This window comes from Mycobacterium sp. NPDC006124 (assembly GCF_040614235.1).
GTDB lineage: Bacteria > Actinomycetota > Actinomycetes > Mycobacteriales > Mycobacteriaceae > Mycobacterium.
The window spans coordinates 1-56,526 of the sequence record NZ_JBEXUA010000004.1; the positions used below are offsets into that span (position 1 = coordinate 1).

50 protein-coding genes, 1 other RNA gene and 2 pseudogenes are annotated in these 56,526 nt (G+C 69.1%); 22 read left to right on the forward strand and 31 right to left on the reverse strand.

What is annotated here, in order from left to right:
- A pseudogene (locus ABZ195_RS09635) lies at positions 1 to 855 on the forward strand (cytochrome b); the annotation flags it as partial.
- Positions 856 to 1,051: 196 nt separating this feature from the next.
- Here the strand turns inward: ABZ195_RS09635 and ABZ195_RS09640 are convergent.
- The 4 genes from ABZ195_RS09640 to ABZ195_RS09655 form a co-directional block, all read right to left on the reverse strand.
- Complete coding sequence (locus ABZ195_RS09640) at positions 1,052 to 1,705, reverse strand: DUF2561 family protein (protein ID WP_355217083.1); 654 nt, start codon at positions 1,703 to 1,705, stop codon at positions 1,052 to 1,054.
- Entirely contained in the window at positions 1,705 to 2,544 is an 840-nt protein-coding gene (locus tag ABZ195_RS09645) for an MmpS family transport accessory protein (RefSeq protein ID WP_355217085.1), read from the reverse strand. Before ABZ195_RS09645 ends, ABZ195_RS09640 begins: the two co-directional genes overlap by 1 nt.
- A gap of 163 nt (positions 2,545 to 2,707) precedes the next feature.
- On the reverse strand, positions 2,708 to 3,127 hold the full coding sequence (locus ABZ195_RS09650; protein WP_355217087.1) for a cytochrome c oxidase subunit 4: 420 nt from the start codon (positions 3,125 to 3,127) through the stop codon (positions 2,708 to 2,710).
- A gap of 12 nt (positions 3,128 to 3,139) precedes the next feature.
- Positions 3,140 to 4,171 carry a cytochrome c oxidase subunit II gene (locus ABZ195_RS09655; RefSeq protein ID WP_355217089.1) on the reverse strand — a complete coding sequence of 344 codons (1,032 nt, stop codon included), beginning with the start codon at positions 4,169 to 4,171 and terminating at the stop codon, positions 3,140 to 3,142.
- A gap of 126 nt (positions 4,172 to 4,297) precedes the next feature.
- Here ABZ195_RS09655 and asnB point away from each other — a divergent pair, with 126 nt between their 5' ends.
- Entirely contained in the window at positions 4,298 to 6,241 is a 1,944-nt protein-coding gene (gene asnB, locus ABZ195_RS09660) for an asparagine synthase (glutamine-hydrolyzing) (RefSeq protein ID WP_355217091.1), read from the forward strand.
- Between the two features lie 4 nt (positions 6,242 to 6,245).
- Here the strand turns inward: asnB and ABZ195_RS09665 are convergent, their stop codons facing one another.
- Positions 6,246 to 7,229, reverse strand: coding sequence for a carbohydrate kinase family protein (locus ABZ195_RS09665; protein ID WP_355217092.1), 984 nt, complete (start codon positions 7,227 to 7,229; stop codon positions 6,246 to 6,248).
- Positions 7,230 to 7,419: 190 nt separating this feature from the next.
- Here ABZ195_RS09665 and ABZ195_RS09670 point away from each other — a divergent pair, with 190 nt between their 5' ends.
- Positions 7,420 to 7,956: a hypothetical protein gene (locus ABZ195_RS09670; RefSeq protein WP_355217094.1), complete on the forward strand. Its 537-nt coding sequence runs from the start codon at positions 7,420 to 7,422 to the stop codon at positions 7,954 to 7,956.
- A gap of 21 nt (positions 7,957 to 7,977) precedes the next feature.
- On the opposite strand, the gene ABZ195_RS09675 is transcribed toward ABZ195_RS09670, so the two are convergent.
- Positions 7,978 to 8,343 (reverse strand): iron-sulfur cluster assembly accessory protein, encoded by a 366-nt coding sequence (locus ABZ195_RS09675; protein ID WP_263998661.1) that lies wholly within the window; start codon positions 8,341 to 8,343, stop codon positions 7,978 to 7,980.
- A gap of 75 nt (positions 8,344 to 8,418) precedes the next feature.
- Positions 8,419 to 9,498, reverse strand: a complete 1,080-nt coding sequence (locus tag ABZ195_RS09680) for a glycerate kinase (RefSeq protein ID WP_355217096.1) — start codon at positions 9,496 to 9,498, stop codon at positions 8,419 to 8,421.
- Between the two features lie 84 nt (positions 9,499 to 9,582).
- Between ABZ195_RS09680 and ABZ195_RS09685 the strand changes: the two genes are divergently transcribed.
- From ABZ195_RS09685 to ABZ195_RS09695, 3 genes are read left to right on the forward strand one after another with little or no spacing between them, the layout of a single operon-like run.
- The gene (locus tag ABZ195_RS09685; RefSeq protein ID WP_355217098.1) at positions 9,583 to 10,260 is read left to right on the forward strand and encodes a DUF3043 domain-containing protein; all 678 of its coding nucleotides are present in this window, start codon (positions 9,583 to 9,585) and stop codon (positions 10,258 to 10,260) included.
- A gap of 3 nt (positions 10,261 to 10,263) precedes the next feature.
- A complete protein-coding gene (locus tag ABZ195_RS09690; protein WP_355217100.1) occupies positions 10,264 to 10,797 on the forward strand; it encodes a bifunctional adenosylcobinamide kinase/adenosylcobinamide-phosphate guanylyltransferase in 534 nt (177 codons plus the stop codon).
- Complete coding sequence (locus tag ABZ195_RS09695; RefSeq protein ID WP_355217102.1) at positions 10,794 to 11,519, forward strand: adenosylcobinamide-GDP ribazoletransferase; 726 nt, start codon at positions 10,794 to 10,796, stop codon at positions 11,517 to 11,519. Before ABZ195_RS09690 ends, ABZ195_RS09695 begins: the two co-directional genes overlap by 4 nt.
- Here the strand turns inward: ABZ195_RS09695 and ABZ195_RS09700 are convergent.
- The 3 genes and pseudogenes from ABZ195_RS09700 to ABZ195_RS09710 form a co-directional block, all read right to left on the reverse strand.
- Positions 11,516 to 13,147: an NRAMP family divalent metal transporter gene (locus tag ABZ195_RS09700; RefSeq protein WP_355217104.1), complete on the reverse strand. Its 1,632-nt coding sequence runs from the start codon at positions 13,145 to 13,147 to the stop codon at positions 11,516 to 11,518. The genes ABZ195_RS09695 and ABZ195_RS09700 overlap by 4 nt on opposite strands.
- Positions 13,144 to 14,271, reverse strand: a pseudogene (locus ABZ195_RS09705) (CBS domain-containing protein); the annotation flags it as partial. The gene ABZ195_RS09700 and the pseudogene ABZ195_RS09705, both read right to left, overlap by 4 nt.
- A complete protein-coding gene (locus ABZ195_RS09710) occupies positions 14,202 to 15,857 on the reverse strand; it encodes an HAD-IC family P-type ATPase (RefSeq protein ID WP_355217106.1) in 1,656 nt (551 codons plus the stop codon). The pseudogene ABZ195_RS09705 and the gene ABZ195_RS09710, both read right to left, overlap by 70 nt.
- Positions 15,858 to 15,951: 94 nt before the next feature.
- On the opposite strand from ABZ195_RS09710, the gene ABZ195_RS09715 reads away from it, so the two are divergent.
- Positions 15,952 to 16,302 (forward strand): metalloregulator ArsR/SmtB family transcription factor, encoded by a 351-nt coding sequence (locus ABZ195_RS09715; RefSeq protein WP_355217108.1) that lies wholly within the window; start codon positions 15,952 to 15,954, stop codon positions 16,300 to 16,302.
- Here the strand turns inward: ABZ195_RS09715 and ABZ195_RS09720 are convergent, their stop codons facing one another.
- Positions 16,303 to 17,409: a branched-chain amino acid aminotransferase gene (locus ABZ195_RS09720; RefSeq protein ID WP_355217110.1), complete on the reverse strand. Its 1,107-nt coding sequence runs from the start codon at positions 17,407 to 17,409 to the stop codon at positions 16,303 to 16,305.
- 22 nt (positions 17,410 to 17,431) lie between these two features.
- The gene (gene gcvT / locus ABZ195_RS09725) at positions 17,432 to 18,529 is read right to left on the reverse strand and encodes a glycine cleavage system aminomethyltransferase GcvT (RefSeq protein WP_355217111.1); all 1,098 of its coding nucleotides are present in this window, start codon (positions 18,527 to 18,529) and stop codon (positions 17,432 to 17,434) included.
- A 58-nt stretch (positions 18,530 to 18,587) separates the two neighbouring features.
- Between gcvT and ABZ195_RS09730 the strand changes: the two genes are divergently transcribed.
- A complete protein-coding gene (locus tag ABZ195_RS09730) occupies positions 18,588 to 20,099 on the forward strand; it encodes a leucyl aminopeptidase (protein WP_355217113.1) in 1,512 nt (503 codons plus the stop codon).
- A gap of 18 nt (positions 20,100 to 20,117) precedes the next feature.
- Here ABZ195_RS09730 and ABZ195_RS09735 read toward each other — a convergent pair whose 3' ends face one another.
- Entirely contained in the window at positions 20,118 to 20,999 is an 882-nt protein-coding gene (locus ABZ195_RS09735) for a LysR family transcriptional regulator (protein ID WP_355217114.1), read from the reverse strand.
- A gap of 132 nt (positions 21,000 to 21,131) precedes the next feature.
- Here ABZ195_RS09735 and ABZ195_RS09740 point away from each other — a divergent pair, with 132 nt between their 5' ends.
- Positions 21,132 to 21,872, forward strand: a complete 741-nt coding sequence (locus ABZ195_RS09740; protein ID WP_355217116.1) for an SDR family oxidoreductase — start codon at positions 21,132 to 21,134, stop codon at positions 21,870 to 21,872.
- A gap of 10 nt (positions 21,873 to 21,882) precedes the next feature.
- Here ABZ195_RS09740 and ABZ195_RS09745 read toward each other — a convergent pair whose 3' ends face one another.
- The gene (locus tag ABZ195_RS09745; RefSeq protein WP_355217118.1) at positions 21,883 to 22,233 is read right to left on the reverse strand and encodes an oxidoreductase; all 351 of its coding nucleotides are present in this window, start codon (positions 22,231 to 22,233) and stop codon (positions 21,883 to 21,885) included.
- 146 nt (positions 22,234 to 22,379) lie between these two features.
- Between ABZ195_RS09745 and sucB the strand changes: the two genes are divergently transcribed.
- The 6 genes from sucB to ABZ195_RS09775 all read left to right on the forward strand — a co-directional run bounded on the left by sucB (position 22,380) and on the right by ABZ195_RS09775 (position 29,436).
- Entirely contained in the window at positions 22,380 to 24,158 is a 1,779-nt protein-coding gene (gene sucB / locus ABZ195_RS09750) for a 2-oxoglutarate dehydrogenase, E2 component, dihydrolipoamide succinyltransferase (protein ID WP_355217120.1), read from the forward strand.
- Positions 24,159 to 24,163: 5 nt separating this feature from the next.
- Positions 24,164 to 25,072 (forward strand): TIGR01777 family oxidoreductase, encoded by a 909-nt coding sequence (locus ABZ195_RS09755; RefSeq protein ID WP_355217122.1) that lies wholly within the window; start codon positions 24,164 to 24,166, stop codon positions 25,070 to 25,072.
- A gap of 19 nt (positions 25,073 to 25,091) precedes the next feature.
- Positions 25,092 to 25,772, forward strand: a complete 681-nt coding sequence (lipB, locus tag ABZ195_RS09760; RefSeq protein WP_355217124.1) for a lipoyl(octanoyl) transferase LipB — start codon at positions 25,092 to 25,094, stop codon at positions 25,770 to 25,772.
- A gap of 26 nt (positions 25,773 to 25,798) precedes the next feature.
- Positions 25,799 to 26,731: a lipoyl synthase gene (gene lipA, locus ABZ195_RS09765; RefSeq protein WP_355217843.1), complete on the forward strand. Its 933-nt coding sequence runs from the start codon at positions 25,799 to 25,801 to the stop codon at positions 26,729 to 26,731.
- Between the two features lie 33 nt (positions 26,732 to 26,764).
- Complete coding sequence (locus ABZ195_RS09770) at positions 26,765 to 27,520, forward strand: DUF4191 domain-containing protein (RefSeq protein WP_355217126.1); 756 nt, start codon at positions 26,765 to 26,767, stop codon at positions 27,518 to 27,520.
- An 86-nt stretch (positions 27,521 to 27,606) separates the two neighbouring features.
- Positions 27,607 to 29,436, forward strand: a complete 1,830-nt coding sequence (locus ABZ195_RS09775) for an amidohydrolase (protein ID WP_355217128.1) — start codon at positions 27,607 to 27,609, stop codon at positions 29,434 to 29,436.
- On the opposite strand, the gene ABZ195_RS09780 is transcribed toward ABZ195_RS09775, so the two are convergent.
- On the reverse strand, positions 29,433 to 29,915 hold the full coding sequence (locus ABZ195_RS09780) for an RDD family protein (protein WP_355217130.1): 483 nt from the start codon (positions 29,913 to 29,915) through the stop codon (positions 29,433 to 29,435). The genes ABZ195_RS09775 and ABZ195_RS09780 overlap by 4 nt on opposite strands.
- Positions 29,916 to 30,039: 124 nt before the next feature.
- Between ABZ195_RS09780 and glnA (ABZ195_RS09785) the strand changes: the two genes are divergently transcribed.
- Both glnA (ABZ195_RS09785) and ABZ195_RS09790 read left to right on the forward strand, forming a co-directional pair.
- Positions 30,040 to 31,476 (forward strand): type I glutamate--ammonia ligase, encoded by a 1,437-nt coding sequence (glnA, locus tag ABZ195_RS09785; RefSeq protein WP_355217131.1) that lies wholly within the window; start codon positions 30,040 to 30,042, stop codon positions 31,474 to 31,476.
- A gap of 116 nt (positions 31,477 to 31,592) precedes the next feature.
- A complete protein-coding gene (locus tag ABZ195_RS09790) occupies positions 31,593 to 32,024 on the forward strand; it encodes a DoxX family protein (RefSeq protein WP_355217133.1) in 432 nt (143 codons plus the stop codon).
- A gap of 12 nt (positions 32,025 to 32,036) precedes the next feature.
- On the opposite strand, the gene ABZ195_RS09795 is transcribed toward ABZ195_RS09790, so the two are convergent.
- The 7 genes from ABZ195_RS09795 to ABZ195_RS09825 all read right to left on the reverse strand — a co-directional run bounded on the left by ABZ195_RS09795 (position 32,037) and on the right by ABZ195_RS09825 (position 42,499).
- Positions 32,037 to 32,897, reverse strand: coding sequence for a TIGR03619 family F420-dependent LLM class oxidoreductase (locus ABZ195_RS09795; RefSeq protein ID WP_355217135.1), 861 nt, complete (start codon positions 32,895 to 32,897; stop codon positions 32,037 to 32,039).
- Positions 32,894 to 33,526 carry a PaaI family thioesterase gene (locus ABZ195_RS09800; RefSeq protein WP_355217136.1) on the reverse strand — a complete coding sequence of 211 codons (633 nt, stop codon included), beginning with the start codon at positions 33,524 to 33,526 and terminating at the stop codon, positions 32,894 to 32,896. Before ABZ195_RS09800 ends, ABZ195_RS09795 begins: the two co-directional genes overlap by 4 nt.
- Positions 33,523 to 36,474, reverse strand: a complete 2,952-nt coding sequence (locus ABZ195_RS09805) for a bifunctional [glutamine synthetase] adenylyltransferase/[glutamine synthetase]-adenylyl-L-tyrosine phosphorylase (RefSeq protein WP_355217138.1) — start codon at positions 36,472 to 36,474, stop codon at positions 33,523 to 33,525. Before ABZ195_RS09805 ends, ABZ195_RS09800 begins: the two co-directional genes overlap by 4 nt.
- Positions 36,475 to 36,510: 36 nt before the next feature.
- Positions 36,511 to 37,851, reverse strand: a complete 1,341-nt coding sequence (glnA, locus tag ABZ195_RS09810; RefSeq protein WP_355217140.1) for a type I glutamate--ammonia ligase — start codon at positions 37,849 to 37,851, stop codon at positions 36,511 to 36,513.
- Positions 37,852 to 37,935: 84 nt separating this feature from the next.
- Entirely contained in the window at positions 37,936 to 39,465 is a 1,530-nt protein-coding gene (locus tag ABZ195_RS09815) for an alpha/beta hydrolase (protein WP_355217142.1), read from the reverse strand.
- 89 nt (positions 39,466 to 39,554) lie between these two features.
- Positions 39,555 to 41,063 carry an alpha/beta hydrolase gene (locus ABZ195_RS09820; protein ID WP_355217144.1) on the reverse strand — a complete coding sequence of 503 codons (1,509 nt, stop codon included), beginning with the start codon at positions 41,061 to 41,063 and terminating at the stop codon, positions 39,555 to 39,557.
- Between the two features lie 44 nt (positions 41,064 to 41,107).
- Positions 41,108 to 42,499, reverse strand: coding sequence for a wax ester/triacylglycerol synthase family O-acyltransferase (locus ABZ195_RS09825; protein WP_355217146.1), 1,392 nt, complete (start codon positions 42,497 to 42,499; stop codon positions 41,108 to 41,110).
- A 155-nt stretch (positions 42,500 to 42,654) separates the two neighbouring features.
- Here ABZ195_RS09825 and panB point away from each other — a divergent pair, with 155 nt between their 5' ends.
- Positions 42,655 to 43,497, forward strand: coding sequence for a 3-methyl-2-oxobutanoate hydroxymethyltransferase (gene panB, locus ABZ195_RS09830; RefSeq protein WP_355217148.1), 843 nt, complete (start codon positions 42,655 to 42,657; stop codon positions 43,495 to 43,497).
- Positions 43,498 to 43,509: 12 nt separating this feature from the next.
- Here the strand turns inward: panB and ABZ195_RS09835 are convergent, their stop codons facing one another.
- Positions 43,510 to 44,289, reverse strand: coding sequence for an enoyl-CoA hydratase/isomerase family protein (locus ABZ195_RS09835; protein ID WP_355217150.1), 780 nt, complete (start codon positions 44,287 to 44,289; stop codon positions 43,510 to 43,512).
- A gap of 108 nt (positions 44,290 to 44,397) precedes the next feature.
- Here ABZ195_RS09835 and ABZ195_RS09840 point away from each other — a divergent pair, with 108 nt between their 5' ends.
- On the forward strand, positions 44,398 to 45,906 hold the full coding sequence (locus ABZ195_RS09840; protein WP_355217152.1) for a CYTH and CHAD domain-containing protein: 1,509 nt from the start codon (positions 44,398 to 44,400) through the stop codon (positions 45,904 to 45,906).
- Between the two features lie 15 nt (positions 45,907 to 45,921).
- Here the strand turns inward: ABZ195_RS09840 and rnpB are convergent.
- The 3 genes from rnpB to ABZ195_RS09855 all read right to left on the reverse strand — a co-directional run bounded on the left by rnpB (position 45,922) and on the right by ABZ195_RS09855 (position 47,945).
- Positions 45,922 to 46,321, reverse strand: an RNA gene (rnpB, locus tag ABZ195_RS09845) — RNase P RNA component class A.
- Positions 46,322 to 46,375: 54 nt separating this feature from the next.
- Positions 46,376 to 47,011 (reverse strand): class I SAM-dependent methyltransferase, encoded by a 636-nt coding sequence (locus tag ABZ195_RS09850; protein ID WP_355217154.1) that lies wholly within the window; start codon positions 47,009 to 47,011, stop codon positions 46,376 to 46,378.
- The gene (locus ABZ195_RS09855; RefSeq protein WP_355217156.1) at positions 46,998 to 47,945 is read right to left on the reverse strand and encodes an NAD(P)/FAD-dependent oxidoreductase; all 948 of its coding nucleotides are present in this window, start codon (positions 47,943 to 47,945) and stop codon (positions 46,998 to 47,000) included. The genes ABZ195_RS09850 and ABZ195_RS09855 overlap by 14 nt, the downstream gene beginning before the upstream one ends.
- A 47-nt stretch (positions 47,946 to 47,992) precedes the next feature.
- Between ABZ195_RS09855 and ABZ195_RS09860 the strand changes: the two genes are divergently transcribed.
- The gene (locus ABZ195_RS09860; protein ID WP_355217157.1) at positions 47,993 to 48,568 is read left to right on the forward strand and encodes an XRE family transcriptional regulator; all 576 of its coding nucleotides are present in this window, start codon (positions 47,993 to 47,995) and stop codon (positions 48,566 to 48,568) included.
- Here the strand turns inward: ABZ195_RS09860 and ABZ195_RS09865 are convergent.
- The gene (locus ABZ195_RS09865; protein WP_355217159.1) at positions 48,557 to 51,445 is read right to left on the reverse strand and encodes an RND family transporter; all 2,889 of its coding nucleotides are present in this window, start codon (positions 51,443 to 51,445) and stop codon (positions 48,557 to 48,559) included. The genes ABZ195_RS09860 and ABZ195_RS09865 overlap by 12 nt on opposite strands.
- On the reverse strand, positions 51,442 to 51,888 hold the full coding sequence (locus ABZ195_RS09870) for an MmpS family transport accessory protein (RefSeq protein WP_355217160.1): 447 nt from the start codon (positions 51,886 to 51,888) through the stop codon (positions 51,442 to 51,444). The genes ABZ195_RS09865 and ABZ195_RS09870 overlap by 4 nt, the downstream gene beginning before the upstream one ends.
- Before the next feature lie 140 nt (positions 51,889 to 52,028).
- Between ABZ195_RS09870 and ABZ195_RS09875 the strand changes: the two genes are divergently transcribed.
- Complete coding sequence (locus ABZ195_RS09875) at positions 52,029 to 52,640, forward strand: TetR/AcrR family transcriptional regulator (RefSeq protein WP_355217162.1); 612 nt, start codon at positions 52,029 to 52,031, stop codon at positions 52,638 to 52,640.
- Here ABZ195_RS09875 and ABZ195_RS09880 read toward each other — a convergent pair.
- From ABZ195_RS09880 to ABZ195_RS09890, 3 genes are read right to left on the reverse strand one after another with little or no spacing between them, the layout of a single operon-like run.
- A complete protein-coding gene (locus tag ABZ195_RS09880; protein ID WP_355217163.1) occupies positions 52,615 to 53,697 on the reverse strand; it encodes a bifunctional RNase H/acid phosphatase in 1,083 nt (360 codons plus the stop codon). The two genes, ABZ195_RS09875 and ABZ195_RS09880, sit on opposite strands and share 26 nt — an antisense overlap.
- Positions 53,698 to 53,707: 10 nt before the next feature.
- Complete coding sequence (locus tag ABZ195_RS09885) at positions 53,708 to 54,445, reverse strand: C4-type zinc ribbon domain-containing protein (protein WP_355217165.1); 738 nt, start codon at positions 54,443 to 54,445, stop codon at positions 53,708 to 53,710.
- Positions 54,442 to 55,575, reverse strand: coding sequence for a Nif3-like dinuclear metal center hexameric protein (locus tag ABZ195_RS09890; RefSeq protein WP_355217167.1), 1,134 nt, complete (start codon positions 55,573 to 55,575; stop codon positions 54,442 to 54,444). Before ABZ195_RS09890 ends, ABZ195_RS09885 begins: the two co-directional genes overlap by 4 nt.
- A gap of 157 nt (positions 55,576 to 55,732) precedes the next feature.
- On the opposite strand from ABZ195_RS09890, the gene ABZ195_RS09895 reads away from it, so the two are divergent.
- Entirely contained in the window at positions 55,733 to 56,380 is a 648-nt protein-coding gene (locus ABZ195_RS09895) for an HAD-IA family hydrolase (protein ID WP_355217169.1), read from the forward strand.
- Positions 56,381 to 56,526: the final 146 nt, after the last annotated feature.

Consider the following 56,526-nt stretch of genomic DNA (forward strand, 5'->3'; position numbering starts at 1 on the left):
GTGTTGGGGTTGATGGGTGGGTTGTTGCAGATCAACCCGATCTGGCAGCTCGGCCCGTACAAGCCCTCGCAGATCTCGGCGGGGTCCCAGCCCGATTTCTACATGATGTGGACTGACGGGTTGGCCCGGATCTGGCCGCCGTGGGAGCTCTACCCGTGGGGGCACACGGTGCCCGCGGCGGTGGCGGTGGCGTTGTTGATGGGGTTGGTGTTCATCCTGTTGACGATCTATCCGTTCCTGGAGAAGCGGTTCTCCAAGGACACCGCCCATCACAACTTGTTGCAGCGTCCGCGCGATGCCCCGGTGCGTACCGCGATCGGTGCGATGGCGATCGCGTTGTACATCGTGCTGACCTTCAGTGCGATGAACGACATCATCTCGTTGAAGTTCCACATCTCGTTGAACGCGACGACGTGGATCGGGCGGATCGGGATGGTGGTGTTGCCGGCGATCGTGTACTACATCACCTACCGGTGGGCGATCAGCTTGCAGCGCAGTGACCGGGCGGTCCTCGAGCACGGCATCGAGACCGGCATCCTCAAGCGGCTCCCGCACGGGGCCTACGTGGAGTTGCATCAGCCGTTGGGACCGGTCGACGAGCACGGTCACCCGATCCCGTTGCAGTATCAGGGCGCACCGCTGCCCAAGCGGATGAACAAGCTGGGCTCGGCGGGGGCACCCGGGACGGGCAACTTCCTCTACCCCGACCCCGAAGGTGAACAGGCCGCCCTGGTCGAGGCCGCCAACGCCTCCGAACACCGCGCCATGACCGCCCTCAAGGCACGCCAACACACCAACGGAAACGGCAACGGCAGCAACGGTTCCAACGGTCACGGTTCCAACGGAGACCACTGACCGATCCGCTCGGCACGAACGAACACCGCCCCCCGACGATCGTCGGGGGGCGGTGTTCGTTTGTGGGACACACATGTTCGTCGCCGAACGTGCAGTTCGTACACGTCCTCACCGCACTTCGCTGCCCGACCCACACGCTCGGCTGTCCGCAGGCCGTGCCCAGCCCACTCCCCTACTCCACGGCGTGAGCTATCGGTCAGCTGGCCGAGGCGAGTACGGCGTGCAATTGACGTAGGAAGATCCACGGCACGGCGATCATGCCCACCGTGATCACGCCTGCGACGGCGTAGACCATCCAGGACGCCGTGTCGTGTTCGGAGGCCATCAGATAGGTGGCCACACCGACTCCCGTTGCGGCAGCGCCCATTGCGGCCGCCAGGGACGCCGTGCAGCGCAACCAGATCTGCTCCACGGCCGCGGTCGGAAAACCCACCCGGTGCCCGGCTGGCGGCGTGGAGTATCGGCGCAATACCGGCGCGCCAAAGGGTTGCAACCGCTGCGACACCGACGGCGTCTCACGGGCCACGGCCTCACCGGAGCCCTCGGCGCGCGCCGGGACGGTCACCCCCGCCGACTGTCTCGCCTTGAGCAACAACGGAATTGCGCCGAGGATCACCAATGCCGACACCCCGATGACGGCGTAGAGCAGCCAGGGCGTGTCGGACTTCTCGCTTCCACCGCTGTGGGCGCTGCCGAGGGCGACGAGGGCGACGACGGCCGCCACCCCGGCTCCCAGGGCGATCAGCCACAGCGCGACTGCCGCGGCGACCAGGATGCGGTCGGTGCGGTCGGGTGTGCCGGGGCGCAAGCGCGGCGACGCGATCGCCCCGCCCTCCATGTCAGTGGTCATCAGCAGCTCGTCTGCCAATCATTGTTCTGTTGGGAGGCGATGGTCTGGCCGTCGCTCGTGGTGATCTGACAGTTGAGCTTGCTCAGGCGAAGCAGGCTCGACGCCTGCACCGACCCGAATTCCGACATCGAGATCGGCGTCACCGTCAGCGACCACGGAATGTAGACGTTCTGCTGGGTGCGCTGCCGCCCGGAAGCGTCGGTGTAGGTCACCGAGATGCGATCCAGCGGCGCCTTGGTGCCCGTCACGGTGTAGGTGATGAAGCGCGGGCCCGCTGGAGCGGCGGAGGTCGCCGGCGGCGGTGCGGTCTCGGCCGGTGGCGGTGGGGGCGGCGCCTCGGTCGCCGCTGGTGGCGGCGGTGGCGGCTCCTGGGTGACGGTGATCGTCTCGGGCGGGGGCGGTGGCGGCTCTTCGGTGGTCGACGGCGGAGGAGGCGGCGGTGGCGTCGTCGTGGTGATCTCGTCCTGCACCGGGGGCACCGAGGTCGTCGTGCTGGTCTCCGGGGTGGCCAGCGTCTCGCTGTCGGTCCGCGTCACCAGCACGGCCACCGAGACGACCAGGGAGATCGCCGCCACGATGGCGACCACGCCGACCACCCAGGGCCAGCGCGGCGGGGTTGCCTCGTCGTCCTCGGACTTCGCGTCGTACGCGTCGTAGTCGTAGAGGGCGGAGTCCGGCGGCACATAGGGTGCGCTGGTGAACTGTTCGGATTCGGGCGCGGAGTACGCCCGGGAGTAGATCTCGGTTTCGCCCGTCTTCGGCGATTCCCGAGCCGGTTCATCCGGCCCCAGTGACTTCGATCCTGGAGAATCCGGCTCTGGGGGATTCGGCCCGCTCATCTACGCCTGTCCTTTTCGACTGCCCGGGTGGCGCGACGTCAGCGTCGGGGTCGTGACTGGTCGTCGTGCCTCGGCAACCTTACCGAACACGGCCCCCCGACGGCTTCGGTGGCACGACCCATGGGCGAATGAGCCCTCTATCGTGACCTTGCGCTGGGCGGGATCAGTGCTTCTCGGGACCGGTGTAGTACTCGAAGACCAGACCCGCGGCGGCCGCCAGCACCATGCACACGCCGGCGACGATCATCCATGGCAACCACAGCGCGATCGACACGGCCGTCACCGATGCCGACAGCGCGATCAGCAGGGGCCACCAGCTGCTGGGGCTGTAGAAGCCCAACTCCCCTGCGCCGTCGGAGATCTCGGCGTCTTCGTAGTCCTCGGGACGCGTGTCGAGCCGTCGGGCGACGAACCGGAAGAAGGTGCCGATGATGAGCGACAGTCCAGTGGTCAGAACGAGCGCCGTGGTGCCCGCCCATTCGATGCCGCCGTTGGCGTAGATCCCGGTCAGGACGCCGTAGCCGACGGCGCAGACCGCGAAGAACGCGGTGAGGAACTCGAACAGTCTCGCTTCGATGTGCATGAGTCGTCGTCCCTACTTGCTCGCCATCGGAACCTGCTCGCCGCGGCGCGACTCGAACGGGTGCGTGGTGACCGCCAATTCGGGCAGCCCCACCGCTCCGAGCGCGTCGGCGTTGGTTCCGTTGGGGTGGTCGATGCGGTACTGCAGGTAGGCCTTGAACACGTTGGGCTCCACGACGCGCACTTCGAAGTTCATCATCGAGTGGTACGTGCCGCACATCTCGGTGCAGCGCCCGACGAATGCGCCCGTCTCCTGGATCTCGCTGACCTGGAACACGTTGTCGGAGTTGTTGGCCTTGGGGTCCGGCATCACGTCGCGCTTGAAGAGGAATTCCGGCACCCAGAAGCCGTGGATGACGTCGGCCGAGGCGATTTGGAACTCGACGCGCTTGCCCTTGGGCAGCACCAGGATCGGGATCTCGTTGCTGGTGCCGGTGGTCTCGACCTTGTCGAAGTTGAGGTAGGTGCGGTCTTCGGGGTTGAGCCCCTTGATCGGGCCGACGAGTTCCTCGCCGTGCTCGTCGACGCCCTCGGGCTTGGACACCATGGCGGCCTTGCGCTGGGCGTCGGCGCCGTCGTAGCTGAGCGTGCCGTCCTTGAACGCGATCTTCTGGTACCCGAACTTCCAGTTCCACTGGAAGGCGGTGACGTCGATGACGACCTCGGGGTTGGGATCCTTGTGCAGCATCTTCTCCTGCACCACGACGGTGAAGTAGAAGAGCACCGAGATGATGAGGAACGGCACGACGGTCAACACGAGTTCCAGCGGCATGTTGTAGCCGAACTGCCGCGGCATGTCGGTGTCGGTCTTCTTCTTGCGATGGAAGACGCTCGTCCAGAACAGCATCACGTACACGATGGCGCCGACGACCAGCGCTGCGATGACGCAGGCGATCCACAGCTCTCGGTTGAGCTTGGCCTCGGGGGTGATGCCGTTGGGCCAGCCGAGACCGATTGCCTCAGACCAGCTGCAGCCGCTGAGCAGGAGCGCAGTCCCACCGAGAACTACCGACAACGCCACCAACCGGAACCTACGTGCGGTCACGTCGGTGCCTCCTAGAAGTGGGTGAAACCAGGCGAATACTACGCAGCGTAGACCACGCCGGCGGCCGGGAGCGAAGCGACCGGGGTGTCGGTTCCGTGACCCTCCGCGGTTCGGCATACTGGCGCGATGTGCGGACTGCTGGCCTATCTACGCAACCCGTCCGCAGACCCGGCCCCCGGGCTGGTCGACGCGGTGTCCGGCGCCACCCACCTCATGCGTCACCGCGGGCCAGACGAGCCGGGTACCTGGGCTGACGACGCGGCGGATCCCACGGTGGTGCTGGGCTTCAACCGGTTGTCCATCATCGACATCGCCCACAGCCATCAGCCGCTGAGCTGGGGGCCACCCGAGCAGCCCGGCCGCTACCGGCTGGTGTTCAACGGGGAGATCTACAACTACCTCGAACTTCGCGAGGAGCTCTCGGCGCGACACGGCGCCGAGTTCGCCACCGACGGTGACGGCGAGGCGATCATCGCCGCCTATCACCACTGGGGCACCGAAGCGCTGAACCGGTTGCGCGGCATGTTCGCCTTCGCGCTGTGGGACGCGGTCGACGGCGTGCTGTTCTGCGCTCGCGACCCGTTCGGAATCAAGCCTCTGTTCATGGCGACCGGTGACGGCGGCACGATCGTGGGCAGCGAGAAGAAGTCGCTGCTGGACCTCGCCCCGGTGGCCGGCGTCGACCTCGGCGTCGACGACCGGGCCGTGCAGCACTACACGGTGCTGCAGTACGTGCCCGAGCCCGAGACGTTGCACCGCGGCGTGCGCCGGCTGGAGTCGGGCAGCTACGCCCGGATCCGTCCCGGCCACGAGCCCGAGGTGACGCGGTACTTCGTGCCCCGGTTCGCGGCGGTGCCGTTCGTCGCGGGCCAGGAGAAGAGCCGGTACGACGAGATCACCGCGGTCCTGGAGGACTCGGTGGCCAAGCACATGCGTGCCGATGTCACGGTGGGCGCGTTCCTCTCCGGCGGCATCGACTCGACGGCCATCGCGGCCCTGGCGATTCGGCACAACCCGCGCTTGATCACGTTCACCACCGGATTCGAGCGGGAGGGTTTCTCCGAGATCGACGTCGCCGTGGCCTCGGCGGAGGCGATCGGCGCCCGGCACGTCGCCAAGGTGGTCAGCCAGGCCGAGTTCGTCGCCGCGTTGCCCGAGATCGTCTGGTACCTCGACGAGCCGGTGGCCGATCCCGCACTGGTGCCGCTGTTCTTCATCGCCCGCGAGGCCCGCAAGCACGTCAAGGTGGTGCTGTCCGGCGAAGGCGCCGACGAGTTGTTCGGCGGGTACACGATCTACCGGGAGCCCTTGTCGCTGAAGGCGTTCGACTACGTCCCCGGCCGGTTGCGCCGCACGCTGGGCCGGGCGTCTCGTCCGTTGCCCGAGGGCATGCGGGGCAAGAGCCTGCTGCATCGCGGGTCGTTGAGGCTCGAGGAGCGGTACTACGGCAACGCCAGGAGCTTCTCCGACGCCCAGTTGCGCGCGGTGCTGCCGGGCTTTCGGCCGGAGTGGACGCACACCGACGTGACCGCTCCCCTCTACGACGAGTCACGGGGCTGGGATCCGGTGGCCCGCATGCAGTACGTCGACCTGTTCACCTGGCTGCGCGGCGACATCCTGGTCAAGGCCGACAAGATGACGATGGCCAACTCGCTGGAACTGCGCGTGCCGTTCCTCGATCCCGAGGTGTTCGCGGTGGCCTCGCGCCTGCCGTTCGACCAGAAGATCACCAGGACCACCACGAAGTACGCGTTGCGGCGGGCGCTGGAACCGATCGTGCCCGCCCACGTGCTCAACCGCGCGAAGCTCGGCTTCCCGGTGCCGATCCGGCACTGGTTGCGGTCGGGTGAGTTGCTCGACTGGGCGAACGCGACGGTCGGCGCGTCACAGGCCGGGCACCTCGTCGACCTCGCCGACGTGCGCCGCATGCTCGACGAGCACCGGACCGGCGCGGCGGATCACAGCCGACGGTTGTGGACGGTGTTGATCTTCATGCTGTGGCACGCGATCTTCGTGGAACGCAGCGTGGTGCCCGACATCGCCGAGCCCACCTACCCGGTGCAGCTGTAGGCGCTCAGGCCAGCGTCGCGCCGATCTCCTGGCCGGCCTCGGGGCCGTAGGCCTCGGTGAGCCGCGCGATCGCGGCGTCGCGGTCCCAGGTCCACTCCTGCGGTCCGGTCGCCTCCAGCACCAGCACGGCGACCAATGAGGCCAGCTGCGCCGAGCGCTCCAGGCTCAGTCCGGCGGCTCGGCCGGTGAGGAAGCCGGCCCGGAACGCGTCGCCGATGCCGGTCGGATCGGCCTGATGGGTCTCGGGCACCACGTCGACGTGGATGGTGGTGCCGCCTGAACTGCCACCGGACACCAGGTCGACGCCCTTGGGGCCGAGCGTGGTGACGCGCAGACCGATCTGGTTCATCACCTCGGCCTCGCTCCACCCCGACTTCTGCAGCAGCAGATCCCACTCGTAGTCGTTGGTGAACAGGTAGGTCGCGCCGTCGATCAGCTTGCGGATCTCGTCGCCGGAGAGGCGGGCCAGCTGCTGGGACGGGTCGGCGGCGAAGGGCAGGCCCAACGCCCGGCATTCCTCGGTGTGCAGGAACATCGCGTCGGGGTCGTTGGCGCCCACGATGACGAGGTCGATCTCACCGACCTCCTTGGCCACGTCGGCGAGCTTGATGTTGCGCGACTCCGACATCGCCCCCGGGTAGAACGAGGCGATTTGGGCCATGTCCTCGTCGGTGGTGCAGACGAAGCGGGCGGTGTACGCGCTCTCGGAGATCAGCACGTTGGAGCAGTCGACGCCGTGCTCGTCGAGCCAGGCGCGGTACTCGTCGAAGTCCTTGCCGGCCGCACCGACGAGGGCGACGTCGCCGCCGAGCACGCCGATGGCGAAGGCCATGTTTCCGGCCACCCCGCCACGGTGCAGGACGAGGTCGTCGACCAGGAAGCTCAGGGACACCTTCTGCAGGTGTTCGGGCAGCAGCTGTTCGGAGAACTTGCCGGGGAACTTCATCAGATGGTCGGTCGCAATGGATCCGGTCACCACAATCGTCACGAAGCATTGCCCTTCAGTTGGTTGCACGCGCTGCCCGAGACTCATCAGCAGGTCGGTGCGCTAGCCTAACAACGTCATGGCCGGCCCCTTTCCGTACCCCGAGTCCCCGTACCCGGAATCGCAGCCCCAGCAGCCGTTTCCGCCCGCTGGCTACCAGCCTTCCGCCAGTCCGCCGCCGTACCCGGGTGCCGTGCCATCGGCCTACCCGGGGACGTTGCCGCCGCCGGTCGACTATCCCTCACCGCGGCGACGTGGTCGCCTGGTGCTGGTCGGCCTGGTGGTCCTCGCGCTGGTGGCGGCAATCGTCGTCGCGGCGGTCCTGTTCCTCGGGCGCAGCGGTGGGGAGACTGCGACGGTGACCAACGCCTCGGCGACGACGGCGATCCAGGGGTATCTGGACGCGTTGACCAACGGCGACGACGAGACGGTGGCCCGGAACAATTCGTGCGGGTTCTTCGACGCGGTCACCGACCGGCGCTCGGACATGACGTTGGCCAACCTCACCAGCGATGCGTTCCGGCGGCAGTACTCGCAGGTCAAGGTGGCCTCGATCGACAAGATCGTGACGTGGTCGCCCACTCAGTCGCAGGTGCTGTTCACGATGCGGGCCACGCCGGCCGGTCGCGGCCAGGGCGAGGTGGAACGCCAGGGTATCGCGCAGCTGTTGATCCAGGATCGCGACATCCTGGTGTGTTCGTACTTGCCCCGCAACGCCGGTCAGTTCTGACCGGCGCCGCGCGGCCGAAACTCAGTTGAAGGAGTCTCCGCAGGCGCAGGATCCGCCGGCGTTGGGGTTGTCGATGGTGAAGCCCGTCTTCTCGATGCTGTCGACGAAGTCGATCGTCGCACCCTGAAGGTACGGAGCGCTCATCCGGTCGACGGTCAGCGTGACGCCCCCGAAGTCGACGTTCAGATCGCCGTCGAGCGAGCGGTCGTCGAACGCGAGCTCGTAGCGCAGGCCCGCGCAGCCACCGGGCTGGACCGCGATGCGCAGATTCAGGTCGTCACGGCCCTCCTGGTCCAGCAGGGACTTGGCCTTGGCTGCGGCAGCGTCGGTGAGGATCGCGCCGTGGGCGGCGGTGGTAGTCGTGGTCGACTCGTCCTGAACAGTCATTCCTACTCCCTAGTGCCAATCTTCTTCGAGGAGATTGTCATGCGTCGGATATCTCAACGGTACCTTGCCGGAGCGCTATTCCCGACCCTCGGCGACCGCCCAGCGTGACGCCGTCTGCTCGGCCAGCCCGGTGAGCTGCCGCGCGGCGTCGTCGATGGCGACCTGAACCGAGCCCGCGAAGTCGGAGATCGAGTGCGCGGCGGCGATGCCGGCTCCCGCCAGGGCGGCGTCGTCGAGGGTCACCTGGCCGGCCAGCACCAACACCTGGGCGTGCCCGGCACCCGCGGCCAGGGCGCTGACCACCTTGCCGTGCAACGACTGGTCGTCGAATCGGCCCTCCCCGGTGACGATCACGTCGGCGGCGGCGACGTCGCCGGCGAGGTCGGTGTGCTCGGCGATGACGGCGGCGCCGGACTCCCGGCGGCCACCGAGGGCCAGCAGCACCGCGCCGAGCCCGCCGGCCGCCCCGGCACCGGGTGCGTCGCGCACGTCACGCCCGGTGCCGGCCTCGAGGTCGGCGGCCCAGGCGGTGAGCCTCTCCTCGAGCAGGTCGACGGTGGCGGCGTCGGCGCCCTTCTGCGGTCCGAAGACGTGGGCCGCTCCCCTCGGTCCGAGCAGCGGATGCTCGACGTCGGTGGCCGCGACCAGGTCGATCCCGGCCAGTCGTGTCGTGGCCGCCTCGAGGCCGCCGAGCGCGTCGACCAGACCGCGCCCGCCGTCGGTGCAGGCACTGCCACCCAGGCCCACGACGACGCGCGTGGCCCCGGCGGCCAGCGCGGCATCGAGCAATTGGCCGACGCCGCGGCTGTGCGCCTCGACGGCGGTGTGCACGGTGGGCGGGCCGCCGAGGATCGCCAGCCCGCAGGCCTGCGCACACTCGACGTAGGCGGTCGTCGCGTCGGCGTCGAACACCCAGTCGGCGTCGACCTCGGCCGACAGTGGACCGCTGACCCGTGTCGAGCGACGCCCACCGAATCGGTTGGCGAGTACGTCGACGAAGCCAGGTCCGCCGTCGGACTGTGGGGCGAGGGTCAGCCGGTCCCCCGGCCGGGATCTCCCCCAACCGGCGGCGATGGCCTCGGCGGCGTCGACCGCGGTAAGGCTGTCGCCGTAGCAGTCGGGGGCGATCAGGACGCGTAGGTCGGGGGTGGCCACCCCGGAAGGGTAAGGCGCAGCGGTCCGCCGCGGCAGGTCGAGGCCTGTGTTGATGACGGCGGGATCGTCAGTAACCTGGGAGGTGTGAAACTGCTGGGTCGCAAGAAGGACAGTTCCCCATCCGACGAGGACGACACCTCCGGGATGTCCGTGGCCGAGCAGGAGGCCGCCCAGGAATCGCGGGCGCGGGCCACTGCCCCCAAGGGGCGGCCCACCCCCAAGCGCAACCAGACCCGCAGCCGCGGACCGGTCGCCCCCGCACCGATGACGTCGGCCGAGGCGCGCAAGCGCAAGAAGGCCGTCAAGCAGACGATGTCCAAGGAAGAGCGCAAGGCCGACAAGCTGGTGCGCCGTGCCGCGCTCGCCGAGCGCCGCGAGAAGATGATGTCGGGCGAGGACGCGTACCTGCTGCCCCGGGACAAGGGCCCGCTGCGCCGCTACGTCCGCGACGTCGTGGACGCCCGCCGCAACCTGCTCGGCCTCTTCATGCCCGCCGCGCTCGCGCTGGTGTTCGTGATGCTGTCGCTGCCGTCGGTACAGATCCAGTACTACGTGCAATTCGTCATGCTCGGGCTGGTGCTGGTCATGGTGGCCGACGGACTGCTGATCGGTCGCAAGGTGAACAAGGCCGTCGACGCGAAGTTCCCCGACAACACCGAGAGCGGCTGGAAGCTGGGATTCTACGCCGCGAGTCGGGCGTCTCAGTTGCGCCGCATGCGGGCACCGCGTCCCCAGGTCGAGCGCGGCGCCACGGTCGCCTAGTTCGTGCGAGTCCTCGCGCTCGGCGGGATCCGTTCCGGCAAGTCGCAGTGGGCCGAGACCACCCTTGCCCAGGCCGCCGCGGCCGGGCCCCTTCGCTATCTGGCGACCGGAGCCGTCTCCGACGACCCCGAGTGGGCGGCCAGGGTCGACACCCACCGGCGCCGCCGTGACGACCGATGGTCGACGGTCGAGAGTTCCGACGTGGCAACGGTCTTGCGCGCCGACCCAGAGGTACCCACCCTGGTCGACGACGTCGGGGGTTGGGTGGTCGGTGTGATGGACCGCCGTGGCGCGTGGACCGGTGGGGCCATCACCTCCGACGTCGACGACCTGGTCGCCGCCGTCGTCGCGTTCCGCGGCCCGCTGGCGCTGGTCAGCCCGGAGGTGGGTTTGACGGTGGTGCCGGCCACCGCGTCGGGCCGGCTGTTCGCCGACGCCTTGGGTCTGCTCAACCAGCGTCTCGCCGCGGCGTGTGACCACGTGGTCCTGGTGGTCGCCGGGCAGCCGCTGACGGTCAAGGAGCGACCGGCGACGTGATCGGTTCCGTCGCATCGGCATTCGCGTTCGGTACGGTCGTACCGGTTCGCACGCGGCAGCCCTTCGGTCGGGGTGCTCTGACCGCGCTGCCGGTGGTCGGGGTGGCGCTCGGGGCGGTGGCGGCCGCTGCGGCATGGCTGGCGGGGAACGCCTTCGGGGAGACGAATCCGCTGACCGGGATGGCGGTGGTGGCGGTCCTGTTGCTCGGGACGCGAGGTCTGCACGTCGACGGATTCGCCGACACCGTCGACGGATTGGGGTGTTACGGGCCGCCGGAGCGGGCGTTGGCCGTCATGCGCGACGGCCCGGCAGGGCCGTTCGGCGTCGCCGCGATCGTCGTGGCGATCGTGGTGCAGGGCCTCGTGTTCACGATGCTCGACCCGGTGGCGATCGTGGTAGCGGTGACGGCGGGCCGGGTGGCGGTGGTGACGGCATGCCGACGCGGCGTGCCCGCGGCCCCCGGTGGCACGCTGGCCGCACTGGTGGCGGGCTCCCAGCCGGGCTGGGTGGCCGCGGCGTGGGTGGTGGTGCTCGCCGCGGTGTCGACGGTCGCGACCGACCGGCCGTGGCAGGGTCCGGTCGCGGTCGTGGTCGCACTGTCGGTGACCGCGGTGCTGGTGGCGCATTGCGTGCGGCGGTTCGGAGGCATCACCGGTGACGTGCTCGGCGCCTGCGTGGAGCTGACGACGACGCTGACCGCGCTTGGGTTGGCCGTGCGCTAACTGCGCCCAAGCTGCACCGCCTTGACGATCAGCAGCAGCGCGCCCAGTAGCAGGTAGCCGCGCAGCGCCAACATGCCGACGCGGGTGCCGGTCGACCACGTCACGGGTCGCAACAACGTCAGCGGCGGCATGCGCCACGACGAGCGGTCGACGCCGCGGATCGGCGCCGGGCTGGGCGTCTGGGCGCCTCGCCCGCAAGTGGTCCGGCGCAGCGTCATCGCCCCCGCCACCATGGCGACGACGGCCAGGGCCGCGCTCAGGTATTCGGCGGTTCGGACGACGTCGAGGTCCGGAAGGACGGTGGTGGTCATCAGGATTCCCGACAGCACCAGCAGGACGGCGACGATGGCGACCGCCACCACGTTGAGCCACCGCCGATTGACCCACGGCCCCAGCACTTCTCGGTCGTTGCACAGCAGCAGCAGGAAGACGCTGGCACTGGGCAGGAGCAGTCCGGCCAAGGCCTGCACCGCGGTTGTGATGACACCCAGCGGTGCGCCGGGGATGAGCACGACCCCCGCGGCGAGCACCACCATGGCGGTGTAGGAGAGGTAGAAGCGTTTGGCGTCGCCGAAGCTGCGGTGCAGCGAGTGCTTGACCCCGAACACGTCGCCGAACGCATAACTGGTGGCCAGTGTCACCGCCGCTGCGCCGACGATGGAGGCGTCCAGCAGCACGATCGCGAAGATCGACCCCAGCAGGTGGTCACCGTGGCCGAGCAGTCGGGCGACCTCGCCGGCGTCGGTGAAGGCGCCCACGGTGCCGGTGGATCGGGCGGCCCAGTCGCCGGTCATGACCAATGCCGCGGCGCCCAGCACCACGACGAACGCGCCGAGCACGGTGTCGACGCGTTCGTAGCCGATGAACCGTGGTGTGATGCGCTTGTCGACGATGTTGGACTGCTGAAAGAACAGCTGCCAGGGGGCCACGGTCGTGCCGACGATGGCGATGATCAGCAGCACCGCATCCGAGGTCACCCCGCCATGGATGCCGGGCACCACGAAATCCCGTGCCGCGCGGCCGATGTCGGGGTGCGACATCAGCACCATGGGTACCTGCAGCAGGGTGATGGCGATGAATGCGAACATGGCCCGTTCCCACCGGCGGAAGCTGCCCGAAGCCATGATCACCACGAGCGCGACCGCCGCGGTGGGGACCACGACGTACTGCGAGATCCCGAAGTAATCTGCGGCCAGGCCGATTCCGATGAACTCGGTGACGATGGTCAGGAAGTTCAGGACGAACAGGTCACCGACGGAGAACCAGCCCCAGCCCCGGCCGAACCGTTCGTTGATCAGCCGGGCGTGCCCTACACCGGTGACCGCGCCAAGGCGGACGACCATCTCCTGGTTGACCACCAGCACCGGGATCAGCAGCAGCAGGACCCACAGCAGGCTGTATCCGTAGTCCTGTCCGGCCTGGGCGTAGGTGGACACCCCGCCTGCGTCGTTGTCGCCGACCATCACGATGAGACCCGGGCCCACGATCGCGAGCATCGTCGCCAGTCGCACCTTCAGCGTGCGGGGCCGGTCGGGGCCGTCGACCGCGATGCGACCGAAGGCGCCCTCGATGTCACCGAGGTGGGCGCTGTCCAATACCGCCGTGCGCAGGCGGGGATCGGCGGTCATGGCAGGTACCGAACGGTCCGGACGGGCCGTGCTGCCGGTTCGCGTCGCCGCCAGTCCTCGGGAATCGTCGCCTGCAGCACGTCGTCGACGGTCACGACACCCAATACGCGGTCCTCGTCGTCGACGACGGGCACCAGGTACAGGTCGTAGTCCGCCATCAGCAAGGCGAGGTCGGCCAGGTCGACGTCGGCGGAGACCCGCGTCGGGTCCGAATCCATCAGCGCGGCAACGGCTGTCGCGGGACTGCTCTGCAGCAGGGCGATCACCGACACCACGCCGACCAGGTGCGCGCCCTCGTCGACGACGTGCACCTTCAACAGCGCCTCGGCCGGCAGCGAGGTCGCGGTCGCGACGACGGCGAGTGCCTCCCCCGCGGTGGCGGTGGCGGCGCAGGTCGCCACCTCGGTGTTCATCAGCCCGCCGGCGCTCTGCGGGTTGAACCCCATCAGGGTCGTCACCTTGGTGCGCTGCGGGGCGGGCATCAGCTCGAGGACCCGCAGTCGGCGGGACTGTCGCAGGTCGACGATCGCGTCGGCGGCATCGTCGGCGCGCATCCGTCCGAGCAGTCCGGCGACGTCGGCGTCGGGCATGTCGTCGAGCAGTCGACTGGCCTTGTCGGAGTCGAGTTCGGAGAACACGTCGGCCTCCAGTCCGGGATTGCTACGGACGCGCTCGAGGATCTCGCCGCCCTCGGCACGGTCGGCGTCCTCGAGCAGATCGGCGATCTGGGCGGGCTTGAGCGCACCGACCCGGCCCGCGACCCGGCGCACCGCGACCGACCGCCCGTCACCGATCAGCGGTTCGAAGCATCGCCAATCTCGCACGGCGGCAGTACCGTTGGCGCCAAACAGACCGAAGAACCGGGGCCGGCGCCGGATGTCGAGACGCGTCGGCGCCCATCCGCGACCGGTGTACTCCAACTCGACGTCGTAGGCGCGCACCAGCTCGGCAGCTGCCACGTCGATGAGGCGGTGTCCCAGGACGTCGGCCCGCAGCAGCACCTCGCCGGGGCGTCGTTCGAAACTGCGCAGGTCGATCGCGTTGCCACTCAACCTCACCCGGCCGGGGCGCCACACCTCGACGACCCGCGAGCATGAAGCGCACCAGACCGCGCGGATTCCACCGGCGTGGCGAGCTTCACCGGGTCGACGAAGCCGAGGAATCCGACCAGGACCATGTCGTGCTCGTCGCGCGCGGTGTATCCGCCCAGCCGAGCGGCGACGTCCCGGGTCGCCACCGCCAGCGTGCGCATGCCCCGGGCGCCGCAGTCGCGCACCACCGTGACGGCCGCCGCAGCCAGGTCGTCGTCGAGGTCGACGACCTGGTCGCCGAGCCGCACGCGGTCGCAGCGGGCCAGCACCGCGGCGGGGTCGCCGCGGGTGATCATCGTGTCCCGACCGGCCCGCCGGCGCACGACGACCGTCGCCATCCGCCGGACGTGGTCGAAGACGATCTCGTCCACCTCGCCGGTGAACGGCGCCGCCTCCCGGTCCGCCAGCCGCTCCACGATCGCCTCGTCGAGCGCGTCGTGCGGGTAGGTCTGCAGCGAGACCGCCAGATGCGCAAGCTCTTCGACCGAGCGGTCGACGACGCCGCGGGGGTCCAGGCCGTGCGCGTAGGCGACCCGGTCCTCGGTCAGGGTGCCGGTCTCGTCGACGCACAGCACGTCCATCGCCCCCAGATCCTGGATCGCCTCGAGGCGGTTGACCACGACGCCGTGCCCAGCGAGCGTGGCCGCCCCCCTGGCGAGGTTCGCCGTCACGATCACCGGCAGCATCTCCGGGGTCAGACCGATCGCCACCGCGATCGCGAAGAGGGCCGCCTGGTGCCAATCGCCGCGGACCCAGCCGTTGACCGCGAAGACGATCGGGGCCATCACCAGCATGAACCGGATCAACACCAGGCCAACCGTGCGGACGCCCACGTCGAAGCTCGACCGGGGTCGCAGGCTGACCGCCGTGCGCGTCAGGGCGTCGTGCAGGGTCGAGGTGCCGGTCGCGATCGCCAGCGCCGTCGCGGTGCCCGTGACGACGGTGGTGCCCGTGAAGCACAGCGACGCGGTGTCGAACCCGACGTCGCCCCGCGGTTCCGCCTCGGCGGGCGCACCCTTGGGCACCGGCCGGGACTCACCGCTGACCACCGACTGGTCGACCGTCAAGCCGGACGACGCGAGGATCCGCAGATCGGCGGGCACCAGGTCGCCCGCACCCAGCACGACGACGTCACCGGGGACCAGATCCTCGACCGGAACCTCGCGCAGGGTCCCGGGGTGGCCGTCGCCGGCGCGGCGGCGGACGGTCACGGTGGCCGACACCCGGCGGCGCAGACCGCGCACGGCCCGGACCGCGCGCGTTCGCTGCCACAGCCGAAGCACCACCGTGGCCGTCACGACCACGGCGACCGTGACGGCTCCCTCGACGTCGCCGACGGCCACCAACACTGCGGCGAACACGGCGAGCAGCGCCACGAACGGGCTGCCTGCCGCGTCGCGGACGCGCGTGCTCGCGCGATCGTCGACGTACCGGCCCGGTCGGTTCGCGCCGTGCTGAACTGCCATTCGTGCCGCGGAGGCCTCGGTGAGGCCGGACGGGGAACTCGACAAGGACTGGTAGGCCACGAACGCCGGCGCGTACGCCAGGGCGGCCAGCCGCGACCGCTCGGCGGCATCGCCGGACCACGGCGGGGTGGCCTCCAGTGCCGGTGATGCCATGCCCGATCCTCATTCGGCGCTCAGGACGATCAAAGGCTTGTCGAACCGTCCACGTTGCGGGACCCTGTCAATGCGTCGACTGAGAGGAGCGCCCGTGCCCGTCGGCCAGCCGTCCGAAGACGGTGTCTCGGAACGGCTGATTCAGGACACTGCGGGGATGTTCGCCATGCTCTCGGCGACCGTACGCCTGCACCTCGTGTGGTTGCTGTCCCTCGGCGAACGCGACGTGGGCACCCTCGCCGAGGAGACCGGTCAGTCCATGGCCACCGTCAGCCATCACCTCGGCAAGCTCAAACTCGCCGGTTTCGTCGACGCCCGCCGCGACGGACGTCGCCAGGTGTACTTCGTCAGCGACGCCCTGGCGCAGCAGGTCGTGCGCCTGGCGATGGAGGCCAAGCTCGACGAGGCCCCACGCCGCCGGGGCCGGCGGTCGGCCGCCGGCTGATCAGCCGAGCCGGGTCATCCAATGGTGGGTGTCGGCGAAGGTGCCGCGCTGGATGCCGGTGAGGGTATCTCGCAGTGCCATCGTGACCTCGCCCGGTTCGCCGTCGGCGATGGTGAACTCCCCGTCGCCGGACTTCACGTGCGAGACCGGGGTGATCACCGCGGCGGTGCCGCAGGCGAAGACCTCGGTGATCTCCCCCGCGGCAGCCTTCTTCTGCCACTCGTCGACGTCGATCTTGCGCTCCTCGACGGAGTAACCCGCATCGGTTGCCAACTGCAGCAACGACTTTCGCGTGATTCCTGGCAGGAGGGAACCGTTGAGTTCGGGGGTGACGAGGCGCGCCGTGCCGCCGCTGCCGAAGACGAAGAACAGGTTCATGCCACCCATTTCCTCGACGTAGCGGCGTTCGATGGCGTCCAGCCACACCACCTGGTCACAGCCGTGTTCGGCCGCCTCCGCCTGCGCGAGCAGTGACGCCGCGTAGTTGCCGCCGGTCTTGGCCGCGCCGGTACCGCCCGGGCTGGCCCTGACGTACTCCGTCGACAGCCACACCGACACCGGCTTGAGGCCGCCGGTGAAGTACGCCCCCGCCGGTGACCCGATCACCATGTACCGGTACTGCACGGCCGGTCGCACACCCAACCCCGGCTCGGTGGCGAAGATGAAGGGCCGCAGGTAGAGCGACTCCTCACCGCCGGCGGCGGGCACCCAGTCACCGTCGACGGCGATCAGCTGCCGCAGCGACTCCAGGAACACCTCGTCGGGTAGCTCGGGGACGGCGATTCTGCGGCAGGAGCTGCGCAGTCGCGCGGCGTTCTCCTCGGGCCGGAACGAGACGATGGACCCGTCGCTCCACCGGTAGGCCTTGAGCCCCTCGAAGACTTCCTGGGCGTAGTGCAGCACGACTGCGGACGGATCCAGTTGGATCGGACCGTAGGGCAACACCTTGGCGTCGTGCCAGCCGTTCGCTTCGTCGTACTCGACCGTCACCATGTGGTCGGTGAAGTGGCGGCCGAAGCCGGGGTCGGCCAGGATTGCGGTCCTTACCTCGTCACTTGCCGGGTTCGCGTTGCGGGCAAGCGTGAAGTCGAGGGAACCGTCAGTCATGTGGCGATTGTATAACCCGTGGCTAGCGAGTTTTGGCCTCTACGAACGGTGGCGCGACGACCTCGCACTCGAGTGCGCGGCCCCGGACGTCGACCGCGACCCGCTGGCCGTCGGCGATGCCGGCGTCGGCGTCGACCAGGGCCAGCGCGATGCCGAGTTTCAGTGTCGGAGAGAAGGTTCCCGACGTGGTGACGCCCACCGGGCGGTCGCCGTCGAGAACGGTCATGTCGGCCCGGAGCACGCCGCGGCCCAGCGCCTTGAGTCCGCGAAGCACGCGGCGCGGGCCGGTCTCCTTCTCGGCCAGCAGCGCGTCCCGGCCCCAGAACGCGTCCTTCTTCCAGCCGATCGCCCACCCGCAGCGGGCCTGCAGCGGCGAGATGTCCAGGGACAGTTCGTGGCCGTGCAGCGGGTAGCCCATCTCGGTGCGCAGCGTGTCGCGGGCGCCGAGCCCGGCCGGTTCGCCGCCGGCCGCCTCGACCGCCTCGACCAGCGCGTCGAAGACGACGCCGACCCGGTCCCACTCGGGCAGCAGTTCATAGCCGTGTTCGCCGGTGTACCCCGTGCGGCAGACCCTCACGGGCACGCCGCGGAACTCGGCGTCGGCATACCCCATGTAGTCCATGTCGGTCGGCAATCCCAGCGCGGCGAGCACCTCGCCGGACTTCGGGCCCTGCACGGCGAGCACGGCGAAGTTGCGGTGTTCGTCGGTGATGGTCAGCCCGGCCGGCGCCTTGGCCTCGAGGGCCGCCACGACGGCGGCGGTGTTCGAGGCGTTGGGCACCAGGAACACCTCGTCGTCGGAGACGTAGTAGGCGATCAGATCGTCGATCACGCCGCCGGAGTCGTTGCAGCACAACGTGTATTGCGCCTTACCGGCACCGATGCGGCGCAGGTCGTTGGTGAACGCGGAGTTGACGTACTCCGCGGCGCCCGGCCCGACCACCAGGGCCTTGCCGAGGTGGCTGACGTCGAAGAGGCCGACGGCGCTGCGGGTGGCGTTGTGCTCGCTGACGGTGCCGGCGTAGGACACCGGCATCAGCCAACCTCCGAATTCGGCGAAGCTCGCCCCCAGCTCGCGGTGGCGGTCCTCCAGCGGACCCTTCAGCAGGTTGTCACTCACGGCCAATCACATTAATCCCCCGCCCGCTCCGCTCCCGCCCGCCACTAGGGTGACCTTCGTGACCACTGCACCTGGCTACCAGTCCCCCACCGTCACCGTCGCCACCAGCCTGCCCAAGCGCGGCGTCGGCTCTGCGGTGTTGATCGTGCCCGTCGTCACCGGCGACGACGACCGGGCCCGGGTCCTGCCCAATCCGTTCCTCGACGCCAAGGCCGTCGGCGAGATCGAGGCCGCCCTGACCGCTCTGGGCGCCAAGGGTGGCAGCGAGCAGACGACACGGGTGGTGGTGCCGTCGCTGCCGGTGGCCAGCGTGTTGACCGTCGGGCTCGGCAAGAGCCGCGACGTGTACGCCGCCGACGTGATCCGGCGCGCCGCCGGCGTCGCCGCGCGCACCCTGAGCGGCGTGGAGAGCGTCGTGACCACGCTCTCGGAGGTCGACGTGGCGGCCGCGGTCGAGGGCTTGATCCTCGGCGCCTACCGCTTCAGCGACTTCCGCAGCGCGAAGACCGCCGCCAAGGAACCGCGTTTGGCGAAGATCACCGCGCTATCGACGGCGAAGGGCGCCAAGGCCGACGCCGTTCGCGGCACCGACGTCGCGACCGCGGTCGCCACGGCGCGCGACCTGGTCAACACCCCGCCGAGCCACCTGTTCCCCGACGAATTCGCCAAACGCGCAAGGGCTTTGGGCGAGTCGGTCGGCTTGAAGGTCGAAGTGCTCGACGAGAAAGCGCTGGAGAAGGGCGGCTACGGCGGCATCGTCGGCGTCGGCAAGGGCTCGTCGCGGCCGCCGCGGCTGGTCCGGCTCACCCACGCCGGAGGCAAGGGTCGCAAGGCCAAGAAGGTGGCGCTGGTCGGCAAGGGCATCACCTTCGACACCGGCGGCATCTCCATCAAGCCGGCGGCGAACATGCACCACATGACCTCCGACATGGGCGGAGCGGCCGCGGTCATCGCGACGGTCGTGCTGGCCGCCAAGCAGAACCTGCCGATCGACGTCGTCGCGACGGTGCCGATGGCCGAGAACATGCCGTCGGCGACCGCCCAGCGTCCGGGTGACGTGCTCACCCAGTACGGCGGGATCACCGTCGAGGTGCTCAACACCGACGCCGAGGGCCGGCTGATCCTGGCCGACGCCATCGTGCGCGCGTGCGAGGACGGCCCGGACTATCTCATCGAGACCTCCACGCTGACCGGCGCGCAGACCGTCGCGCTGGGCGCCCGCACCCCCGGGGTGATGGGCAACGACGAGTTCCGCGACCGAGTGGCCGCGCTGTCGCAGGCCGTGGGCGAGAACGGGTGGGCGATGCCGCTGCCCGACGAGCTCAAGGACGATCTCAAGTCGACCGTCGCCGACCTCGCGAACGTCAGCGGCTCGCGCTACGCCGGCATGCTGGTCGCGGGGGTCTACCTGCGCGAGTTCGTCGCCGAGGGCGTGCAGTGGGCCCACGTCGACGTCGCCGCACCGGCGTACAACACCGGCGGCCCGTGGGGCTACACCGGGAAGGGCGGCACCGGGGTGCCGACGCGGACGATGTTCGCCGTCCTGGAGGACATCGCGGAGAAGGGTTAGCCAAGAACGGCTGACGACCTACGCCGCCACGGGCGCCAGATGGGCCTTGGCGGCGTGAACGAAGTCGGCGACCAGCGGGTTCGCCTCGCCGATCCGGCTGACCACGACGACCTCGCTGGCGGGGACGTCCTCGATCGGCACGGACGCCAGATCGGCCCGCAACGAGCTGCGGCGGTCACCGACCGGGACCACCGCAACGGCCCGGCCGCTGGCGACCAATTCGATTCTGTCCTCGAAGCTCTCGACGACGGGGCCAGCCTCCGACGACCCGTCGTCCGTCGGATAGATCGAGCGCGGCGCACCGTGGGCGCAGTAGACGGGCACACCGCCGGCGAAGTCCCGCAGTGACACCGACGACCGACCGGCGAGGTGGTGGTCAGCCGGGAGTACCAGCATCCGCGGCTCCTCGTAGAGCACGGTGACGGCCACGTCGTCGGCCGGATGCGGCAGTGGCGCGCGGGCGACCAGGACGTCGACCAGGCCCGCGGCGAGCACGACTTCGTCGTGGCATTCGAGGTGACGGGTCGCGATCGTTGCCTGCGGGTGGCGGCGTCGCAATTCGCGGACCGCCGGGGTGACGACCAGATCCTCGACGTAACCGACCACCACGTTGCCGGTCGGCGCGTGAGCGCGGGCGGTGAGCGTAGCCCGGTGCGCGGCGCGCAGCAGGGCGCGGGCCTCGGGAAGGAACGCCCGACCGGCGTCGGTGAGCAGCACGCCGCGGGGCGTGCGGTCGAACAGCGGCACGCCGAGCCGGTTCTCCAGACGCCGAACCTGACGGCTGAGGGCCGGTTGCGCCAGGTGCAGTTCGGCCGCCGCCCGCCCGAAGTTCAGCTGCTCGGCCACGACGGTGAAATAGCGCACCAGACGCAGCTCGAGGTCGATCCCGTGGTCGTTCACCGGCGCGTCACCATGGCTGGGTTCAACCGGGCCGTCGACGTCGGGTATTCCACGCCCCGCCATGCCGTTTCGGCATGACGGGGTGCCGAACGGGTCTTGGACACCCCCGCCGATCTGCCGAAGGCTCTTGGCATGGGTAGATACGACGGCAAGAAGGTAGTGATCACCGGTGGAAGCAGCGGCCTCGGACTGGCCGCTGCCCGCCACCTCGTGAACGAGGGAGCGCGGGTCCTCGTCACGGGACGGACCCAGGAGACGCTGGACGACGCAGGGCGGCGACTGGGCGTGGGCGCGGTCACCGTACGCAGCGACACCAGCTCGGTGGCGCAGATCGACGCGCTCACCGAGCGGGTGCGCGCCGAGTTCGGGACGGTGGACGCCCTGGTGGTCAACGCGGGCATCGGCAGCTTCGACCCCTTCGAGGCGGTGACCGAGCAGACGTTCGACGACGTGTTCGCGATCAACACGAAGGGCCCGTTCTTCACGATCCAGAAGATGGTGCCGCTGCTGGCCGAGGGCAGCGGCGTGGTGCTGACGACGTCCACGGCGAACCAGACGGGGTGGGACGCGCTCAGCGTGTATTCGGCGAGCAAGGCAGCGCTGCGGTCGATGGCCCGCACGCTGAGCCGGGAGCTGCTGCCGCGCGGCATCCGAGTGAACGCCGTCAGCCCCGGCTCGATCGACACCGGCAAGTTGGAGAAGGAGGTGCCGGAGCGGGCCGCCGAGATCAAGGCCGCGTTCACCGCGAGCAACCCGATGGGGCGTTTCGGCCACCCGGACGAGTTCGCACCCGCGGTGGCATTCCTGGCCTTCGACGCGACGTTCGTCGCGGGCGTCGAACTGGTCGTCGACGGTGGCGACTCCGCGCTCTGACGCCGCTCCGTCAGTCCTCGAGTTCCCGCCTGAGCTCACGTTTGCGTTCGATGCGGCGGCGGGCGTCGAAGTCGCGCATGCGCTGCGGATAGCCGACCTTCTGCACGTCGTAGACCGGGATGTCGAGCTTGTCGCTGAGCCGGCGGGCGCCCTTGTCGCCGCCGGCCCGACGCCGGGTCCACTCACCGTCGGCGGCCACCAGGACCACGGTTACCTCGGTGACGGCGGTCTTGGGTTCGACGAACGCCTCGACGCCGTGATGCTCGGCAACCCACTGCTTGAGGTACTTCAGATCGGCTGCGGGGTCCCGCGCCCCGGAGTCGCCCTTGGAGCCGCGGCGGAACGCATCGAACAGTCCCAACTGGATCTCACTCCCTTCGGCCGACGCTTCAATGGTGCCAGAGGAGCAACTCGACCGGTCTGCGACGACCACCGGCCTCGGACGTGACAGGATGGGCGTCGAGCATTTTCGACCGTTACGAGCGACCGTTCGAGGAGTCACATCACATGGCCATCACCGTCCAGATGCCCGCACTCGGTGAGAGCGTCACCGAGGGGACCGTCACGAGATGGCTGAAGCAAGAAGGCGACACCGTCGAGGTCGACGAGCCCTTGCTGGAGGTGTCCACCGACAAGGTCGACACCGAGATTCCCTCGCCGGCTGCCGGCGTGCTGACGAAGATCATCGCCAACGAGGACGACACCGTGGAGGTCGGCGGTGACCTGGCCACGATCGGCGACGCCGACGAGGGTGGTGGTGACGACGCCCCGGCCGCCGAGGAGAAGTCCGAGCCCGAACCTGAACCTGAGCCCGAGCCCGAGGCGAAGGAGGAGACCCCGTCCGAGCCGAAGCCGAGCAGCGGTGGCGGTGGCGGCAAGTCCACCTCGGTCGTGATGCCCGAACTGGGTGAGTCCGTCACCGAGGGCACCGTCACCCGGTGGCTCAAGAAGGTCGGCGACAGCGTCGAGGTCGACGACGCCTTGGTCGAGGTCTCCACCGACAAGGTCGACACCGAGATTCCCTCGCCGGTCGCCGGCACCCTGCTGTCCATCACCGCCGAAGAGGACGACACCGTCGCCGTCGGTGGCGAATTGGCCAAGATCGGCGATGAGCGCTCGCGCGAAGAGCAGACGGATCCCGACGCCGACGCCGACGCCGCGCCGGAGACGAAGGAACCCGAGCCGGAGCCAGAACCCGAGCCCGCGCCGAAGGCCGAGGAAGCCGAGCCGGAACCCAAGCCGGAACCGAAGCCCGAGCCCAAGCCCGAACCCAAGCCCGAACCCAAGCCCGAGCCCAAGCCGGAGACGAAGGCCGCTCCCGCCGCCGAGGCACCCGCCACCGACGGCAGCCCCTACGTCACTCCCCTGGTCCGCAAGCTGGCCAGCGAGAACGGCGTCGACCTGTCGTCGGTCAAGGGCACCGGAGTCGGCGGACGCATCCGCAAGCAGGACGTGCTCGCGGCCGCGGAGGCCAAGAAGGCTCCCGAGCCGAGCGCGGCGCCGCAGAGCGCGCCCGCGGCCAAGCCGGCCGCCTCGTCCGCACCCGCACCGGCGCTGGCGCACCTGCGCGGCACCACGCAGAAGGCCAACCGCATCCGGCAGATCACCGCCAAGAAGACGCGCGAATCCCTGCAGACGACAGCACAATTGACGCAAACCCACGAGGTCGACCTGACCAAGATCGTGGCGCTGCGGGCGCGCGCCAAGGCGACCTTCGCCGAACGTGAGGGCGTCAATCTCACCTACCTGCCGTTCTTCGCGATCGCGGTGATCGACGCCCTCAAGGCGCACCCCAACGTCAACGCCAGCTACGACGAGGACTCCAAGGAGATCACCTACTACGACGCCGAGCACCTCGGCTTCGCCGTCGACACCGAACAGGGCCTGCTCTCACCCGTGGTCAAGAACGCGGGCGATCTGTCCCTCGGCGGCATCGCGCGGGCGATCGCCGACATCGCGGCACGGGCGCGCTCGGGCAACCTGAAGCCCGACGAGCTGTCCGGCGGCACGTTCACGATCACCAACATCGGCAGCCAGGGCGCGCTGTTCGACACGCCGATCCTGGTCCCGCCGCAGGCGGCGATGCTGGGCACCGGCGCCATCGTCAAGCGTCCGCGCGTGGTGGTCGACGAGAACGGCAACGAGTCGATCGGCGTCCGGTCGGTGTGCTACCTGCCGCTGACCTACGACCACCGGCTCGTGGACGGCGCCGACGCCGGCCGCTTCCTGACGACGGTCAAACGGCGCCTCGAGGAGGGCGCGTTCGAGGCCGACCTCGGACTGTAGGCCTCGTGCGAAATGCCGTCATCGCGATCGCGGGTTCCTCGGGGCTGATCGGTTCGGCCCTGACGTCGGCGCTGCGCGCCGCGGACAACCGCGTGTTGCGGTTGGTGCGGCGTCCGCCGTCGGCCGCGGACGAGGTGTTCTGGGACCCCGACACCGGTGACTTCGACGCGACTGCGCTGCGCGGCGCCGATGCCGTGGTGAACATGTGCGGCGTCAGCGTCGCCGGCAAGCGGTGGTCGGGCGCGTTCAAGCAGAGCCTGCGCGACAGCCGCATCGGCCCCACCGAGGTGTTGTCCCGCGCCGTCGTCGAGTCCGGCGTACCCGTACTGATCAACTCCAGCGCCGTCGGCTACTACGGCGACGCGCGGGACCGGGTCGTCGACGAATCCACCCCCGCGGGTCAGGGCTTCCTCGCCGGCCTGTGCCGGGACTGGGAGTCCGCGACGGCGACGGCCGCCGCCGCGGGAGTGCGCGTGGTCCTGATGCGGACGGGGTTGGTGCTGTCCCCCTCGGGTGGCATGCTCGCCAAACTCAAGCCCCTCTTCGCCCTGGGGCTCGGCGCGCGGCTGGGCAACGGCCGGCAGTACATGCCGTGGATCAGCCTCGAGGACGAGGTGCGGGCGCTGACGTTCGCCGTCGAACACGACGACCTCGCCGGACCGGTCAACGGCACCGGGCCCGCGCCCGTCACCAACGCCGAGTTCACCGCCGCGCTCGGTCGGGCGCTCAACCGACCCACGCCAATGGCGGTGCCCGCGTTCGCCTTACGGGCCGTGCTCGGCGAGTTGGCCGACGAGGGACTTCTGGGTGGACAACGCGCCATTCCCGCGGCGCTCGAGCGAGCCGGCTTCGAATTCCACCACCACACCATCGGCGAGGCCATGGCCTACGTCACCGAGCCCAAGTCGTCCTGACGCGCGTACGGTTCAAGGCGTGGGTGCAACATCGGTTCGGTCGGCGGACACCGAGGTCGAGGTGCGACGGCTCGGCTCGGTCGACTACATCGACGCCTGGGAGATGCAGCGTGAGCAGGCCGCGGCGCGGATGGCCGGCGGCCCCGACGCGCTGCTGCTGCTCGAGCATCCCGCGGTCTTCACCGCGGGCCGGCGTACCGAGCCGCACGAACGTCCCGTCTCGTCGGAGGTCCCGGTGGTCGACACCGACCGCGGCGGGAAGATCACCTGGCACGGCCCGGGTCAGTTGGTCGGCTATCCGATCGTCGGCTTGGCGCAACCGTTGGACGTGGTGAAGTTCGTCCGCCGCCTGGAGGACGCGCTGATCGCGGTGTGCGCGAGCTTCGGGCTGGAGACCGGCCGGGTCGAGGGTCGGTCGGGCGTGTGGGTGCCGCAGACCGCGACGCGACCCGCCCGCAAGGTGGCGGCCATCGGCATCCGGGTGGCCCGCGCGACGACGCTGCACGGGTTCGCCGTCAACTGCGACTGCGACCTGTCGGCGTACGCCTCGATCGTGCCGTGCGGCATCTCCGATGCCGGGGTCACGTCGCTGACCGCCGAACTCGGCCGGCGGGTCACCGTCGACGAGGTCGCCGACGTGGTGGCCACGGCCGTACCGGACGCCCTCGACGGTCGAGCAGCGCTAGCATTGACGAAGTGACCGTCGAACCATCCGAGATCGCCAAACTGCCCGTCTCGCCGACTGGCCGCAAGCTGCTGCGCCTCGAGGTGCGCAACGCCGAGACCCCCATCGAGCGCAAGCCGCCGTGGATCAAGACCAAGCTGAAGATGGGTCCGGAGTACAAGGAACTCAAGGCGTTGGTCAAACGCGAGGGTCTGCACACCGTCTGCGAAGAGGCGGGCTGCCCCAACATCTACGAGTGCTGGGAAGACCGCGAGGCCACGTTCCTCATCGGCGGCGAGCAGTGCACGCGGCGCTGCGACTTCTGCCAGATCGACACCGGCAAGCCCTCGGAACTCGACCGTGACGAACCCCGTCGCGTCGCCGAGAGCGTCCAGGCGATGGGTCTTCGATACTCGACGGTCACCGGCGTGGCCCGCGACGACCTGCCCGACGGCGGGTCGTGGCTCTACGCCGAGACGGTCCGCCAGATCAAGGCGCTCAACCCGAACACCGGCGTGGAATTGCTGATCCCCGACTTCAACGCGATCCCCGAGCAGCTCGAGACGGTGTTCGAGACGCGCCCGGAAGTGTTGGCGCACAACGTCGAAACCGTCCCGCGCATCTTCAAGCGCATCCGTCCCGCCTTCTCCTACGAGCGCAGCCTCTCGGTGATCACCGCGGCGCGTGACTACGGTCTGGTCACCAAGAGCAATCTGATCCTCGGCATGGGCGAGACGCCGGAGGAGGTTCGCACGGCGCTGGTCGACCTGCACGAGGCGGGTTGCGACATCATCACCATCACCCAGTACCTGCGGCCGACGGCGCGCCACCATCCGGTGGAGCGGTGGGTCAAGCCCGAGGAATTCGTCGAGCACGGCAAGTACGCCGAGGAACTCGGCTTCCCCGGCGTGCTGGCAGGCCCGTTGGTGCGGTCCTCCTACCGGGCGGGCAAGTTGTACGCCCAGGCGGCTCGGGCGCGGACCAGCCCGTCCTAATTCGGGGCTGGCGTCCACCCGTATCCTGATCCGATGGCGAAGACTCGCAAACCCGGCGTCGACAAGGCCGCCAAGGCCGAGGCGAAGGCTGCCCGCAAGGCCGCATCCAAGGAGCGCCGCAGTCAGCTCTGGCAGGCCTTCCAGATTCAGCGCAAGGAGGACACCCGGCTCCTGCCGTACATGATCGGTGCCTTCGTGCTGATCGTCGCGATCGCGGTGCTCGTCGGCGTGCTGGTGGGCAACACGTTCACCTACGTCACGCTGATCCCGCTGGGCATCGTCCTCGGCGCCCTGGTGGCCTTCATCATCTTCGGCCGCCGCGCGCAGAAGTCGGTCTACCGCAAGGCCGAGGGACAGACCGGCGCCGCCGCCTGGGCGTTGGACAACCTGCGCGGCAAGTGGCGCGTCACCCCGGGCGTCGCGGCGACCGGACACTTCGACGCCGTGCACCGCGTGATCGGCCGGCCGGGCGTGATCTTCGTCGGCGAGGGATCGGCCACGCGGGTCAAGCCGCTGCTGGCCCAGGAGAAGAAGCGCACGGCCCGGCTCATCGGCGACGTTCCGATCTACGACTTCGTCGTCGGCAACGGCGAGGGCGAGGTGCCGCTGTCCAAGCTGGAGCGTCACCTGACCAAGCTGCCGGCCAACATCACCGCCAAGCAGATGGATTCGTTGGAGTCGCGGCTGGCCGCGCTGGGCTCCCGGATGGGTCCCTCGGCCATGCCGAAGGGTCCGCTGCCTCCCGGCGCCAAGATGCGTGGCGTGCAGCGGACCGTTCGGCGCAAGTAGTTCCGCCGACGCGATATCGTCCTCCTGGGCCTCTCGTCCTGAGCGGCACGAAATGACCAGTCGGTCAGTGCCTTCGGGGGGCCAAGGTGTGTACTGCTTGTGAGTTTGCGCCGCACTTCGCGGCGTTCGGCGGGGTCAAGGCCACCCGTCGGACGGTGCTGACCGTCGCCGCGGTGGCCGCTGCGACGACGGCGATGACCGCCTGCTCGTCGCCGTCGTCGTCGTCGACGACGTCGTCGGCACCGTCCTCGAGTCCGGCGTCGGGGACCGCCGACGCCGACTACGTGTTCCACAACGGTCCGATCTACACCGTCGCCGAGAAGAATCCCTGGGCCCACGGGCTGGCGGTCAAGGGCAACGCCATCACCTACGTCGGCGACGAGGCCGGTGCGATGGCGCTGGCCGGTCCGGCGACCAAGGTCGTCGACCTGAACGGCAAGTTGTTGATACCGGGATTCGTCGAGGCTCACATCCACCCGTTCATGGGCGCGTTCCTGACCTCGGGGTTGGACCTGCAACTGCCGACCGGAGCCGACGCCCTCGCCGCCATCGCCAAGTACGCCGCGGACAATCCGGTGGGCCCGGTGCGCGGATTCGGTTGGCGCGTCGACATGTTCGGCCCCGAGGGCCCCACTCGCGGGGACCTGGACCGGATCCTGCCCGACCGCCCCGCCTTCTTCTTCGCCATCGACGGGCACAGCCTGTGGGTCAACTCGAAGGCGCTGCAGATCGCCGGGGTCGACCGAAACAGTCCCGACCCCATCCCCGGGTTCAGCTACTACGCCCGCGACACGAACGGCGACCCCACCGGGTACGTCCTCGAGGTCGTCGCCGAGCTGTCCATAGTCAACGCGGTCGAGCCCATCTCCCCCGAGACGATGGCCACGCTGCTGGCGTCGTGGACGCCGAAGGCCGCGGCGGCCGGCATCACGTCCGTGTTCGACGCCGGGGTGCCGCCCATCGGCGAGGATCAGGCGGCGATCCTCGAGTTGTACGTCGACGCGGAGAAGCGCGGCGAGTTGCCGTTCCGCGTGGTGGCCTCCTACGCCGTCAAGGGACCGCCGGTCGACGACACGGTGGCCAAGATGACCGAGCTGCGCAAACGGATCGACACCGAGCTCGTCCGGGCCACGGTGGTGAAGGTCGTGGGCGACGGCACCCAGGGCGGCTACACCGCCTGGCTGGTGGACCCCTACGCCGACAAGCCCGACAGCACCGGCGGTTCGCCGTTCACCGAGCAGCAGTGGCACCAGATCGTGCGCGACGTGGACGCCGCGGGATTCGACCTGCACGTGCACGCCTGCGGCGAACGCACCGCGCGGGTGGCATTGGACGCCGTGCAGGAGGCGGTCAAGGCCAATCCGCCGCGCGAGCGCCGGCACACCATCGCGCACCTCGTCTACGTCGAGGATTCGGACAACCCACGGTTCGGTGAGCTCGGCGTCATCGCCCAGTTCTCGGCGAACTGGATGTCGGCCGATCCGGACACCGTGACGAACATGGGCGCCCGCTACGGCTCCCCGCGCAAGGAGCTGCTCTACCGCCCACAGGAGATCCTGGGCCGCGGCGGCCGGATCTCACTGGGCACCGACTGGCCCGCCGCAGGCTACTTCTCGACCTACAAGCCGCTGGACTCCATCCAGATCGGCGTGACCCGCCAGCTGATCGGCGATCCGGACGCACCCGTGCTCGCGCCCGCCGACCAGAAGCTGACCGTCGAACAGGCGGTGCACGCCAATACGATGGGCGCGGCCTACCAGATCCGGCTCGACGACCAGATCGGCTCGCTGGAGGTGGGCAAACTCGCCGATCTGATCGTCCTGGACCGCAACGTCTTCGAGATAGACGCCCACGACATCCACGCGGCCAACGTCACGATGACGATGATGAACGGCAAGGTCAGGCACGAGGCCTAGCGCCGGACGACCGCCGTTGCGGTCAACCGGTCCTGGAATCCGCGGCCGTCGGCATCGGTGAACAGGGCGGGAATCACCAGGGCGACCAGCAGCACCCTCGCCGCCGAGCGCCCGATGCCCACGTGCTGGCGATGGTCGACCGAGACCACCTGCAGGCCCAGCGCCAATTGGCCCGGCGTGAAGCTGAACAACCGGACCGAGACGATTCCGAGCACCACCCAGATCACCTCCAGGACCAGGGCCCGGTGGTCGGCGAGCGTGCCACTGCGGTCCAGCGTCCCCACCAGGGAGCCCAGCCCCATCGCGATCAGCCAGTCGAGTGTGACGGCCAGGACCCGGCGTCCGGTACCGACGAGCGAGCCGGATCCCGACGGCGGCAGGCCGAGGCGTTGACCGGCGTAGTCGTTGGGCCCCTGGCTGACGTCGCCGGCCTCGGACGGCGGCGGTCCGGAGAGCCAGGAACCAAAGGTGCGGGCCATGAAACCAGCATAGGGTGGGCCCGCGGCACCACCACGTAACGTCGGCGCAACATGGCATTGACCGGCGCGCAATATGGTGTCCCTAGCGTCGAACGGCGGATCACCAGTCAAAGGAGAATTCTCAGTGCCAGAAAAGACTGCAGACGACATCTTCAAGCTGATCAAGGACGAGAACGTCGAGTACGTCGACATTCGCTTCTGCGATCTGCCCGGCGTCGTCCAGCACTTCTCGATCCCCGCCTCGGCGTTCGACGCCAGCGTCTTCGAGGACGGTTTGGCGTTCGACGGTTCGTCGGTACGCGGCTTCCAGTCGATCCACGAATCCGACATGATGCTGCTTCCGGATCCCGACACCGCGCGCATCGATCCGTTCCGGCACGCCAAGACGCTCAACCTCAGCTTCTTCGTGCACGATCCGTTCACCCGCGAGGCCTACTCGCGCGACCCGCGCAACGTGGCCCGCAAGGCGGAGAACTACCTGGCCAGCACCGGTATCGCCGACACCTGCTTCTTCGGCGCCGAGGCCGAGTTCTACATCTTCGACTCGGTGACCTTCGACTCGAAGATCAACGGCACCTCCTACGAGGTCGACTCCGAGTCGGGCTGGTGGAACACCGGCGAGCCGTTCGAAGCCGACGGCAGCCCCAACCTCGGCTACAAGGTCCGCCCGAAGGGGGGCTACTTCCCCGTCGCGCCTTACGACCACTACGTCGACCTGCGCGACGAGATGGCGACCAACCTGCAAAACGCCGGGTTCACCCTCGAGCGCGGCCACCACGAGGTCGGCACTGCCGGTCAGGCCGAGATCAACTACAAGTTCAACACGCTGCTGGCCGCCGCCGACGACGTACTGCTCTTCAAGTACATCATCAAGAACACGGCGTGGAAGAACGGCAAGACCGTCACCTTCATGCCCAAGCCGCTCTTCGGCGACAACGGTTCGGGCATGCACGCCCACCAGTCGCTGTGGAAGGACGGCAAGCCGCTGTTCCACGACGAGTCGGGCTACGCCGGTCTGTCGGATCTGGCGCGCCACTACATCGGCGGCATCCTGCACCACGCTCCGTCGCTGCTGGCGTTCACCAACCCGACGGTGAACTCCTACAAGCGCCTGGTGCCGGGCTACGAGGCCCCGATCAACCTGGTGTACAGCCAGCGCAACCGCTCGGCATGCGTGCGCATCCCGATCACCGGCAACAACCCGAAGGCCAAGCGCCTCGAATTCCGGTGCCCGGACAGCTCGGGCAACCCGTACCTGGCGTTCGCGGCGATGCTGATGGCCGGCATCGACGGCATCAAGAAGAAGATCGAGCCGTTGGCGCCCGTCGACAAGGACCTCTACGAGCTGCCTCCCGAGGAGGCCGCGAACATCCCGCAGGCACCGACGTCGCTGTCGGCGGTGATCGACCGTCTCGAGGAGGATCACGACTACCTCACCGAGGGTGGCGTGTTCACCGAGGACCTGATCGACACCTGGATCTCCTACAAGCGGGAGAACGAGATCATGCCGATCCAGATCCGTCCGCACCCGTACGAGTTCTCGCTGTACTACGACGTGTAGGTCGTTTCGGCGTCCTGGTCGGTTCGCGAAGCCGGGCGGAGTTCACTCCGCCCGGCTTCGTCGTGTCGCGAACCGTACGACTATACGGACCGGGGTCCGGATAGTAGGGTGGTCGCATGCTGACGAATCTCGACGCCAGACTTGCCCCCCATGCACCCGCCGTACTGAGCCTCTTCCGCGTGGTCTTCGCCCTGTTGTTCTTGTGCCACGCCACCTCTCACCTCTTCGGTTGGCCGATGGCCAGCCAGCAGGCGCCCGTCGGCGTGTGGCCGTTCTTCTACGCCGGCGTCATCGAACTGGTCACCGGCGTCCTCATCGCCCTCGGGTTGTTCACCCGCATCGCGGCCTTCTTCGCCTCGGGGACCATGGCGTTCGCCTACTTCACCCAGCATTTGCCGAAGGGGCCCATTCCGCTGGTCGACGGCGGCGAGGCGGCCGTTCTCTACTGCTTTGCGTTCTTCCTGCTGGTGTTCACCGGCGGCGGGGCGTGGGCGATCGACGCGCGACGTCGCTCGGGTTCGGCGGCGGTCACCCGCACCAGGGGCTGACTCCGGGATCGGTCACCGGTCCAGCGCCAGGTCCTTGCGAAAGCGCTTCATGCCGTCGATCTTCTCCGCCGTGGTGGCCTGGGGTCCCGAATAGAACATCCACGGTTGAGTCAGCACGTGGGTGATGCCGGCGGCCTCCGCCCGCTCGTAGTCCGGCGCGGTGAACGCATCGGTCAACGGCGTCAGAATGGTGAAGTCGTCCATGCCGAGCCCGGCTTCGGCGCGTAGCTCGCGCAACCGCCGGGCGCCGGCGATGGCCCGCTCGGTGGTGATCAGGTCGCCGATCCAGCCGTCGTTGCGAGCCGCCCGACGCAGCGCCACCTCGCTCAACCCGCCGACGAAGATCGGGATGCGTGGCGGCGTGGGCTCCATCTCCAGCCGCGGAGCGTGGTAGAACTCGCCGTCGAACTCCGTCCACCCCGGCGCCCAAAGCTCACGCAGCAGAACCAGCATCTCGTCGGTGCGCTTGCCGCGGCGGTCGAAGCGTTGGCCCAACAGCGCGAACTCCTCCTCGCACCATCCCACGCCGATACCCAGTTCGACCCGGCCACCGGCCAGATGTGCCGCCGTGCCAACGGCTTTGGCCACCGAATAGGGGTCGCGCATGCCGGGGATGAACACCGTGGTGACGAAGTGCAACCGCTCGGTCACCAGGGCCAGCGCGCCGATCAGCACCCACGGGTCGGGCCAGTCGGTGAACGGCGGCCACCGGCGTTCGCCGTCCTTGGTGTAGGGATACGGCGTGGCCAGCGTCTCGAGGTTGACGACGTGGTCGGGAATGCCGAACCCCTCGTAGCCGAGATCGTCTGCCGCCTTGGCCAATTCGACCATCTCGCGGGTCGGCAGGAACGCGGGGCTGACGTAGAACTTCATGACTGCCCCCGCGCCCACGCCGGTCGGATGAACACCCCGTGGGCCTCCACCGTCGGCCCCTCGGCGTCGGCGAGGAACCCGCGTGCATGGGTCTTGACGCCCTCGGTCCGCTCCACCACCGCCTCGGCCCGCACCGGGCCCAGTGGGGTGCCGCGCAAGTAGCGCAGGGTGATGGTGCCGGTGTACAGCGGCTTGGTCAGCCCGTCGCTGGCCACCTCTCCGAGCAGGTGGTCGAGCACCAGCGCGCAGATGCCGCCGTGCACCAGACCCGGGGGCCCCTCGTAGGGCAACCCGAGGTCGAACTCAGCCCAGCACCGGCCGTCCTCGTGGTGGATGACCATCGGCGGCGCGATCGCATTGCGAAGTCCCACTGCGGGATTCGCCCATGCCAGGGGCACTCCGGTCTCGGCGTGGCGCAGCGTCGAGGTCGTCGTGCGCTGGGCAGTGCGCAGCCGGGCGGTGACCGCCTCGATCGCCGCGGTGGCCTCGCGGGCGGTGGCGTCGTCGACGTCGGTGCGGATGCCCGCGTCGATCAGCTCCCGGATGGCGTCGGTCAGGCCGCCGTGCACCTCCTGCTGACGCTCGTATTCCTGCGCGGTGATGACGTCGAACGGGAAGTCGGCGCTCACTCGCCGAACACCCGTCGCACCACCGTCTTCGCGCGCCGCGTCACCCGCAGGTAGTGGTCGAGGAACTCGCTGCCGTCGCTGTTGTCCCAGCCCGCCGCGACGGCCACCGCGTTGAGCTGGCGGCCCGGACCCGGCAGTTGGTCGGTCGGCTTGCCGCGCACCAGCACCAGGGCGTTGCGGGCCTTGGTCGCGGTCAGCCAGGCCTGCCGCAGCAGGTCGACGTCACCCTCGGCGATGAGCTCGGCGGCACCGATCGCGTTGAGGGTGTCCAGCGTGGACGTGCTGTGCAGCGCCTCGATCTCGTGCCCGTAGCGCAGCTGCAGCAGCTGCACCGTCCACTCGACGTCGGCGAGACCGCCGCGGCCAAGTTTGGTGTGCGTGTTGGGATCCGCCCCGCGGGGCAGGCGCTCGGCGTCGATGCGGGCCTTCACCCGGCGGATCTCCCGCACCGCCTCGACGGACACGCCCCCGGACGGGTAGCGGGTCTTGTCTGCCATCAGCAGGAAGCGGTAGCCCAGGTCCTCGTCACCCGCGACGCGATGCGCCCGCAGCAGCGCCTGCACCTCCCAGGTCTGGGCGAATCGCGCGTAGTACGCCTCGTAGGAGGCGAGCGTGCGCACCAGCGGACCGCTGCGGCCCTCGGGACGCAGGTTGGTGTCGACCTCCAGCGGCGGATCCGCGCTCGGGGTGCCCAGCAACGCGCGGACCTGTTCGGCGATGGTCACCGACCACTTCACCGCCACGGATTCCTCTGCGCCACCGAGGGGTTCGCAGACGAACATCACGTCGGCGTCCGACCCGTAGCTCAGTTCACCGCCACCGAGCCGGCCCATGCCGATCACGGCGATCGTCGCGGGCGGACCGCCCGCGGGCGAGTTCGCGCGGATCACCACGTCCAAGGCGGCCTGGAGCACCGCCACCCACACCGAGGTCAGCGCCCGGCACACCTCGGTGACCTCGAGCATGCCGAGCAAGTCCGCCGACGCCAGGCGCGCCAGCTCCTGGCGTCGCAGCGTCCTGGCGGCGGCGATCGCCCGCAGCGGGTCGGTGTGACGCCCCACCGACGCGATCAGCGCGTGGGCCAGGCCCTCCGGTTCGACCTCCAGCAGCTTGGGTCCCGACGGGCCGTCGGCGTACTGCCGGATCACCTCGGGGGCACGCATGAGCAGTTCGGGGACGAAGGCCGAGGTGCCCAGCACGTGCATCAGGCGCTTGGCCACCGCACCCTCGTCGCGCAGCGAGGCGAGGAACCATCGCTGCTCGGCCATCTCCTCGCTGAGTCTGCGGTAGGCCAGCAATCCGGCGTCCGGGTCGGGCGTGTCGGACAACCAGTCCAGCAGCGTCGGCAGCAGCACCTGCTGCACCCGGCCGCGTCGGCCGCTGCTGCCGGTGAGCGCCGCCAGATGCGTCAGCGCGCTCTGCGGCCCCTCGTAACCCAGTGCGGCGAGCTGACGTTCGGCCGATTCGGGCGACATGGTCGGGGAGATCTCGAGGGCGTCGACCTCGACGGACTCCAGCAGCGGTTGGTAGAACAGCTTGGCGTGCAGACGCGAGACGCGCAGGCTCTGGCGCTTGAGCTCCTCCCGCAGCACGCCGAGAGCGTCGTGCTGACCGTCGGGTCGCATGTGTGCGGCTCGAGCCAGCCACCGCATGGCCTCCTCGTCGCCGGCCTCGGGCAGCATGTGGGTGCGCTTGAGCCGCTGCAGTTGCAGGCGGTGTTCGAGGAGCCGCAGGAATTCATACGACGCGGTCAGGTTCGCGGCGTCGTCACGGCCGATGTACCCGCCGGCGCCCAACGCGGCCAAGGCGTCGACCGTCGAGGCCACGTGCAGCGATTCGTCGTTGCGGCCGTGGACGAGTTGCAGCAACTGGACGGCGAATTCGACGTCGCGCAGGCCACCGGTGCCCAGCTTGATCTCACGGGACCGCACCCCCGCGGGGACCAGTTCCTCGACGCGTCGGCGCATCTTCTGGACCTCTGAGACGAAGTCCTCGCGTTCGCACGCCGCCCAGACCATCGGCATCAGCGCGGCCATGTACCGCTGGCCCAATTCGGCGTCGCCGACTGCCGGGCGGGCCTTCAGCAGCGCCTGGAACTCCCAGGTCTTGGCCCACCGTTCGTAGTACGCCACATGGGATTCCAGCGTGCGAACCAGTTCACCGCTCTTGCCCTCCGGACGCAGGCCGGCGTCGACTTCGAAGAACGCCTCCCCGGCGAACCGCATCATCTCCCCGGCCAACCTGGCGCTGACCGCGTCGGCCTTCTCGCAGACGAAGATGACGTCGACGTCGCTGACGTAGTTCAGTTCACGTGCCCCGCACTTGCCCATCGCGATGACGGCCAGCCGCGGTGGTGCGGCGTCCTTGCACACCGTCCGGGTGGCGACCACCAGCGCGGCGGCCAAGGCCGCGTCGGCGAGGTCTGCGAGGTGCTCCCCCACCGTCGGGAACGGCAGCACGGGTTCGTTCTCCACCGTCGGCGCCAGGTCCAGTGCGGCCAGCACCAGCAGCCGGTCGCGGTAGAGCACGCGTAGATCGTTTGTCTCCGAGGTGTTCTCGGCCATCTCGACGAAGTCCCGACGCTGCTCGTCGCGCCCGGGCAGTGTGACCTGACCGGCCAACAGGTGCCAACTCGTCGGTTTCGTGACGAGGTGGTCGCCCAACGCCAGCGACGAGCCCAGCACGCCGAACAGCCGGCCCCGCAGGCCGCGGTCCTTCACCAGCGCGCGGTTGAGTTCCTGCCACTCGTCGCCGAGTGCGTCGGCCAGCCGCACCATGGTTCGCAGCGCGGTGTCGGCGTCGGGCGCGCGCGAGAGCGACCACAGCAACTCGACGTACTCGTCGGTGGTCCACCCCAGCCGGTCCAGACCCGCACGCGCGGGGGGCTCCACCAGTCCGAGCCGACCGACGCTGGGCAGCGTCGGTCGCTGCGTCGCTGGTTTGGCCACCCCCTCACGGTAACGCAGGGGGTGGGGCCGCCGGCCCTACAGGGAGAGGTAGGCCTTCAGCTCGTACGGCGTCACGTTGCTGCGGTAGGTCTCCCACTCGGCGCGCTTGTTGCGCAGGAAGAAGTCGAAGACGTGTTCGCCGAGCGCCTCGGCTACCAGTTCGGAGTTCTCCATCTCTCCGAGGGCCACCCCGAGGCTGCCTGGCAGCTCCTTGTAGCCCATCGCGCGGCGTTCCTCCGGCGTCAGGTTCCACACGTTGTCCTCGGCCTGCGGCCCGAGCACGTAGTTCTTCTCGACGCCGCGCAGTCCCGCCGCCAGCAGCACCGCGAACGCGAGGTAGGGGTTGCACGCCGAATCGGGGCTGCGCACCTCGATGCGGCGCGAGGAGGCCTTGCGCGGCGTGTACATCGGGACCCGGACCAGCGCCGAGCGGTTGGCCGCCCCCCATGACGCCGCGGTGGGTGCCTCGCCGCCGTGCACCAGCCGCTTGTAGGAGTTGACCCACTGATTGGTGACCGCGCTGATCTCGCTGGCGTGTTCGAGGATGCCGGCGATGAACGACTTGCCGATCGCCGAGAGCTGCAGCGGATCGTCGGGAGTGTGGAAGGCGTTGGAGTCGCCCTCGAACAAGCTCATGTGGGTGTGCATCGCAGACCCGGGATACTCCGAGAACGGCTTCGGCATGAACGTCGCCCGAACGCCCTCGGTCAGGGCGACCTCCTTCACCACGTAGCGGAAGGTCATCACGTTGTCGGCCATCGACAGTGCGTCGGCGTAGCGCAGGTCGATCTCCTGCTGCCCGGGTGCTCCCTCGTGGTGGCTGAACTCCACCGAGATGCCCATCGACTCCAGCGCGTCGATCGCATGGCGGCGGAAGTTGGGGGCGGAGTCGTGCACCGCTTGGTCGAAGTAGCCGCCGTTGTCGGCGGGCACGGGCTCGGAGCCGTCGTACGGTCCGGGCTGCAGCAGGAAGAACTCGATCTCCGGGTGCACGTAGCAGGAGAAGCCCAACTCGCTGGCCTTGGCCAGCTGCCGGCGCAGCACGTGCCGGGAGTCGGCCCACGACGGTGAGCCGTCGGGCATCGTGATGTCGCAGAACATGCGGGCGGAGTGGTGCTTTCCGCCGCTGGTGGTCCAGGGCAGCACCTGGAAGGTCGACGGATCGGGTCGGGCGACGGTGTCGGACTCCGACACCCGGGCGAAGCCCTCGATCGACGAGCCGTCGAAACCGATGCCCTCCTCGAATGCGCCCTCCAGCTCGGCAGGGGCGATCGCCACGGACTTGAGGTAACCGAGAACGTCGGTGAACCACAGCCGCACGAATCGGATGTCACGCTCCTCGAGCGTCCGGAGCACGAATTCCTTCTGCCGATCCATGTGCGAAGCGTAGGCATCCGCTGTTAATTCCGTGTTACGCGCCTGCTGCGTATGGTGAGCGGCTCGGCAGGTCGGCCTCGCCGGCTAACACCTCAGGTCTGTTGCAGGCGGCACGAGGTCGACCAGGAACCTGACGACGGCGGAGTCGACGCACGCGTCGCCGTTGAAGACCACGGTGTGCTGGGTCCCGTCGAAGGTGATCAGCGACGCGTCCATCTCGCGCGCCAGATCCACGCCGGCCTGATACGGCGTCGCCGGGTCGTGGGTGGTCGAGACCACGACGACCTTGCCCGGCCCGGGTGAGGTCGCGGCGTACGGCGCCGACGTCGGCGGCACCGGCCACATGGCGCAGGCATCCCTGGGAGCGATGCCGGTGAACTCGCCGTAGGACATGAACGGCGCCGCGGCCCGGCCCTGGCGGTCGGCCTCGGCCCACACGGCGGGATCGGTCGGGTAGGGCGAGTCGACGCACCTGATGGCGGTGAACGCATCCTGCTGATTGGTGTAGTGCCCGGCCGAGTCGCGCTGCTGATAGTCGTCGGCGAGCAACAGCAGATCCCCCGCGTCGGTGCCGCGTTGCAACCCCAGCAGCCCGCTGGTGAGGAACTTCCAGTACCGCTGGGTGTACAGCGCGTTGACGGTGCCGGTGATGGCGTCCTGATAGCCCAGCCCGCGCGGATCCGACGTTCGGCCCGGCTGTCGTACCAACGGGTCGACCAGTTGGTGGTACCGCGCGACGAACTGCGTCGGGTCCTGACCCAGCGGGCAGTCCACCGAGCGCGCGCAGTCGGCGGCGTAGTCGTCGAAGGCAGTCTGGAAGCCGGCGAGCTGGCGGACGTTCTCCGACACCGGGTCGGCGCCGGGGTCGACGGCACCGTCGAGGGTCATGGTCCGCACGCGGTCACCGAACAACTCGGCGTATTTGGCGCCGAGTTCGGTGCCGTAGGAGTAGCCGAGGTAGTTGATCTGGTTCTCCCCCAACGCGGCTCGCACGACGTCCATGTCGCGCGCGGTGGAGGCGGTGCCCACGTTGGCCAGGAAGTCCAGCCCGGTGCGGGCGACGCACTCACGGGCGACCTGCTGGTAGATCTGCTCGATGCGGGCCACGCCGGCGGGGCTGTAGTCGGTCAGCGACTCGCGACGGAAGGCGTCGAATTCGGCGTCGCTGCGGCACCGCACCGCAGGGGTGGAGTGGCCGACGCCGCGTGGATCGAAGCCGACGAGGTCGAAGCGTCGGGTGACCTCGTCGTCGCCGAAGCCGACGGCCATCGCGGCGACGGCGGTGACCGCCGAGGCACCCGGCCCGCCGGGGTTGACCATCAGCGCGCCGATCCGGTCACCGGTGGCCGGCACCCGGATGACCGCCAACTGTGCTTGCGGCCCTTCGGGTTTCGCGTAGTCGACGGGCACGCTCACCATGCCGCACCGGGCGGTCGGCAAAGCGGTGGCCGACCCGATGAAGCCCGCGCAGCTGCCCCACACCGGGGGTTGACCGTACTGCAGCGTGGGCGACCCCTCGGGGGACGCCGCCGCCACCGGTGACACCAGCGTCGACGCCAGCACCAGTGCGGGCAGTGCCGCGATCAGCCTGCCCACCATCGCCATGGCGAACATGGTTGCACGCAAGGCAGTTCGGTGGTCGTGCGGGGCTCGAGCAGACACGAGTCGGCAACCGGACGGTGATCCGACGGTGACCTTCTCGGTCAGCAGGTCGAACCGGGCGGCGGCACCTCGACGTCGACCAGGTACTTGGCGGCGATGTCGTCGACGCACCTGTTGCCCTGGAACACCACCGTGTGCTGGGTGCCGTCGAACGTCACCAGCGTGCCGCCGAGTTGCTTGGCCAGGTCGACACCGGCCTGATACGGCGTCGCCGGATCGTTGGTCGTCGAGACCACCAGCACCGGAGGAAGCCCCGCGACCGAGATCTGATGGGGCTTGGACGTCGCGGGCACGGGCCAGAAGGCGCACGTGCCCAGCGGCGCGTTGCCGGTGAACTGCCCGTAGCTCATGAAGGGGGCGACCTCACGGGCGCGACGATCCTCGTCGACGACGGTCTTGCGATCGGTGATCGGCGGCTCGTCGACGCAGTTGACGGCCACCCGCACGTCGGTGGAGTTGTTGTAGTGCCCGTTCTCGTCGCGGCCCATGTAGAGATCGGCCAGGGCCAGCATGGTGTCGCCGTTGCCGTTCTTGAGCTCGGAGAGCGCCTGGGTGAGGTGGCGCCACAGGTTGGGCGAGTACAGCGGCAGGATGGTGCCGACGATGGCGTCGCTGTAGCTCAGGCCGCGCGGATCCCGGGTCTTGGCCGGATTGCCGACCAGCGGCTCGACCATGTCCTTGTAGACGTCGACGGCCTTGGTGGGATCGGTGCCCAGCGGGCATCGCGGACTCTTCGCGCAGTCGGCCGCGTAGTCGTTGAACGCCGTCTGGAACGCCGCGGCCTGACGGATGTCGGCCTCCACCGGATCGGCGTTGGGGTCCACCGCGCCGTCGAGGATCATGGCGCGCACGTTCTGGGGGTAGGCCTCCGCGTACGCCGAACCGATGCGCGTGCCGTAGGAGTAGCCGAGGTAGGTCAGCTTCTGGTCGCCTAGCGCAGCCCGCATGGCGTCGAGATCCTTGATGACACTTGATGTTCCGACGTTGGCGAGGAAGTCGTCGCCCATCTTCTCGACGCATCGCGCGACGAAGTCCTTGGTCTCGGACTCGATGTGGGCGACGCCCTCGGGGGTGTAGTCGACCTGGTCGTCGGCCCGTTGCCGGTCGTTGTCGGCGTCGCTGTTGCACCACACCGCCGGGGTGGAGGCACCGACCCCGCGGGGGTCGAAGCCGACGAGGTCGAAACGCTGGCGAACCGAGTCGGGGATCGCGCCCACGAGGGAGGCGGCGGCGTTCACGCCGGACTCGCCGGGCCCGCCGGGGTTGACCACCAGCGAGCCGATCTTGTCCCCCGTCGCCTTGAAGCGGATCATCGCCAGGCGGGCGACGTCACCGTCGGGCTTGGTGTAATCGACCGGCACCGAGAGCTTTCCGCATTCGGCGCCCGCCGGGATGCGGACGTCGGAGGACGCGAGGTCGCACTGCGACCATTCGATCGGCGACCCCGGCCGCGGCGTGGCGATGACACCGCGCCCGTCGACCAGACGGCTGCACCCGGCCACCAGCAGCACGATGAGAGTGGCCGCGAGGACCCCGCGTCTGAGGTTCATGGCTGTCATGCTGCCATGAAGGGGCGTCGGCCCAGTTGAGGGTGTCAACCCGCGGCGTTCAACAACTCCTTGAGCGCGGCCTCGAAGTCGTCGGCCATGTCCCACAGATCAGGCAGCAGGTCGGGGCAGGAGATCAGTCCCACGTCGAGCGTGCCGTTGAGCGACATCACGGTCACGTTGAGCCCCGATCCGTGGAAGATCGGCCCCAGCGGGTACATCGCGTCGACCTGTGCGCCCAGGAAGTACAGCGGCACCTGCGGCCCCGGCACGTTGGACACCACCAGATTGTGCACGGGCACCGCGCTCGTCAACCGACTCGAGGCGTAGACGCGCATGGCCACCCCGAACACCGCGGGCGCCGCGAACTGCGACCAGTCCTGCAGCAGCGTCGCACCGATCGCCGCACTGTGTTGCTTGGCAACGGAATTCGCGCCGGCGATGGCCCGCAGGCGCTCGGCGGGATCCTCGACGTCGGTGTACAGGCTGGCGAACATGCCCGACACCTGGTTGCGGCCCGGTCGGTCGGACTTGTCGTGTACCGACACCGGGACCATCGCCACCAGCGTGCTGTCGGGCAGTTCGTCACGGTCGAGCAGGAACCGTCGCAGCACCCCGGCCACCAACGCCATCACGACGTCGTTGACCTTGACGCCGAACTGGTTCTTGACGGTCTTGACGTCCTCGAGGTCGAGTTGGGCGAAGGCGACGTTGCGGCGACCGGTGACCGTCGCGTTGAACCGGGTCGTCGGCGCGGCGAACGGCGCCGCCATGGTCAGGCCGCTGCGCGCACGCCGCACGGTGTCCAGGACCGTCGACAGCGTCGACGGCACCACGTTGGCCAGCTTCAGCGGCCGCGTGGCGAACTTGAATGCGCCGCTGACGGCGATCTCGAGATCCGATCCGCCGCCGACGCCCTCGACGGGATCGGGGGCGGGCGCGTCGGGTTCGGTGGTGCACAGCTGCGACATCAGATTGGCGCCGGTGACGCCGTCGACGCCGGCGTGGTGCACCTTGGTCAGCACGGCGAGCCGCCCGCCGGAACCCGCGTCGACGCCCCCGACGTTCTCGATGATCCACATCTCCCACAGCGGTCTGGTGCGGTCCAGCGTCAGCGAGGCGATGTGGCCGCAAATCTCGCCGAGCTCGACGCGACCTCCGGGCGAGGGCAGTCCGATGCGGTGCAGGTGCCGGTCGACGTCGAAGTCGTGGTCCTCCACCCACACCGGGTGGTCGAGATTGAACCGGTTGTCGGCGAGCTTCTCCCGAAACTCCGGCATCGCCTTGATGCGCTGGATCAGGGCCTCACGCATCCGGTCGAAGCTGTAGCCGCCGGGGATGGTGGAGGGGTCGATCTCCAGGATCGAGCACACGTGCAGCGGCTGCGCGGACGTTTCGAGGTAGAGGAAGCTGGCGTCGAGTCCGCTGAGCCGTTGCATGTCGCCGATGGTAGGCCCGCCACCGGCCCAGGTGTGAGGAACTGCACTCAAGCGACGGTTCACCTTCGGCCGGCGGGATGACAGACTCGAGACGTCAGATGACCCGGGGACCCGGATGGGCCTCGAGGAATGAGTCGACGAGATTGAGGACAACGATGTCTGAGCAGACGGTTTACGGTGCCGCCACCGAAACGCCAGCCCCGCGGGGCAAGATCCGCACCCATCACCTTCTCAAGTGGAAGGCCGAGGGGCACAAGTGGTCGATGCTCACCGCATACGACTTCTCCACCGCACGCATCTTCGACGAGGCCGAGATCCCCGTTCTGCTCGTCGGCGACTCGGCGGCGAACGTGGTCTACGGCTACGACACCACCGTCCCGGTCACCGCCGACGAGCTCATCCCCCTAGTGCGCGGCGTGGTGCGCGGCGCTCCCCACGCCCTGGTGGTGGCCGATCTTCCGTTCGGCAGCTACGAAGGAGGCCCGACGCAAGCTCTCCAGACGGCCACGCGCTTCATGAAGGAGGCCGGCGCGGCCGCGGTGAAGCTGGAGGGCGGCGAGCGGGTCGCCGAGCAGATCGCGACCCTGACCCAGGCCGGCATCCCGGTGGTGGCCCACATCGGGTTCACCCCGCAGAGCGTCAACGGGCTGGGCGGTTTCCGAGTTCAGGGCCGGGGCGACGCCGCCGAGCAGACCGTCCACGACGCCATCGCCGTCGCCGAGGCCGGCGCGATCGCGGTCGTGCTGGAGATGGTGCCCGCCGAGTTGGCCACTCAGATCACCGGCAAGCTGACCATTCCCACGATCGGCATCGGCGCCGGACCCAACTGCGACGCCCAGGTGCTGGTGTGGCAGGACATGGCCGGGATGACGGCGGGCCGGACCGCCAAGTTCGTCAAGCGCTTCGGCGACGTGGGTGGTGAATTGCGCCGCGCCGCAACGCAGTACGCCGCCGACGTGGCCACCGGCGCGTTCCCCGCCGAGGAGCACTCCTTCTAGGCGACACCGCTTCTAGGCGAACTCGGCCCGTCGCTTGCCGAGGAACGCGGCGACGCCTTCCTTGCCGTCGGCGGAATCGGCGCACTCCGCGATCAGCCGGGCCTCGCGAGCCACCTGGTCCTCGAAGGTCGACGCGTACGCCGTCAGCAGCAGTTCCTTGACCGCAGCGTTGGATCGTCGTGCCCCGGAAGCGGTTCGGGCCGCCAGCGCCTCGAGGGCGTCGGGCAGTTCGGCGTCGGGCACCACCGTGGTGACCAGTCCCCAATCCAGGGCCTCGGCGGCGGTCAGCACCCGGTTGGTGATCATCAGCTCCTGGGTCCTGCGCAGACCGATCAGGCGGGGCAACAGGTACGACGAACCGCCGTCCGGGCTCAGGCCCGCCTTCGTGTAGGCCATCGTGAACGACGCCGACTCCGCGGCGAGGACCAGATCACCGGACACCGCAAGCGGGAACCCGGCTCCGGCGGCGACACCGTTGGCCGCGGTGATGACCACGGCGTCCATCCTGGCGAACGTCGACATGGCACGGTGCAGGTCCTGAGCCATGCCGTCGACGTAGGCGCCGGGACTGGCAGCGCCGGCCACCGCCTTGAGATCGCCTCCGGCGCAGAAGAACTTGCCCTCGCCGGTGATGGTGACGACCTTGACGGCCTCGTCGTCGCAGAGGGTCGCGGCCTCGGCAAGCTCCCGGGTCAGAGTGTCGTTCATCCCGTTGGCGGCCTCGGGTCGGTCCAGGACGATGCCGACGACGGCGCCGGACTGGGTGAACTTCAGCGTTTCGAATTGGGGCACGGCCCGACGTTATCGCACGCGGTGTCCGGGCTCGGGGCTCGTGCGGTCCTCCGTTCACCTTGATGTGGCAACCTGTTCACCTATTCCAGAATCGAACCGAAGGTGAAGATGTCAGCCCAGAAGCGCAAGCCGTCGCGCCACACGGAGGTCGAGCGCAAGTTCGCGGTCACCGGCGACACCGTGTCCCCGTCCTTCGGCGGCCTGTCCTCGGTGGCCAAGGTGGAACGCTCCCCCGTCCAGCAGCTCGACGCCGTCTACTTCGACACTCCGGACCAAGATCTCGCCCGGCACCGGATCACGTTGCGGCGCCGCACGGGTGGCCCCGACGCGGGGTGGCACCTCAAGCTTCCCGCCGGCGCCGACGCCAGGACCGAGGTCCGCACGCCGCTCGGGGACTCGGGCGCGCCGGACGACACCGTCCCCGACGAGTTGCGCGACGTGGTGCTCGCGATCGTCCGGGACCGCCCGTTGCGGCCGGTGGCGCACATCTCCACCACCCGCACGGTGGACCTGCTGTTCGCTCCGGACGGCGCTGCGTTGGCCGAGTTCTGCGACGACGTCGTGCGGGCGTCGGCCAACGGTGAGACCGAGGCTCAGGAATGGCGCGAGTGGGAGCTCGAGCTCGTCGAGGGCGCCGGTGGTGACGCGGCGTTGCTCGACCGACTGGCCAACCGGCTGTTCGACGCGGGCGCCGAACCGGCCGGGCACGGCTCGAAACTGGCGAAGGTGCTCGACACCCCTGCCCAGGCGGCACCGCCGTCGGACGACCCGGTGCACCGCGCCGTCGCCGAGCAGGTCGAGCAGCTTCTGGTGTGGGACAGGGCCGTTCGGGCCGACGCCTGGGACTCCGTGCACCAGATGCGGGTGACCACCCGCAAGATTCGCAGCCTGCTGCGCGCCTCGGAGGAATCGTTCGGCATCTCCGACGACTCGTGGCTGCTCGAGGAGCTCAAGGTACTGGCCGGCATTCTCGGTGGCGCACGCGACGCGGAGGTGCTCGCCGAGAAGTACGAGACCGTACTCGCCGAGTTGCCCGCCGACCTGATCCGCGGCCCGGTCCGCGAACGGCTCGTCGACGGCGCCAAGCGCCGCTACCGCGCCGGCTGGAAGCGGTCCCTGGTGGCGATGCGCTCCGAGCGGTACTTCCGACTGCTCGACGGACTCGAGGCGCTGCTGACCTCGGAACCGACGCCCTCGCCGTCCGGGTCGGAACCCGAACCCGTGACCGTGGCCGGGGCGTATCGGCGGCTGCGCAAGTCCGCCAAGAAGGCCGACGTCGCCGCCGCGGACGACACCGTCTCCCCCGAGGACGCCGACGAGGCGCTGCACGCGATTCGCAAACGGGCCAAGCAGCTCCGCTACACGGCCTCCGCGCTCGGCGAGGACGACGTGGCCGACGAGGCCAAGTCGATTCAGTCACTGCTCGGCGACCACCAGGACAGCGTGGTCAGCCGGGCGCACCTGTCCGAGGAGGCCGAGGCCGCCCACGCCGCGGGTGAGGACACCTTCACCTACGGGGTGCTCTTTCAGCTCGAAGCCGAGATCGCGCGGCGCGCGGAGGAGAAGCTCGACGCGGCGCTCACGGGTTTGAAGAAGGCGGTGCGCGCCGCCCGCTAGGACGGCGGGCGAGGGCGGACGAGTTGGCCTGTAAGCCGGATTCTGTTCCGCGCCGTCACGAATGACGGCGCGGCGGCGACCATCCATCTGGACACACCGTCACCGGGTGCCTCGAGCGGCCTACCCGCGAACTCGGGCGAGCAGCCCTCGAACGTCCGCGCAACCGCAACCAGGTTGCGGCCTTCTTGGCCTTGCTTCGGGTGGGGTTTACCTAGCCACTCCGGTCACCCGGAATGCTGGTGCGCTCTTACCGCACCGTTTCACCCTTACCACCCTTGCGAGTGGCGGTCTGTTCTCTGTGGCACTGTCCCGCGAGTCACCTCGGATTGCCGTTGGCAATCACCCTGCTCTGCGAAGTCCGGACTTTCCTCGACGTGCGGGCGAACCCGAACGCCGCGGCCGCCCGGCCAACTCGTCCGCGGTGAACACGGTACTCCGGGACTGGCGCCGGGACCCCCACCGGCCCGACTCAGCCGCGCCGGCGCAGCACCATCACGTTGTCGCGCCAGGTGAACGGCTGCCCGTCGGGGTCGGTGCCCTCGCGTTCGACGACCTCGACGCGCACCCGGTCCCAGTGCTCGTCGGGCAGGTCGAGTTCGGCCAGCACCTCCGCTGGCGTCGGGAACGGGTGGTCGTGCGGCACCTTCTTCGAGAACGGCGGCGGCGCGGCGTGGTCGACGACGACCAGCAGACCTCCGACGGTGACGGCGGCCGCGGCCCTGCGCAAGATCTGGGGTCGTTCCAACCGCACCGTCGAGTGCAGGAACTGCGCGGAGATCAGATCGAAGGTGCCCTCGGGAAAGCTGTCGGAGAGGTCGTGGCGTTCGAATGCGATGCGGTCGCGGACGCCCCGGGCCTCGGCGGCGGCCTCGGCGCGTCCGATGGCCGTGTCGGCTACGTCGACGGCCGTCACCTGCCATCCGTTCTCCGCCAGCCACACGGCGTCGCCGCCCTCACCGCACCCGAGGTCCAGCGCATGACCGGGGGTCACCCCGGCGAGGATGCCCGGCAGTTGGGCGTTGACCCGTCCGCTCCAGATGCGTTCGCGCTCTGCGTAATGCGAGTCCCAGAACTTGCGGACGGTCTCGTCGTCATGCACTGACATCGGCGTTCTCCTTCTGGTTGGGCCACGGTGGGGTGGGCAGGCCGACGTCGTCGGCCAGCAGACTTTGCACGACGGCGGCGCCGCTCAGCGATCCCGTCGAGATCGCCGCGGCGACCTGCGGCATCGACGCGCTGACGTCGCCTGCGGCGAACACTCCTGACACCGACGTCCGTTGGAACGGGTCGACGACGACGGAGTCCTCGGCCACGGGCCCCGGCGGGGCCAGGGCGACCCCGAGTTGGGTGGCCAGGTCCGAACGCTGCCGCAGGGTCGTCGACACCAGCACGGCGCGACGGGGCAGCCGGTCACCGTCGGCGAACTCGACGGCCACCAATTCGCCTGCCTCGGAGACCAATCGGGCCACCTCACGCTCGTCGACCGGCAGGTCGGCGGTGAACTCAGCCGGGCCGTTCGTCAGCACCACGACGTCGTCGGTCCAGCCGCGCAGCATCAGGGCCAGGTGTTCGGCGCGCTCACCGTCGGCCAGCACGGCGATCGGTTGGTCGCGAGCCTCCCAGCCGTGGCAGAACGGGCAATGGAAGGCCGAGCGCCCCCACAGTTCGGCGAGCCCGGGGATGGGCGGTGTCACGTAGTCCATGCCGGCGGCGAGCAGCACCCGTCTGGTGCGGACCGCGCTGCCGTCGGCCAGGCCGAGGACGAAGCCGGCGCCGTCGGGCGCCCCGGTGGTCACCTCACCCGTGCGCACCTCGACCGTCGGGTACGTCTCCAGTTCGGTCCGCCCCGTGGCGTACAGCTCGGCGGGGGGCCTGCCGTCGTGGCCGAGGAGACCGCCGATGCCGTGGGCGGGCAGATTGCTCTGACGTCCTGCGTCGACGACCAGCGTGCGACGCCTGGCCCGGCCCAGCACCAGTGCCGCACTCAGTCCCGCGGCACCTCCGCCGACGACGACGCAGTCGAATTCCGTGGTGTCCATGACCACCACCTTGCCGACCCCCGACGGTTCTGCCAACATGATTTGCCATGCAGGCAAAGGACGGGGATGACGTGGACCTGCGGGTCCGGCGACGGCTGCGTGAATTGCGCACGCAACGCGGCCTCACCCTCGAGGAGGTCGCGACGAGGGCCGACATCGACGTCTCCACGCTGAGCCGATTGGAGTCGGGCAAGCGAAGGTTGGCCCTCGACCACCTGCCCCGCCTCGCGTCGGCACTGTCGGTCAGCACCGACGACCTGCTGCGAGCCCCCGCGGCCGAGGACCCCCGCGTGAAGGGCGCCTCCCACACCCACGACGGCGTGACCTATTGGCCGCTGACCCACAGCGGACCGGCCGCCGGCCTGCACGCCTTCAAGATTCGGGTCAGCGCCCGCCGTCGCACGCCACCCGCCGAGTTGCCGGTGCACGACGGCCAGGACTGGATGTACGTGCTGTCCGGGCGCCTACGCCTGATCCTCGGCGAACGCGACTTCGTCATCAAACCTGGTGAGGCCGTTGAGTTCTCGACGTGGACGCCACACTGGTTCGGCACCGTCGACGGACCGTCGGAGGCGGTGGCCATCTTCGGTCCGCACGGCGAGCGGTTGCACCTACGCGCGTGAGCCGGAGTCCTTGGTCTCGGGTCCGAGCAGCTTGCGCACCGAGATCCGGGATCCGAAGGGCTGCAACATCTGGCTGGCCGGTCGTGTGCGCACGTTCAGCGGCCACCAGAACCACCGTCCCAGCATCGCGGCGATCGACGGTGTCATGAACGAGCGGACGATCAGCGTGTCGAACAGCAGACCCATGGCGATCGTGGTGCCGATCTGGCCGAGCACGACCAGGTCACTGAACGCGAAGGACGCCATCGTGAACGCGAAGACCAGTCCGGCGGCGGTGACGACACCACCGGTGCCCGCCATCGCCCGGATGATGCCGGTGTTCAGGCCGGCCCCGATCTCCTCCTTGAACCTCGATATCAGCAGCAGGTTGTAGTCGGCACCCACCGCCAGCAGCAGGATGATCGCCAGCGCAGGCACGATCCAGTAGAGCTCGATGCCGAAGATGTACTGCCACACCAGGACCGCCAGGCCAAGCGAGGCGCCCAACGACAGCACCACGGTGCCGACGATCACCACAGCGGCGACCATGCTGCGGGTGATGAACACCATGATGAGCAGAATCAGGGCGATCGCGGCGATGGCCACGATCAGCAGGTCCCAGGTCGACCCCTCCTGGATGTCCTTGTACGTCGACGCGGTGCCGGCGACGTAGATCTTGGCATCCGACAACGGCGTCGCCTTGATCGCGTCGAAGGCGGCGTTGCGCAGGGCGTCGATGTGCGAGATTCCCTCCGGCGTCGCGGGATTGCCCTCGTGGGTGATCGTCATCCGGGCGGCCTTGCCGTCGGGTGACATGAACAGCTTCAGCCCGCGCTTGAAGTCGGCGTTGTCGAAGGCCTCGGGAGGCAGGTAGAACGAATCGTCGTTCTTCGCGTCGTCGAAGGCCTTGCCCAACGCGGTGGCGTTCTTCAACGCCTCCTGGCTTTGGGTGTTGGTGCCGCCGGTGGTCGCGTAGTTCGACTGCAGCAGCTCGCGATTGGCCTCTTGCACCTCCAGCTGCGGCGGGATCAGCGCCACCAGTTGCGGTTGCAGGGCGTTGAGCTTGTCGAGGCTGGCTGTGACCTGCGAGAACTTGTCGCTGAGTTCGGAGATGCCGTCCAGCGAATCGAACACCGATCGCAACGCTGCGCACGACGGGATGTCGAAGCAGTGCGGCTCCCAATAGAAGTAGTTGCGCAACGGCCGGAAGAAGTCGTCGAAGTTCGCGAGGTTGTCGCGCACCTGGTTGATCGTCGTCACCGTGTCGTGGAAGGCCTCGACCTGTTCATTGGTGGCGGCGGCACTCTGCTTCTGCAGCTCGAGTTGCTGCTGCAGGATGGCGATCGACTTGGTCGTCTGGTCGACCTGTTTGAGGATGTCCTGCGCGCGCGCCTGCTGGTAGCTCAGGTTCATGATCTGCCCGGCGCTCTGAGCGCTGATCTGAAACGGTATGGAGCTGTGGGTGATCGGCGTGCCCAGCGGTCTGGTGATGGACTGCACCAGCGCGATGCCCGGGGTGTGCAGCACCGCCTTGGCGACGCGTTCCAGGATCAGCATGTCCGACGGGTTGCGCATGTCGTGATCGGATTCGATCATCAACAGCTCGGGGTTGAGCCGGGCCTCGGAGAAGTGCCGCTCCGCCGCGGCGTAACCGACGTTGGCCGGTGCAGTGTCGGGCAGGTACGGCCGGCCGTCGTAACTGATCTTCGCCCCCGGCAACGCCAGGACGCCGATGGCGGCGATGCCGAGCGACACCACCAGGATTGGACCTGGCCACCGCACGATCGAGGTACCGATGCGACGCCATCCCGACGCCCGCACCTTGCGTCTGGGTTCGAGCAGGCCGAAGCGGCTCACGATCACGATGACGGCGGGCCCCAACGTGAGCGCCGCCACCAGCGTCACCAGCACGCCGAGCGCAGCAGGCACGCCGAGGGTCTGGAAGTACGGCAACCGGGTGAAGTAGAGACACGCCACGGCCCCGACGATGGTCAAGCCCGAGCCGACGATGACGTGCACCGTCCCGCGGAACATGTCGTAGTACGCCTCGGCGCGCTCCAGGCCACGGTTGCGGGCCTCCTGATATCGGCCGACGAGGAAGATCGCGTAGTCGGTGCCGGCGGCAATCGCCAACAGCGTCAACAGATTCGTCGCATACGTCGACAGGCCGATGACGCCGGTGTGGCCCAGCGTCGCGACGATGCCTCGGGCGGCCATCAGCTCCACGGCCACCACCACGAGCATGATGAGCATGGTGACCAGCGACCGGTAGACGATCAGCAGCATCACCGCGATGACCGCGAAGGTGATCGCGGTGACCTGATGTGTTCCGGCATTGCCGACTTCGAAGTTGTCGGTGATGGTCGGGGCGGCACCGGTGACGTAGGCCTTGACTCCCGGCGGCGCCGGGGTGTCGGCGACGATCTTGCGGATGCTGTCGACGGACTCGTTGGACAGCGCCTCGCCCTGGTTGCCGCGCAGATAGACCTGGACCAGGGCCGCCTTGCCGTCCTTGCTCTGCGCGCCGCCCGCGGTCAGCGGGTCGCCCCAGAAGTCCTGCACGTGCTCGACGTGGGTGGTGTCGGCGTTGAGCTTCTTGACCAGGACGTCGTAGTAGTCGTGGGCGTTCTGGCCGAGCTTCTCGTCACCCTCCAGGACGATCATCGCGGCGCTGTCGGAGTCGAACTCCTGGAACTTCTGGCCGATGTGCCGCATCGCCATGATCGAGGGCGAGTCCGAGGCGTTCATCGCGACGGAACGTTCCTCGCCGACGGTCTCCAACTGGGGCGAGACGACGTTGGTCAACACCGCTATCGCGATCCATAGCAACAGGATTGGCAGCGCCATCGTCCACATGAAACGCGCCGGACGCGACCTCAGCGTCGAGTGCTCGCTCATGCGGACTTGTCCAGGCAGGCGATGTATCCGTTCACGTTGCTGGCGGACCTTTCGTCCTTGACGATGCCGTTGACGGTGATGCGGCACGTGATGGGAGCCGAGTCACCCTGAGCGCGAAGATCGGCGAAGAGTGTCGGATCGTCGGTGGTCAACGTGTGCGACCACGGCAACGGCACGTCGTCGACGCGTTGGGGTTGGGCGTTCTCGTCGAGGTAGTTGATGGTCGCCGTCGCACCTGGACTGCCGAACACCTCGAACAGGACCCGCTTGGGGTTGTAGCCGGTGTTCTCCAGCGCGTCCGCGGCGGGCCGTGACACCTGGTTGTCGGAGCCGAAGATCCCGTGCAGTCGGGTGACGCTGAAGACCACCAGCGCGACCACTACGACCGCCACGACGATCGTCCATTGTCGCCTCAGGACGCGCCCGATCGAAAGCTTGCTCACTCATACGCCTTTCGACAGCCGGCGACGTGGCTGCACCGGAATCGTCGCCCCTGGCCGAAACCAAGAGCGACCTGAGAGACGGTACGGTACGGTACGGGTCGGTGCAAGTCGTCCCAACCCCTTGCGCACGAGGTGGAGGTATGGTCTCCGATTCAACGGATGCGTCAACGACGGTGCCGGGCTGTCCCTGGAGTGCGCGCGAGGCCGAGCTGCTCGCGGTGACGTTGAAACTGTTGCAGCAGCACGGATATGAGCGTCTGACGGTGGAGGCGGTCGCCACCGAGGCGAAGGCCAGCAAGTCCACGATGTACCGGCGCTGGCCGTCCAAGGCCGACCTCGTGTTGGCGGCGTTCATCGAGGGAACCCGCGAGTCGGCGAAACCCCCACACACCGGGTCGTTGCGTGGCGACCTGCTGGCCATGGGTGCCGCGGTGGTCGAGCAGGGCCGGGAGCACACGAGCACGATGCGCGCGGTGCTCAACGAGATGTCCCGCAGCGAGGCCCTGACCGCAGCCATGCAGGAGAAGTTCATCTATCACCGCACCGTCGTCATGCGCGAGGTCCTCGAGGAGGCCGTCAGACGCGGGGAGATTCAGGCCGAGGCCATCAACCCCGAGATCTGGGACGTGCTGCCCGGATACCTGGTGTTTCGTTCCCTCGTCTCGGAACGACCCCCTACCGAGGAGACGGTGCGCGCGGTGGTCGACGAGGTCCTGATGCCCAGCTTCACTCGAGATACGACGTCTGGTTGACCAGCCGCACCGACGAGCCGCCGTCGGGATAGAACTCCGCGACCGACAGCGACGCGAGGTCCAGGTGCAGTCGGTAGAGGATGCCCGGACCCGCGTCGAGCGCCATCCGAAGGATCGACTTGATCGGCGTCACGTGCGAGACCACCAGAACGGTCGCGTCGCCGTACTGCTCGACGATCCGGAAGCGCGCCCGTCGCACCCGTGCCGCGACCGCGTCGAAGCTCTCACCGCCACCGGGCGGTGACACGGCGGTGTCGCGCAGCCAGGCACCGTGCACCTCTGGGTCACGTCGGGCGGCTTCACCGAACGTCAGCCCCTCCCAGGCTCCGAAGTCGGTCTCGATCAGGTCGTCGTCGACGGTGACGTCGAGGCCGAGTTCCTTGGCCGCCGCCGACGCCGTGTCGTGGGCGCGTTGCAGCGGGGACGAGACGACCGCCGTGATGCCGCCCCGCTGGCCGAGGTAGCGGGCCGCGGCGTCGGCCTGATGGCGCCCGAGTTCGGTCAGCGGCGGGTTGCCCTGCCCCGAGTAGCGCCGGTCCACCGACAGGGCGGTCTGCCCGTGCCGTAACAAGAAGAAGCGAGTCGGTGCGCCGCGCGCCCCGGTCCAGCCCGCCGGGGAGACTGCCTGCGCCGACGCCGCCTTCGGCGAATCCTCGTCGACGGCATCCATCGCCCGGTTGGCCAGCCGGTCGGCGTGGGCGTTCTGGGCGCGCGGAATCCAGTCGAACGTCACGTCGCCGAAGGCACGGGTGAGCTCAACGGCGCGCTCCCGCAACGGAATCAGGTCGGGATGCTTGACCCGCCACCGCCCCGACATCTGCTCGACGACCAACTTGGAGTCCAGCCGAGCGGCGACGTCGGTGGCCCCCACCTCGGCCGCGGCCTCCAAACCCGCGATGAGACCGCGATATTCGGCGACGTTGTTGGTGGCCCGTCCGATGCCCTCGAAGCGCTCGGCGAGCACCGTGGCGTGGTCGGTCGACCAGACCACTGCCCCGTAGCCCGCCGGACCGGGGTTGCCGCGCGACCCGCCGTCCGCCTCGACGATGACCTTCACGCCGACGCCCTCATTCCGTGAAGTCCCGCACGCGCACCAGGATTGCCGAGCACTCCGGGCATCGGAGCACCTCGTCCTCCCGCGCGGCGGAGATGCGGGCCAGCTCTCCCCGGTCGATCTCGATGCGACACGCACCGCACCGTCGGCCCTGCAGTCGGCCGGCCCCGATGCCGCCCTGGGCCCGCTGACGTTCGTAGAGCGCCACCAGCTCGGCCGGCGCCGCGGCGGAAAGCTCCTCGCGGCGGGCCACGGCCTCGTGCCGCGACTGGTCGATCTGCACCAGGACCTCGTTGCGGGCCGCGGTGGCGGCCGTCAGATCGGTTTGCATCCCGTCGATGCGGGCCTGCTGCTCGGCCAGCTCCTTCTGCAGCTGTTCGCGGCGCTCCATGATCTCCAACAACGAATCCTCCAGGCTCTCCTGGCGGCGCTGCAGCGCCTCGAGCTCGTGCTGGATCTCCCCGACGTGCTTGACGTCGACCGTCCCGCCGTCGAGCAGGCCACGGTCGCGGTCCTCGCGCTTGCGCACCGCGTCGATCTCGCCTTCGAACTTCGCGACCTGTCCGTCGAGGTCCTCCAGTGCGATGGTCAGCGTCGCCAGTGCGTCGGTCGCCGCACGATGCTCGGCGGTGACGGCGTCGAGCCGTTGCTGTTCCTCGAGATGCTTGCCCCGGTGGTCGAGCCGGCTCAACTCGGCGTCCACCGCCGCGATCTCCAGGACCAAACGCTGTTGTGACTCTTCGGCCTTCATGTGGTGCTGATGTCCTTCGCTAGATTCCAGGGATCCGTCCGGACCGGGCTGACGCCTACCTGCAGCGCCTCGCCGAAGTGCGTGCGCAGCAGGCTCTCGGCCTGGCCGCACCACGGGTATTCACTCGCCCAGTGCGCGACGTCGACCAGGGCGACGTCGGAGGTGCGGAGGTGTTCGTCGGCCGGATGGTGTCTGAGGTCGGCGGTGACGTAGGCCTGCACGCCTGCTGTGGCGACGGTGTCGAGCAGGGAGTCCCCCGCTCCACCACACACCGCGACGCGCGAGATCACGCCGTCGGGATCACCCGCGGCCCGCACTCCCCACGAGGTGGCGGGCAGGCCGCGGTTCACTCGAGTGACGAACGCGCGCAAGCTCTCTGGGACGGGTAGGGCGCAGATGCGGCCAATGCCGACGTCGGACGGCAACGGCGCCAGGGTCACCACGTCGAACGCGGGCTCCTCGTAGGGGTGAGCATGCCGCAGCGCGCTCAGCACCGCGGGGCGCAGCCCGGCGGGGGCGATCACCTCGATGCGGTCCTCGGCGACGTACTCGACCGAACCCACCGAGCCGATCGCGGGTGCGGCGCCGTCGAGCGGCAGGAACTGCCCCGTCCCCGAGACAGACCAGCTGCAGTTCGAGTAGTCCCCGAGCGCACCGGCACCGGCGGCGAACAACGCCGTGCGCACCGCATCGGCGTCGCCCGCGGGAACGCAGACCACCCACTTGTCGAGCCGGGTGCCGTCCGATACCGGCGACAGCACGTCCTCCACCACCAGTCCGAGCGCATCGGCAAGTGCGTCGGACACTCCGGGGGTCGCGGAGTCGGCATTGGTGTGGGCGGTGAACAGGGCACTGCCACTGCGGATCAGGCGGTGCAGGATCGCGCCCTTGCCGGTGCTCGCCGCCACCGTGTCCACACCGCGCAACAACAGCGGATGATGTGCGAGAAGGAGACCCCGGGGAGGCACCTCGGCGACGACGGCCGCCGTGGCGTCCACTGCGATCGTCACGGATTCCACGGGTTCGGACGGGTCGCCGCAGACCAGGCCGACCGAATCCCACTCCGCGGCCAGCGCGGGCGGGTAGGCGCGCTCGAGCACGTCGATGACGTCGGCCAGCAACGCGCTCATAGCCGTACCTCCCTTGCCGTTGTCTGGACGAGAGCCTACGACGTCACCAGCGAAGAGAGACGAAACGGCGACGACGGCCGGGTGCGTCGGCCCACTCGTCGACCGACCCCGGCGACCGGGACGGACGGCCCACCGCGCGGCAGGAGACAATGGGGAGGTGAGTCCTCGGCTAGTCCTCTTCGATCTCGACGGTACGCTCACCGACTCCGCCCCGGGCATCGTCGCGAGCTTCCGTCAGGCCCTGGGCGAGATCGGCGCCGCGGTGCCCGACGGCGACCTCGCGAGCCTGGTCGTGGGCCCGCCGATGCATCAGACGCTGGCGGCGATGGGTCTCGGTGACCGCGCGGACGAGGCGTTCGCCGCCTATCGCCGTGACTACACCAGCCGCGGCTGGTCGATGAACGCCCTGTTCGACGGGATCATCGATTTGCTGACCGACCTGCGCACGGCCGGAGTGCGGCTGGCGGTGGCCACCTCCAAGAATGAGGTGACCGCGCGTCGGATCATCGAGCACTTCGGCATCGAGGAGTTCTTCGAGGTGATCGCCGGCGCCAGCCCGGACGGCGTCCGCTCGGCCAAGGCCGACGTGGTGGCCCACGCCCTGACCCAACTCGGCCCGCTGCCCGACGACGTGCTGATGGTCGGCGACCGGTCCCACGACGTGCTCGGCGCGGCCAGCCACGGCATCGACACGGTGGTCGTCGAATGGGGTTACGGCGCGTCGGACTTCGACGGCCCCGACGCGGTCAGTGCCTTCAAGCACGTGTCGACGATGGCCGACCTGCGGGAGGTGCTCGGTGTCTGACCGGCGGGCGGGAGCGAAGCGACCCGGGGAATCAGACCGGCGGGCGGGAGCGAAGCGACCCGGGGAATCAGACCGGCGGGCGGGAGCGAAGCGACCCGGGGAATCAGACCGGCGGGCAGGAGCGAAGCGACCCGGGGCAGAAGGTG

Excerpts from the sequence above, each read along its gene's own strand:
- ABZ195_RS09640 (WP_355217083.1), bottom strand. The coding sequence starts at position 1,705 with ATGACCACTGACATGGAGGGCGGGGCGATCGCGTCGCCGCGCTTGCGC.
- ABZ195_RS09645 (WP_355217085.1), bottom strand. The coding sequence starts at position 2,544 with ATGAGCGGGCCGAATCCCCCAGAGCCGGATTCTCCAGGATCGAAGTCA.
- ABZ195_RS09650 (WP_355217087.1), bottom strand. The coding sequence starts at position 3,127 with ATGCACATCGAAGCGAGACTGTTCGAGTTCCTCACCGCGTTCTTCGCG.
- asnB (WP_355217091.1), top strand. The coding sequence starts at position 4,298 with ATGTGCGGACTGCTGGCCTATCTACGCAACCCGTCCGCAGACCCGGCC.
- ABZ195_RS09675 (WP_263998661.1), bottom strand. The coding sequence starts at position 8,343 with ATGACTGTTCAGGACGAGTCGACCACGACTACCACCGCCGCCCACGGC.
- ABZ195_RS09700 (WP_355217104.1), bottom strand. The coding sequence starts at position 13,147 with ATGACCGCCGATCCCCGCCTGCGCACGGCGGTATTGGACAGCGCCCAC.
- ABZ195_RS09710 (WP_355217106.1), bottom strand. The coding sequence starts at position 15,857 with ATGGCATCACCGGCACTGGAGGCCACCCCGCCGTGGTCCGGCGATGCC.
- ABZ195_RS09720 (WP_355217110.1), bottom strand. The coding sequence starts at position 17,409 with ATGACTGACGGTTCCCTCGACTTCACGCTTGCCCGCAACGCGAACCCG.
- ABZ195_RS09740 (WP_355217116.1), top strand. The coding sequence starts at position 21,132 with ATGGGTAGATACGACGGCAAGAAGGTAGTGATCACCGGTGGAAGCAGC.
- sucB (WP_355217120.1), top strand. The coding sequence starts at position 22,380 with ATGGCCATCACCGTCCAGATGCCCGCACTCGGTGAGAGCGTCACCGAG.
- ABZ195_RS09770 (WP_355217126.1), top strand. The coding sequence starts at position 26,765 with ATGGCGAAGACTCGCAAACCCGGCGTCGACAAGGCCGCCAAGGCCGAG.
- ABZ195_RS09780 (WP_355217130.1), bottom strand. The coding sequence starts at position 29,915 with ATGGCCCGCACCTTTGGTTCCTGGCTCTCCGGACCGCCGCCGTCCGAG.
- ABZ195_RS09790 (WP_355217133.1), top strand. The coding sequence starts at position 31,593 with ATGCTGACGAATCTCGACGCCAGACTTGCCCCCCATGCACCCGCCGTA.
- ABZ195_RS09795 (WP_355217135.1), bottom strand. The coding sequence starts at position 32,897 with ATGAAGTTCTACGTCAGCCCCGCGTTCCTGCCGACCCGCGAGATGGTC.
- glnA (WP_355217140.1), bottom strand. The coding sequence starts at position 37,851 with ATGGATCGGCAGAAGGAATTCGTGCTCCGGACGCTCGAGGAGCGTGAC.
- ABZ195_RS09815 (WP_355217142.1), bottom strand. The coding sequence starts at position 39,465 with ATGTTCGCCATGGCGATGGTGGGCAGGCTGATCGCGGCACTGCCCGCA.
- ABZ195_RS09820 (WP_355217144.1), bottom strand. The coding sequence starts at position 41,063 with ATGAACCTCAGACGCGGGGTCCTCGCGGCCACTCTCATCGTGCTGCTG.
- ABZ195_RS09825 (WP_355217146.1), bottom strand. The coding sequence starts at position 42,499 with ATGCAACGGCTCAGCGGACTCGACGCCAGCTTCCTCTACCTCGAAACG.
- panB (WP_355217148.1), top strand. The coding sequence starts at position 42,655 with ATGTCTGAGCAGACGGTTTACGGTGCCGCCACCGAAACGCCAGCCCCG.
- ABZ195_RS09840 (WP_355217152.1), top strand. The coding sequence starts at position 44,398 with ATGTCAGCCCAGAAGCGCAAGCCGTCGCGCCACACGGAGGTCGAGCGC.
- ABZ195_RS09850 (WP_355217154.1), bottom strand. The coding sequence starts at position 47,011 with ATGTCAGTGCATGACGACGAGACCGTCCGCAAGTTCTGGGACTCGCAT.
- ABZ195_RS09855 (WP_355217156.1), bottom strand. The coding sequence starts at position 47,945 with ATGGACACCACGGAATTCGACTGCGTCGTCGTCGGCGGAGGTGCCGCG.
- ABZ195_RS09860 (WP_355217157.1), top strand. The coding sequence starts at position 47,993 with ATGCAGGCAAAGGACGGGGATGACGTGGACCTGCGGGTCCGGCGACGG.
- ABZ195_RS09865 (WP_355217159.1), bottom strand. The coding sequence starts at position 51,445 with ATGAGCGAGCACTCGACGCTGAGGTCGCGTCCGGCGCGTTTCATGTGG.
- ABZ195_RS09875 (WP_355217162.1), top strand. The coding sequence starts at position 52,029 with ATGGTCTCCGATTCAACGGATGCGTCAACGACGGTGCCGGGCTGTCCC.
- ABZ195_RS09885 (WP_355217165.1), bottom strand. The coding sequence starts at position 54,445 with ATGAAGGCCGAAGAGTCACAACAGCGTTTGGTCCTGGAGATCGCGGCG.
- ABZ195_RS09890 (WP_355217167.1), bottom strand. The coding sequence starts at position 55,575 with ATGAGCGCGTTGCTGGCCGACGTCATCGACGTGCTCGAGCGCGCCTAC.